This is a genomic window from Alistipes sp. AF14-19 (assembly GCF_003461645.1).
In the GTDB taxonomy this organism is placed as follows: domain Bacteria; phylum Bacteroidota; class Bacteroidia; order Bacteroidales; family Rikenellaceae; genus Alistipes; species Alistipes shahii.
Genome location: NZ_QTXM01000001.1, coordinates 286,340 through 342,107 on the forward strand (window position 1 = coordinate 286,340; position 55,768 = coordinate 342,107).

66 protein-coding genes and 1 tRNA gene (2 of these 67 cut by a window edge) are annotated in these 55,768 nt (G+C 50.8%); 51 read left to right on the plus strand and 16 right to left on the minus strand.

Annotated features, from left to right (window positions below; genetic code table 11):
• The 19 genes from DWW03_RS01140 to DWW03_RS01225 form a co-directional block, all read left to right on the plus strand.
• On the plus strand, positions 1-245 hold the 3' portion of the coding sequence (locus tag DWW03_RS01140) for a methyltransferase domain-containing protein (RefSeq protein ID WP_118406123.1). It extends 244 nt beyond the left edge of the window; the window shows 245 of its 489 coding nt (coding positions 245-489); its start codon lies beyond the left edge, outside the window; the stop codon is at positions 243-245.
• Positions 229-405: a hypothetical protein gene (locus DWW03_RS16500; RefSeq protein ID WP_181989589.1), complete on the plus strand. Its 177-nt coding sequence runs from the start codon at positions 229-231 to the stop codon at positions 403-405. Before DWW03_RS01140 ends, DWW03_RS16500 begins: the two co-directional genes overlap by 17 nt.
• 19 nt (positions 406-424) lie before the next feature.
• A complete protein-coding gene (locus tag DWW03_RS01145; RefSeq protein ID WP_118406124.1) occupies positions 425-709 on the plus strand; it encodes a hypothetical protein in 285 nt (94 codons plus the stop codon).
• 18 nt (positions 710-727) lie between these two features.
• Positions 728-1,153 carry a DUF4494 domain-containing protein gene (locus DWW03_RS01150; protein WP_118406125.1) on the plus strand — a complete coding sequence of 142 codons (426 nt, stop codon included), beginning with the start codon at positions 728-730 and terminating at the stop codon, positions 1,151-1,153.
• Positions 1,150-1,362: a hypothetical protein gene (locus DWW03_RS01155; protein WP_118406126.1), complete on the plus strand. Its 213-nt coding sequence runs from the start codon at positions 1,150-1,152 to the stop codon at positions 1,360-1,362. The genes DWW03_RS01150 and DWW03_RS01155 overlap by 4 nt, the downstream gene beginning before the upstream one ends.
• Positions 1,363-1,619: 257 nt before the next feature.
• The gene (locus tag DWW03_RS01160; protein ID WP_118406127.1) at positions 1,620-2,159 is read left to right on the plus strand and encodes a hypothetical protein; all 540 of its coding nucleotides are present in this window, start codon (positions 1,620-1,622) and stop codon (positions 2,157-2,159) included.
• Positions 2,160-2,174: 15 nt separating this feature from the next.
• The gene (locus tag DWW03_RS01165; protein WP_147344281.1) at positions 2,175-2,846 is read left to right on the plus strand and encodes a hypothetical protein; all 672 of its coding nucleotides are present in this window, start codon (positions 2,175-2,177) and stop codon (positions 2,844-2,846) included.
• Position 2,847: 1 nt separating this feature from the next.
• On the plus strand, positions 2,848-3,195 hold the full coding sequence (locus tag DWW03_RS01170) for a VRR-NUC domain-containing protein (RefSeq protein ID WP_004328717.1): 348 nt from the start codon (positions 2,848-2,850) through the stop codon (positions 3,193-3,195).
• An 81-nt stretch (positions 3,196-3,276) separates the two neighbouring features.
• Positions 3,277-3,891 carry a ParB N-terminal domain-containing protein gene (locus DWW03_RS01175; protein ID WP_004328716.1) on the plus strand — a complete coding sequence of 205 codons (615 nt, stop codon included), beginning with the start codon at positions 3,277-3,279 and terminating at the stop codon, positions 3,889-3,891.
• 227 nt (positions 3,892-4,118) lie between these two features.
• Complete coding sequence (locus DWW03_RS01180; protein ID WP_118406129.1) at positions 4,119-4,952, plus strand: hypothetical protein; 834 nt, start codon at positions 4,119-4,121, stop codon at positions 4,950-4,952.
• Positions 4,953-4,983: 31 nt separating this feature from the next.
• Entirely contained in the window at positions 4,984-5,640 is a 657-nt protein-coding gene (queC, locus tag DWW03_RS01185; RefSeq protein WP_118406130.1) for a 7-cyano-7-deazaguanine synthase QueC, read from the plus strand.
• Positions 5,627-6,286 (plus strand): queuosine precursor transporter, encoded by a 660-nt coding sequence (locus DWW03_RS01190; protein ID WP_118406131.1) that lies wholly within the window; start codon positions 5,627-5,629, stop codon positions 6,284-6,286. The genes queC and DWW03_RS01190 overlap by 14 nt, the downstream gene beginning before the upstream one ends.
• A gap of 2 nt (positions 6,287-6,288) precedes the next feature.
• Positions 6,289-6,648 (plus strand): 6-pyruvoyl trahydropterin synthase family protein, encoded by a 360-nt coding sequence (locus DWW03_RS01195; RefSeq protein ID WP_040293230.1) that lies wholly within the window; start codon positions 6,289-6,291, stop codon positions 6,646-6,648.
• Positions 6,645-7,229, plus strand: coding sequence for a 7-carboxy-7-deazaguanine synthase QueE (locus tag DWW03_RS01200; RefSeq protein WP_004328711.1), 585 nt, complete (start codon positions 6,645-6,647; stop codon positions 7,227-7,229). The genes DWW03_RS01195 and DWW03_RS01200 overlap by 4 nt, the downstream gene beginning before the upstream one ends.
• Positions 7,184-7,774, plus strand: coding sequence for a GTP cyclohydrolase I (gene folE / locus DWW03_RS01205; protein WP_118406132.1), 591 nt, complete (start codon positions 7,184-7,186; stop codon positions 7,772-7,774). Before DWW03_RS01200 ends, folE begins: the two co-directional genes overlap by 46 nt.
• On the plus strand, positions 7,767-8,279 hold the full coding sequence (locus DWW03_RS01210; RefSeq protein WP_118406133.1) for a hypothetical protein: 513 nt from the start codon (positions 7,767-7,769) through the stop codon (positions 8,277-8,279). The genes folE and DWW03_RS01210 overlap by 8 nt, the downstream gene beginning before the upstream one ends.
• The gene (gene terL / locus DWW03_RS01215; RefSeq protein WP_118406134.1) at positions 8,279-9,760 is read left to right on the plus strand and encodes a phage terminase large subunit; all 1,482 of its coding nucleotides are present in this window, start codon (positions 8,279-8,281) and stop codon (positions 9,758-9,760) included. Before DWW03_RS01210 ends, terL begins: the two co-directional genes overlap by 1 nt.
• 17 nt (positions 9,761-9,777) lie before the next feature.
• Entirely contained in the window at positions 9,778-11,304 is a 1,527-nt protein-coding gene (locus DWW03_RS01220) for a phage portal protein (RefSeq protein WP_118406135.1), read from the plus strand.
• Positions 11,305-11,311: 7 nt separating this feature from the next.
• Entirely contained in the window at positions 11,312-13,888 is a 2,577-nt protein-coding gene (locus DWW03_RS01225) for an ADP-ribosyltransferase (RefSeq protein ID WP_118406136.1), read from the plus strand.
• Between the two features lie 25 nt (positions 13,889-13,913).
• Here DWW03_RS01225 and DWW03_RS01230 read toward each other — a convergent pair whose 3' ends face one another.
• The 11 genes from DWW03_RS01230 to DWW03_RS01280 all read right to left on the minus strand — a co-directional run bounded on the left by DWW03_RS01230 (position 13,914) and on the right by DWW03_RS01280 (position 18,740).
• Positions 13,914-14,252 carry a hypothetical protein gene (locus DWW03_RS01230; RefSeq protein WP_118406137.1) on the minus strand — a complete coding sequence of 113 codons (339 nt, stop codon included), beginning with the start codon at positions 14,250-14,252 and terminating at the stop codon, positions 13,914-13,916.
• Complete coding sequence (locus DWW03_RS01235) at positions 14,252-15,028, minus strand: ADP-ribosylglycohydrolase family protein (protein WP_118406138.1); 777 nt, start codon at positions 15,026-15,028, stop codon at positions 14,252-14,254. Before DWW03_RS01235 ends, DWW03_RS01230 begins: the two co-directional genes overlap by 1 nt.
• A 1-nt stretch (position 15,029) precedes the next feature.
• Positions 15,030-15,248, minus strand: a complete 219-nt coding sequence (locus DWW03_RS01240; protein WP_118406139.1) for a hypothetical protein — start codon at positions 15,246-15,248, stop codon at positions 15,030-15,032.
• Entirely contained in the window at positions 15,241-15,489 is a 249-nt protein-coding gene (locus DWW03_RS01245; protein ID WP_040293474.1) for a hypothetical protein, read from the minus strand. The genes DWW03_RS01240 and DWW03_RS01245 overlap by 8 nt, the downstream gene beginning before the upstream one ends.
• Before the next feature lie 600 nt (positions 15,490-16,089).
• Complete coding sequence (locus DWW03_RS01255; RefSeq protein ID WP_004328695.1) at positions 16,090-16,986, minus strand: hypothetical protein; 897 nt, start codon at positions 16,984-16,986, stop codon at positions 16,090-16,092.
• 18 nt (positions 16,987-17,004) lie between these two features.
• Positions 17,005-17,487, minus strand: coding sequence for a hypothetical protein (locus DWW03_RS01260; RefSeq protein ID WP_118406141.1), 483 nt, complete (start codon positions 17,485-17,487; stop codon positions 17,005-17,007).
• Between the two features lie 17 nt (positions 17,488-17,504).
• Positions 17,505-17,681, minus strand: coding sequence for a hypothetical protein (locus DWW03_RS16505; RefSeq protein WP_181989590.1), 177 nt, complete (start codon positions 17,679-17,681; stop codon positions 17,505-17,507).
• 4 nt (positions 17,682-17,685) lie between these two features.
• Positions 17,686-17,895: a DUF3873 family protein gene (locus DWW03_RS01265; RefSeq protein WP_118406142.1), complete on the minus strand. Its 210-nt coding sequence runs from the start codon at positions 17,893-17,895 to the stop codon at positions 17,686-17,688.
• Between the two features lie 28 nt (positions 17,896-17,923).
• The gene (locus DWW03_RS01270) at positions 17,924-18,142 is read right to left on the minus strand and encodes a hypothetical protein (RefSeq protein ID WP_004328691.1); all 219 of its coding nucleotides are present in this window, start codon (positions 18,140-18,142) and stop codon (positions 17,924-17,926) included.
• Between the two features lie 8 nt (positions 18,143-18,150).
• Positions 18,151-18,369 (minus strand): hypothetical protein, encoded by a 219-nt coding sequence (locus tag DWW03_RS01275; protein WP_118406143.1) that lies wholly within the window; start codon positions 18,367-18,369, stop codon positions 18,151-18,153.
• A gap of 2 nt (positions 18,370-18,371) precedes the next feature.
• Positions 18,372-18,740 (minus strand): hypothetical protein, encoded by a 369-nt coding sequence (locus DWW03_RS01280; protein ID WP_004328689.1) that lies wholly within the window; start codon positions 18,738-18,740, stop codon positions 18,372-18,374.
• A 251-nt stretch (positions 18,741-18,991) separates the two neighbouring features.
• On the opposite strand from DWW03_RS01280, the gene DWW03_RS01285 reads away from it, so the two are divergent.
• The 31 genes from DWW03_RS01285 (at position 18,992) to DWW03_RS01435 (ending at position 51,227) form a co-directional block, all read left to right on the plus strand.
• Positions 18,992-19,582: a hypothetical protein gene (locus tag DWW03_RS01285; RefSeq protein ID WP_118406144.1), complete on the plus strand. Its 591-nt coding sequence runs from the start codon at positions 18,992-18,994 to the stop codon at positions 19,580-19,582.
• Between the two features lie 39 nt (positions 19,583-19,621).
• Positions 19,622-20,260: a hypothetical protein gene (locus DWW03_RS01290; protein ID WP_118406145.1), complete on the plus strand. Its 639-nt coding sequence runs from the start codon at positions 19,622-19,624 to the stop codon at positions 20,258-20,260.
• A gap of 41 nt (positions 20,261-20,301) precedes the next feature.
• On the plus strand, positions 20,302-21,372 hold the full coding sequence (locus DWW03_RS01295) for a major capsid protein E (protein WP_259301964.1): 1,071 nt from the start codon (positions 20,302-20,304) through the stop codon (positions 21,370-21,372).
• Positions 21,373-21,374: 2 nt separating this feature from the next.
• Positions 21,375-21,710 (plus strand): hypothetical protein, encoded by a 336-nt coding sequence (locus DWW03_RS01300; protein WP_118406147.1) that lies wholly within the window; start codon positions 21,375-21,377, stop codon positions 21,708-21,710.
• Between the two features lies 1 nt (position 21,711).
• Positions 21,712-22,023: a hypothetical protein gene (locus DWW03_RS01305; RefSeq protein ID WP_118406148.1), complete on the plus strand. Its 312-nt coding sequence runs from the start codon at positions 21,712-21,714 to the stop codon at positions 22,021-22,023.
• A gap of 1 nt (position 22,024) precedes the next feature.
• Entirely contained in the window at positions 22,025-22,513 is a 489-nt protein-coding gene (locus tag DWW03_RS01310) for a hypothetical protein (RefSeq protein ID WP_118406149.1), read from the plus strand.
• 4 nt (positions 22,514-22,517) lie between these two features.
• Positions 22,518-22,925: a hypothetical protein gene (locus DWW03_RS01315; protein ID WP_004328682.1), complete on the plus strand. Its 408-nt coding sequence runs from the start codon at positions 22,518-22,520 to the stop codon at positions 22,923-22,925.
• Between the two features lie 4 nt (positions 22,926-22,929).
• Positions 22,930-23,457: a hypothetical protein gene (locus DWW03_RS01320; RefSeq protein WP_004328681.1), complete on the plus strand. Its 528-nt coding sequence runs from the start codon at positions 22,930-22,932 to the stop codon at positions 23,455-23,457.
• 61 nt (positions 23,458-23,518) lie between these two features.
• Positions 23,519-23,603: transfer RNA gene (locus DWW03_RS01325), tRNA-Ser, on the plus strand.
• 16 nt (positions 23,604-23,619) lie between these two features.
• Positions 23,620-24,138 carry a hypothetical protein gene (locus tag DWW03_RS01330; RefSeq protein ID WP_040293228.1) on the plus strand — a complete coding sequence of 173 codons (519 nt, stop codon included), beginning with the start codon at positions 23,620-23,622 and terminating at the stop codon, positions 24,136-24,138.
• A 229-nt stretch (positions 24,139-24,367) separates the two neighbouring features.
• The gene (locus DWW03_RS01335; RefSeq protein WP_118406150.1) at positions 24,368-28,702 is read left to right on the plus strand and encodes a hypothetical protein; all 4,335 of its coding nucleotides are present in this window, start codon (positions 24,368-24,370) and stop codon (positions 28,700-28,702) included.
• Entirely contained in the window at positions 28,703-29,191 is a 489-nt protein-coding gene (locus tag DWW03_RS01340; RefSeq protein WP_004328678.1) for a hypothetical protein, read from the plus strand.
• Entirely contained in the window at positions 29,185-30,159 is a 975-nt protein-coding gene (locus tag DWW03_RS01345; protein WP_004328677.1) for a hypothetical protein, read from the plus strand. The genes DWW03_RS01340 and DWW03_RS01345 overlap by 7 nt, the downstream gene beginning before the upstream one ends.
• A 12-nt stretch (positions 30,160-30,171) precedes the next feature.
• Positions 30,172-30,834, plus strand: coding sequence for a hypothetical protein (locus tag DWW03_RS01350; protein WP_118406151.1), 663 nt, complete (start codon positions 30,172-30,174; stop codon positions 30,832-30,834).
• Positions 30,835-30,849: 15 nt separating this feature from the next.
• A complete protein-coding gene (locus DWW03_RS01355; RefSeq protein WP_118406152.1) occupies positions 30,850-31,167 on the plus strand; it encodes a hypothetical protein in 318 nt (105 codons plus the stop codon).
• Positions 31,168-31,318: 151 nt separating this feature from the next.
• Complete coding sequence (locus tag DWW03_RS01360) at positions 31,319-32,746, plus strand: hypothetical protein (RefSeq protein WP_118406153.1); 1,428 nt, start codon at positions 31,319-31,321, stop codon at positions 32,744-32,746.
• A 43-nt stretch (positions 32,747-32,789) separates the two neighbouring features.
• Positions 32,790-33,137 carry a hypothetical protein gene (locus tag DWW03_RS01365; protein WP_118406154.1) on the plus strand — a complete coding sequence of 116 codons (348 nt, stop codon included), beginning with the start codon at positions 32,790-32,792 and terminating at the stop codon, positions 33,135-33,137.
• Positions 33,138-33,418: 281 nt separating this feature from the next.
• On the plus strand, positions 33,419-34,456 hold the full coding sequence (locus DWW03_RS01370) for an RNA-directed DNA polymerase (RefSeq protein WP_014774664.1): 1,038 nt from the start codon (positions 33,419-33,421) through the stop codon (positions 34,454-34,456).
• Positions 34,422-34,838 (plus strand): hypothetical protein, encoded by a 417-nt coding sequence (locus DWW03_RS01375; RefSeq protein WP_118406155.1) that lies wholly within the window; start codon positions 34,422-34,424, stop codon positions 34,836-34,838. The genes DWW03_RS01370 and DWW03_RS01375 overlap by 35 nt, the downstream gene beginning before the upstream one ends.
• Before the next feature lie 9 nt (positions 34,839-34,847).
• Complete coding sequence (locus tag DWW03_RS01380) at positions 34,848-37,814, plus strand: hypothetical protein (protein ID WP_118406156.1); 2,967 nt, start codon at positions 34,848-34,850, stop codon at positions 37,812-37,814.
• Between the two features lie 68 nt (positions 37,815-37,882).
• A complete protein-coding gene (locus DWW03_RS01385) occupies positions 37,883-38,557 on the plus strand; it encodes a hypothetical protein (RefSeq protein WP_004328669.1) in 675 nt (224 codons plus the stop codon).
• Between the two features lie 12 nt (positions 38,558-38,569).
• On the plus strand, positions 38,570-38,842 hold the full coding sequence (locus DWW03_RS01390) for a hypothetical protein (RefSeq protein WP_004328668.1): 273 nt from the start codon (positions 38,570-38,572) through the stop codon (positions 38,840-38,842).
• Complete coding sequence (locus tag DWW03_RS01395; RefSeq protein WP_014774665.1) at positions 38,839-39,297, plus strand: DUF5675 family protein; 459 nt, start codon at positions 38,839-38,841, stop codon at positions 39,295-39,297. Before DWW03_RS01390 ends, DWW03_RS01395 begins: the two co-directional genes overlap by 4 nt.
• Positions 39,294-39,782 carry a hypothetical protein gene (locus DWW03_RS01400; RefSeq protein ID WP_004328666.1) on the plus strand — a complete coding sequence of 163 codons (489 nt, stop codon included), beginning with the start codon at positions 39,294-39,296 and terminating at the stop codon, positions 39,780-39,782. Before DWW03_RS01395 ends, DWW03_RS01400 begins: the two co-directional genes overlap by 4 nt.
• Before the next feature lie 290 nt (positions 39,783-40,072).
• Positions 40,073-40,930, plus strand: a complete 858-nt coding sequence (locus tag DWW03_RS01405) for a restriction endonuclease (RefSeq protein ID WP_004328665.1) — start codon at positions 40,073-40,075, stop codon at positions 40,928-40,930.
• 13 nt (positions 40,931-40,943) lie between these two features.
• Positions 40,944-41,441, plus strand: coding sequence for a hypothetical protein (locus DWW03_RS01410; RefSeq protein ID WP_004328664.1), 498 nt, complete (start codon positions 40,944-40,946; stop codon positions 41,439-41,441).
• Between the two features lie 416 nt (positions 41,442-41,857).
• Entirely contained in the window at positions 41,858-42,415 is a 558-nt protein-coding gene (locus DWW03_RS01415) for a flavin reductase family protein (protein ID WP_022061993.1), read from the plus strand.
• A gap of 21 nt (positions 42,416-42,436) precedes the next feature.
• Complete coding sequence (locus DWW03_RS01420; RefSeq protein WP_022061994.1) at positions 42,437-45,181, plus strand: AAA domain-containing protein; 2,745 nt, start codon at positions 42,437-42,439, stop codon at positions 45,179-45,181.
• A gap of 136 nt (positions 45,182-45,317) precedes the next feature.
• Positions 45,318-46,496 (plus strand): DUF6361 family protein, encoded by a 1,179-nt coding sequence (locus DWW03_RS01425; protein WP_118406157.1) that lies wholly within the window; start codon positions 45,318-45,320, stop codon positions 46,494-46,496.
• The gene (locus DWW03_RS01430) at positions 46,489-48,273 is read left to right on the plus strand and encodes a phospholipase D family protein (RefSeq protein ID WP_118406158.1); all 1,785 of its coding nucleotides are present in this window, start codon (positions 46,489-46,491) and stop codon (positions 48,271-48,273) included. The genes DWW03_RS01425 and DWW03_RS01430 overlap by 8 nt, the downstream gene beginning before the upstream one ends.
• A 137-nt stretch (positions 48,274-48,410) precedes the next feature.
• Positions 48,411-51,227 carry a helicase C-terminal domain-containing protein gene (locus DWW03_RS01435; RefSeq protein WP_345784094.1) on the plus strand — a complete coding sequence of 939 codons (2,817 nt, stop codon included), beginning with the start codon at positions 48,411-48,413 and terminating at the stop codon, positions 51,225-51,227.
• An 87-nt stretch (positions 51,228-51,314) separates the two neighbouring features.
• Here DWW03_RS01435 and DWW03_RS01440 read toward each other — a convergent pair whose 3' ends face one another.
• From DWW03_RS01440 to DWW03_RS01455, 4 genes are all read right to left on the minus strand, one after another.
• Entirely contained in the window at positions 51,315-52,094 is a 780-nt protein-coding gene (locus DWW03_RS01440; protein WP_118406160.1) for a UPF0489 family protein, read from the minus strand.
• A 91-nt stretch (positions 52,095-52,185) separates the two neighbouring features.
• A complete protein-coding gene (locus DWW03_RS01445) occupies positions 52,186-53,271 on the minus strand; it encodes a type II toxin-antitoxin system HipA family toxin (protein ID WP_118406161.1) in 1,086 nt (361 codons plus the stop codon).
• On the minus strand, positions 53,264-53,581 hold the full coding sequence (locus DWW03_RS01450) for a helix-turn-helix domain-containing protein (RefSeq protein WP_118406222.1): 318 nt from the start codon (positions 53,579-53,581) through the stop codon (positions 53,264-53,266). Before DWW03_RS01450 ends, DWW03_RS01445 begins: the two co-directional genes overlap by 8 nt.
• 199 nt (positions 53,582-53,780) lie before the next feature.
• On the minus strand, positions 53,781-54,350 hold the full coding sequence (locus DWW03_RS01455) for a 6-pyruvoyl trahydropterin synthase family protein (protein WP_022062000.1): 570 nt from the start codon (positions 54,348-54,350) through the stop codon (positions 53,781-53,783).
• Positions 54,351-54,545: 195 nt separating this feature from the next.
• Between DWW03_RS01455 and DWW03_RS01460 the strand changes: the two genes are divergently transcribed.
• On the plus strand, positions 54,546-55,001 hold the full coding sequence (locus tag DWW03_RS01460) for a hypothetical protein (protein ID WP_022062001.1): 456 nt from the start codon (positions 54,546-54,548) through the stop codon (positions 54,999-55,001).
• A 332-nt stretch (positions 55,002-55,333) separates the two neighbouring features.
• On the opposite strand, the gene DWW03_RS01465 is transcribed toward DWW03_RS01460, so the two are convergent.
• Positions 55,334-55,768 carry the 3' portion of a DUF5131 family protein gene (locus DWW03_RS01465; protein ID WP_022062002.1) on the minus strand. Its footprint extends 291 nt past the window's final position, so the window shows 435 of its 726 coding nt (coding positions 292-726); its start codon lies beyond the right edge, outside the window — the gene reads right to left on this strand; the stop codon is at positions 55,334-55,336.

The following is a 55,768-nucleotide window of genomic DNA, read 5'->3' on the forward strand; positions in this document are numbered from 1 at the left end:
AAAAATACGGTCGCCTCCTCCCCTCATGGGAGGATGATATTCGGCAAGGATTCGAGGAATGTATGCGTGTTCTCAAACCGACCGGAACGCTCATCTTCAAATGGAATGAGCAGCAGATACCCACCGCGCGGATCATCGAGATCATCGGACAAAAGCCCCTATTCGGACATACGTCCGGCAAAGGCGGCAAAACGATATGGATGTGTTTCTTAAAAAACGAGAAATCGAATGAAACGTACCTATGAGATTCAGGTCTGCATCCCGTCCGGCTGTCGGCTGGTTGGATGCAAAACTGACGGAGATATTGCCGTCGCAATCTTTGAAGATGTCAGCGGCCCCGAAATCCGGCAAATCGGATTCATCCGAGAGCCTACGGGAGAGATCGAAGATGAAGATAATGAATAACTCACAAAACGAATAAAACATGACGAGACCCTGCAAATGCGGCGAATGCGCCTTTTTCAAGAATGAAGATGCAAACGGCTACGGACATTGCATCATCACTCTGAATCAATACCGATGCGACGACCTCTGCAAATTCAAAGAGGATCATATGTCGGACGTGGAAACCCTACGAGCACTACATCATTACCAAAAATGGAGGCGCGGCGGGAACGGGAGGCCGCCGCATCCCTTTGTCATCGGTCAAACGATAGACAATGCGATCCGCACTTTGCGCCGCATCACCAAAGATACCCCTAAATTTTAACCCAAAACATCTATCATCATGTGGTTTACAACAAAAGTTCGTTATGAAAAGACGAGAGAAAACGGTTCTCTGAAAGCCATCTCGGAGCCGTATTTGGTCGATGCCCTCTCATTCACGGAGGCAGAGGCCCGCATCACCAACGAGATGATGCCCTATACGTCGGGAGCATTCTCGGTATCGGCCGTGAAGCGCAGCAACATCTCGGAAATCTTTTGGGATGAGAACGGCGATCACTTCTACAAGGCCAAGATCAACCTCATCACGCTCGACGAAAATACGGGCGCAGAGCGCAAGAAAGCGATCTATATCCTCGTACAGGCATCCGACCTGAATCAAGCCGCCAAGAACCTCGCCGAGGGTATGAGAGGTACAGTATCGGATTATGAGGTCGCCTCCATCGTCAAGACCCCGATTGTCGATGCCTATAAAATCGCCGAGAAATGAACGCGCGGCAATTCTTCGACAAAGTAGCTCTCATGCGGAAGCTGCAAAAGGAGTATTTCCGCACTCGGTCGAAAACCGCGCTCAATCAGAGTAAGGCGGTCGAGCGGGAAGTCGATGCCGAGATTGCGCGGGTGCATGACGCGCTCGGCACTCCGGCGACCAAGCAACCCGAACAACGGAACATATTTGAGGAGGGCGCATCATGGTAGGGCTGGCAGAGGTATTCATGGATTTGGAGCGGGTCATAAATTCCCTGATCTCATGGGTATATCAACGCCCACAATGCGGATGGGGTTATATCGAAACCCGCCGCCCCTGCAAAGGTTATCCGAAGAGACCATTTTGGCAGCGAATACGCTCGAATCCAATGCGACGCAATTACCATTAAGGCCGACGGCAGATAATGCAAAATACCCGCATTTCTGCGCGAAACAGCATAATGAATTAAAAATCACAAATACCTAAAATGAAACGAATAGAATTTGGTGCAGGACAAGGGCTTGATGCGGCATATCAGGACTTGCAAAAGAACGCTCCGTGTTACGGAGAGTTCAACGGTCGCACCCTATACTCGACTGATAGCCTCGATGATATTTATATCAAGATTACGAGAAAAACAAAGCAGGAATTTGATGAATATCTCCGCCAAGAACGGGAAGACTACGAAAGGAAAGAGGCCGAATTTAAGGCCCGTATTCCCAAATTGACAGAGGAATATCGGGAACGCGCAAGAGGCATCATCCCGCAGGAACATTTGGAGTTTTGGAATAAGATTGTCCCTATCCGATTGCAAGACCTGTATCATGGGATGGAACTCGATTGCTGGCTCGACCTGATTGCCGTTCTCAATGATGAGAGTAAAAGCAAGGAAGATCGGATGAAAGAGGGGTTGCAAATGTTCATCAATCAAGGGCATAGCGGCATGAGTGCAGGGCTGGTATTATCCGGTCTTTGCAGATTTCACGCTCTTGGTCGAGAACTGGCCGAATACATTCAAAACAATTAGCGGAAAGCAAAGCCTATGAATTACAATCACGATATAGCTCATTGCAGCGGCTACCTATGTCTGTTGAGCGACCAATGCCGGAGGTACTATCTCTTCCGCGAATGGGAACAGCGCAAATTGCCGCCCGCCCCTTTCACGGGGGCATGTTATGACCTCGAAACAAAAACCTGTCCGTGTTTCCTGCCGATGACGGACGAAGAATATCAGAACGCAGAAATGAAAAAGAAGAAAATCGTCATCACCTTGTCGCGGGTGTTCCCGACGACGCATAGCCAGAAAGGTCAGCCGACCGGCTTCAAGGAAAAGCTCGCATCAGGCTGTAAGTTGCATACCATCCGAGGCAATTTCGACCAATGGAACGCCATCGCGGAGAAGATGCAACGGGGCGGCTATTGCCTCTCGATCCGCCAATGGTCGGAACGTCCGTACAACTCGCCGCAGGTAGAGATTGCCAGCCTCGACCAGCCTATCGGCATTCAGCGGATAGAGCTGCATTATCATAGCGAAAACGATACGATCACGGCCCGCATCGACGGTCGAGAATGGATCGACGCGGACTGCTATGAAATCGCCAAAAACGACGGACTGAATACAACCGACTTCAAAGAGTGGTTCTTCGGCCGACACCCGAAAGGGGATAAAGTTTTTCACGGCGTCATCATCCATTTCACGGATTTTCGGTATTGATATGAGGCATCAGGAAAGCATCATCCAGCAGACCTGCGTCCGTTGGTTCCGAATGAAATACCCGCAGCTTGCCTTGCTCCTCTTCGCCGTCCCGAACGGCGGGGCACGGCTTCGATCCGAGGCGGCGATCATGAAAGCGGAGGGAACGATGAAAGGCGTCGCCGACCTCCTGCTCCTGTTCCCGGCAAAGCGGTTTCACGGCTTATGTATTGAGATGAAGACCCCGACGGGCCGACAGCAACCATCGCAAAAGGCATGGCAGGAGCGGGCGGAATGGGCCGGATACAAGTATGTCATATGCCGCTCTTTTGACGAGTTCATGGCCGAAATCGACGCTTATTTGAAGTAAACTTCATTTTTTTGCCTTAATAACTACCTATTAGGTACTATTTTTATACCTTTGTGGTATCTATCTTAAAAATGAACAGTTATGAGTAAAGAGAACAAGCCTCTGAAAGCCATCGACGCCGATTTCGTCTCGCTGGAATTGGATCGGTTGGAGCTGAACGAGGGTCAGCTCGACGGCCTCCCCGCGAATCCCCGCGAGATATTGGAGACGAAGCTCGACCTCCTGAAAAAGGATATTCAGGCATACCCCGAACTGATGAAATACCGTATGCTGCTGGTATATCCGCTCGACAACGGCAAGTATATCATCATCGGCGGCAATATGCGCTATCGAGCCATGCTCGACCTCGGCTACAAGGATGCCCCGTGCGTCATCATCCCGAAAGAAACCTCCATTGAAAAGCTGAAAGCCTACACGATTCTCGATAACTCCGGCTTCGGTCGGTGGGAGTGGTCGATGCTGGCGAACGAATGGGACGCCGATGCTTTGGCCGCATGGGGCCTCGATCTGCCGATGAATGAAAGCGAGATCGACGTAGATAGCTTTTTCGACAAGCTTGACAAGGAGGCCGAGAAAGACAAGGGCGAGAAGATCACCGTCTCGATTCCCGATGAGTATGCCGACCAAAAGGAGGAGATCAAATCCCGTATCGAGGCAACGCTCATGGGCGAGTTCGAGGGCATCAAGATCAAGTGATGAAAATCCATCTCGCAGGCAACAATCCCTATCCGGGCATAATCCTGATCCGCTTGTATGAGAGCTGGATCGGCGAACGTCTCGGAAAATTCGGGGGGGGGTATTTAACGACCTGTATTTCAGAGTATTTGAATAGAATACCTCTTAAAGAGATTAACAAGGATGCTATGAGGATATTTCTTGCCGGAGGAATTTCAGGCAACCTCCGCGAATTTTGGCAAAAGGTTATGAAAGTTTACTGTGCATCGCCCAACAGCCGCAAAGAAGTCATCGAAGCGATGAACAGCTTTCTCGCGGGCGACAAGGACAAAATAATGCGGGAATCCATCTACGGAGCGGACTTCTTCGTCGGGGACGGGGATAGCACCCTATCAGGTATCAATGTCCTCGAAAGCTACTACTACCTGCGGAAAAACGAGGATTTCATGCCTCTCGTCAAGCATTTCGGGTCATTCCTGCTCGATAGCGGGGCATATACGTTCATGGCCGGTTCCCACAAAGGCGGCTGCGATTGGGATGCCTATGTATCGGAGTATGCCGACTTCATCAACCGCTTCGACGTAAAGCTCTTTTTCGAGCTGGATATTGACAGCGTCGTCGGGTTGGCGGAAGTCGAGCGGTTGCGGCACAAACTCGAAAGGATGACGGGCAAGAAGCCGATCCCCGTATGGCACAAGAACCGAGGCAAGGAGTATTTCGTCAAGATGTGCGAGGAATACCCCTATGTCGCCATCGGAGGCATTGTAACCAAAGAAATCCCCCGTAAAGTCTATGAAACGGCGTTTCCGTGGTTCATCAACACCGCCCACAAGCACAAGGCGAAAATTCACGGGCTGGGATATACCACCGTCGCCAACCTGCAAAAGTATCGGTTCGATTCGGTCGATAGCACCGCATGGCTCTACGGCAATCGCGGCGGCTACATCTGCAAGTTCAACCCGCGCACCGGATTGATGGAGCAGATGAGCAAAGAGGGATGCAGGCTCAAATCGAGAGAGGGCGCGGTAAACAACTTCAACGAGTGGGTCAAGCTCAGCCGATACGCCGAAAAATTCCTGTAATTCCGATTCTTACTTAAAAAGCAACAAGGATATGAAAGATTCTGTCATCATCGTATCGGGAGGCATGGATAGCATCACCCTCCTGCATGAAAAGGTCGAGGAAATCGCATTGGCCGTAACGTTCGACTATGGGAGCAACCACAATAAGCGCGAGGCCGAGTGCGCCGCGCGGCATTGCCAGCAGCTCGGCATCGAACACATCATCATCCCGCTTGCATTCATCGGTCAGTATTTCAAATCCTCGCTTTTGGAGGGCGCGGACGCCGTGCCGGAGGGACACTATGAGGCCGAAAACATGAAATCGACCGTCGTGCCGTTCCGCAATGGCATCATGCTCTCCGTTGCCTGTGGTCTCGCCGAAAGCCGGAAGTTGAGCAAGGTACTCATCGCCAATCACGGTGGCGACCATGCCATCTATCCCGACTGTCGCTCGGAGTTCATTCGGACGATGGCGGCGGCAATGCGATTCGGAACCTATGAGCATGTCGGCATATCCGCCCCCTATACCGGTATCAGCAAATCCGACATCGCCCGCATCGGCAAACGGCTCGGTCTCGACTACTCCACGACCTACTCCTGTTACAAGGGCGGCGAAAAGCATTGCGGCAAGTGCGGGACATGCGTCGAGCGCAAGGAAGCCCTCCGAGATGCCGGAATCGAAGATACGACGGAGTATGAAACGGAATGACGCCAATCTCATCACGCTGAATGTCGTGTTTGTCGTGTGCCTGATCGTGGCGAACGTCGTTACGAGCAAGGTACTCGATACCGGCATCCATATCGGCGGGGTTCCCGTCCTTATTCCGGGCGCGGCTCTGACCTATGCCATGACTTTCCTCTGTACGGATGTCATCGGGGAGATTTGGGGCAAAAAAGAGGCGAACAAGGCCGTTATCAGGGGCTTTATAGCCCAACTTGTCGCCCTCGCCCTGATTATCCTGACGATGTATCTGCCAGCCTACGACGAGGAGATGCAACGGGCCTATCGGATGCTGCTCGGTCAGACGCCGATATTCGTATTCGGATCGCTGGTCGCCTATCTATGCTCCCAAAGTTGGGACGTATGGATATTCCACAAGATACGAGGACGGTTCTGCGGCAATCCCAAACGGCGGTGGATATGGAACAACGCATCGACCCTGACCTCGCAGATCATCGACACGGCGATTTACATCTCAATCGCATTCGGCATCGGTCTCGGATGGTTCATGCAGGAGGGCGGCATGATGCTCGTCCTCGGCATGGTCATCGGGCAATACCTGCTCAAAGCGGGGTTGGCTCTATGCGACACGCCGTTTTTCTACCTCTTAACTCGCAAATATCAAGAAGTATAGCAATGTATTACGTTTCAAAAAGAATGGAGATCGCGGGAAGCCATCGGCTGACCCTCTCCTACAAAAGCCAATGCCAGCAGTTACACGGCCATAATTGGGTCGTAACGGTGTTCTGCAAGGCAAAAAAACTGAATGCCGACGGAATGGTCTGCGATTTCAAGCGGATCAAGGACAAGATTCACGGCTACCTCGATCACGGTAACTTCAACAAGCTGCTGCCGTTCAATCCGACGGCCGAGAACATTGCCCGATGGATCGTCGAGCAGATTCCCGAATGCTACAAGGCGACGGTGCAGGAAAGCGAGGGCAACGTCGCAATCTATGTCTCGGACACCAGCAAAGACGAGGAGGGCGCACTATGAGAGTAAACGAAATTTTCTACTCGATTCAAGGCGAGGGCCGCTATACCGGCACTCCGGCGATCTTTATTCGCCTTGCTGGATGCAATCTCCGATGCGATTTCTGCGATACGGAGCATCAGCCCTACCAAGACCTCACCGAAGAGGAGATCATGCGGCAAATCGCCGATTTTCCGACCTCGCACGTCGTGATTACAGGAGGAGAACCGATGTTGCAGATCACGCAATCGCTGATCCATCGACTACGCAACGGAGCGGGCAAGTTCGTACAGGTGGAAACCAACGGCACGATCCCGATCAAATGCTATCTCCCCGTCGATTGGATCACCTGCTCGCCGAAATTCGACTTTTGCCCTCATGCCGAGCTTCGGCTCCAACGCATCGACGAGCTGAAAGTCGTATATCAAGGTCAGGATATGACGGCATACGACGGCATCGAGGCCAAAGAGTACTACTTGCAGCCCTGCGATTTCAAGGACGAGGCACGGAACGCGGAAAACCTCGCGGCAACTATCAACTACATCAAATCACACCCGAAATGGAAGCTATCACTCCAAACGCAGAAGATATTATCGGTGCGCTGAAAACGCTCATCCGCGCCATCGGGGAAGACCCCGACCGCGAGGGCCTGATCGGTACTCCCGACCGCATTATGCGGATGTGGAAAGAGATATTCCGAGGCTACGATCCGAAGCAGAAGCCGAAGATCACCACATTCGCCAATGAGGAGGGCATGTCGGATATTGTATTCGACTGCGGCGACTACTATTCGATGTGCGAGCATCATATCCTGCCGTTCTTCGGCCGGTATTACTTCGCCTACATTCCCAGCCCGAAAGGACGCATCCTCGGCATCAGCAAAGTCGCCCGCGTGGTCGGCTATTGCGCCGCCCGCTTGCAGTTGCAGGAGCGGCTGGCGCGGGACATCGTGCAGATGCTTTCCGAGGCCCTGAACAACGAGGCTCTCGGCTTCGCTATCGTGATGAAAGGGCAACACCTGTGCAAGACGATGCGAGGAGTGCGGAATGACGGCAAGATGTCCGTAGCGCATTTTACGGGCGTCTTCAACCTAAACTCCGACCTACGCAAGGAATTTTACAAACTCATAGACCTGAACAGCAATGGCTAAATACAATGCGGCCAAAATCGAGGAGTGCGAGGCATGGGTAGCCGCTCATGGCCTGATCGACTACGGCGGGGCGAAACTGAAAGAGTTTGTCCGCGAGATGGGGATCGACGAAAAGACCTACCGCCTGTGGATGAAAGGCAAGCCGCAGTTCAAAGAGGCCATCGAGCGGGCAAAGGAGGTTTTCAAGCAGAACCTCACCCATGATCTCGCCATCTCGCTATCCAAAGCCGCCAAAGGGTATGAGCATGAGGAAACCGAGCAGGAGTTCCGCGTCGGAGCGGACGGACAGCCGACCCCGTTCAAGATGAAGAGGAAGAAAATCCATGTGCAGCCGAATATCGGGGCCGCTATTTTCCTCCTGACGAACCTTGACCCCGAACACTATCAGAACAGGCAGCGCAACGATGTAACGCTCAAAAAGGACGACGAAAAACCGATGACACTCGATGAGATCAATGCAGAAATCGCACGACTTGAAAAGTTTGAGGATAAGGCGGATAAATAATGAGATCATCTACAATCGAGGTACGCGAACAGTTGATGAGGTTGAAGCGCGAGAAATTGAAACTCGAAGCTCCGACCTCCTTTTCGCGTTTCCTCGGTTATAGTAATCCGAAATACGAGTTAGAGTGGTTCCATAAGCTCATCGCGGATCATTGCCAAATGCTGTTGGAGGGCAAGATCAAAAACCTGATGGTTTTCATGCCCCCGCAGCACGGAAAGTCGGAAATCATCTCCCGCAATTTCCCCGCATGGGCACTCGGACAAAACCCCGACCTGAAAATCGTCGGATGCTCCTACTCCTCCGACCTCGCGCAGCAGTTTTCGCGCTCGATTCAGCGAACGATAGACAGCAAGGAGTATCAGGCGATATTCCCCGAAACCTATCTCAACGGCTCGAATATCCGCACGGATTCGCGGGGTTATTTGAGGAATGTCGATCTCTTCGAGATGGTAGGACATCGAGGATTTTACAAGGCGGTCGGCGTAGGAGGTTCTTTGACAGGTACACCCGTCGATATTGCGATCATCGACGACCCGGTGAAAGATGCGAACGAGGCAAATTCCATCACTTACCGACAGAGGGTGTGGGATTGGTATAACACCGTCCTTTCGACCCGTCTGCACAACAATTCGCGGCAGCTCTTCATCATGACGCGATGGCATGAGGACGACCTCGCCGGACGCATCCTCAAAGCCGAGCCGCAGGAGTGGACGGTACTCGCCATCCCCGCGATCTGCGAACAGGAGTACGACGGAGGATTGAGCGAACGGCATATCGGCGACGCACTATGGCCGTCGCGCCACTCCATCGACAAGTTGCAGAAGCAGAAAGCCCGCGCCCCGCGTGAGTTCAATGCCCTGTATCAGCAGCACCCGACCATCGAGGGCGGCAATATCGTGAAAAGGGATTGGTTCCGCACGATTCCGCTTGCCGAGTTCCGGTCGCTGCGCTTCAACGAGCCGATACACTTCTACCTCGATACGGCCTATAACAAGAAGAAAAAGGGCCAAGACAACGACCCCAGCGGCGTACTGGCGGCCTGCCGGATCAGGAATTACATCTATCTGATCGACGCGCAGAAAGTGTATAAAGAGATGCCCGACCTGTTGCGGTTCCTGCCTCAATACATCGCAGCGCATGACGGCAACTCCGAGAGCAAACTTCATGTCGAGCCGAAAGCCAACGGCGAGAGCGTGGTGCAGATGCTTCAAGAAATCTCGACCCTCAATGTCAAGCGGACGCCCACGCCGACCGATGATAAGGAGGTGCGATTGCGGGCCGTTTCGCCGCGCGTGGAGTGCGGGCGGGTGTTCATCGTCGAGGGATCATGGAACGACGATTTTCTCGATGAAGTATGCGGATTTCCGAGCCAGCCGCACGACGAGTTCGTCGATATTCTCGGATATGCGATAAACGACCTGTACGATGAGGACGACGATATAGACTACGACGTATTGAGTAAGTCGAGTTTAGGTATGTAAACCAATAATTTAAGGATATGATGCTATTTGATTTGTTTCGCAACTATCTCAATGCTCTTGTAGGACGAAATCAGGAGTTTGAGAAACTATTGGCCGCCAAAGACATTTCGGCGGTCAAGGAGCGCATGGGCAACCGTATGGATATGGCGATTGCCGCGCTCAAAGAGTATGAAGTAACCTCCCATGAAATCATGAAGCGGGAGGACAAGATCATCACCGACAAAAAGGGGAATTTCATCCGGTTCGAGCCGGTATGGAAGCTGCCGATCCCCTATCAGGTTTACATCAATGAAATCGCCCTCGTATTCCTCTATGGTCGTCCGGTGAAATGGACGCAGCAATCCACAGGGACAGATCGGGCGTTCCAAAAATTTCAGGATGTCATCGAGCACACTCACTTCAACAGCAAACTCCGCCAATGCAAGCGTATCGCCGGATCAGAGACCGAAAGTGCGATGCTTTTCCGCGTTTTCCGCGATGCGAACGACGCGCCGGACGTTCAGATTCGAGTGCTCGCCAAGAGCAAGGGAGATGAGATTTACACGCGCTGGGATCAATACGAGAATCTGATTTCCGTAGCATGGGGCTACTATGTACGGGAACAGGAAAACAGCCTCGTCTATCACTTCGACATCTACACCCCGAACATCATCTACCGCTGCACGCGGAAGAGCATCGGATGGGAGGTCGTCGAGGAGACGAATTTCATAGGCAAGATTCCGATCATCCTCTTCCAGCAGGACAAAGAGTGGAAAGGCGTCGAGCCGCTTATCCATCGTGAGGAATTGATCGGATCGCGCTCTGCCGATACAAACGACTATTTCGCCGATCCTATCGCTATCATGGCCGCCGACCTCATCAAGAACCTGCCGGAGAAGAAAGAGGCGGCGAAACTGCTCGTAACGAACGATTCCGAGGGCGTGGACAAGGCGGCGAAGTACCTGACATGGGATAGTGCGCCGGAAAGCAAGAAGCAGGAAATCGAATGGTTGCAGAATCATATCCTTTCCAAGTCGTTCACCCCGAATATCTCACTCGATACGCTGAAATCGTTGAGCAATCTGTCGGGAAAGGCCCTGCGGACGGTGATGTTGCTTGCCGACATCAAGGCGGCCAAGCACAAGGAAACCCACGACGAGCTATTATCGCGCACCTCTTCGCTCATTACGTCGATCATCAGCAACGTCCTCGACGTAAGTCTGAAATCTGAATGCGACAATCTGAAAATCGGGCATGAGTTCCAAGAACCGTTCGGGGACGACATCGCGGAAGCCCTCGAAAATATCATCAAGAGCCTCGACGGCGGTATCATGGCAACCGAAACCGGCGTAGAACTGAACCCTCTCGTCAAGGATAAGAAGCTCGAAATGGAGCGTCTGAAAGCCGAAGAGGAGGAACGGGCGCAGAAGCAGCAACAGATATTCGGCGACATCGAGGGTGCAGGCCCGCAATCCGCATCGGATGGCGACGACGCCCCCGACGATAATGAAAACGGAGATGAAGATGATCCGAAGAAAAAGCAGCAACAGAAGCAGAAGAAGTAGGTAGCAAATGGCAAAAAAGGCATATTCTCCCGACCCGAAAGCGGAAACCATCAAGCGCATCCAGCGCACGGAGGCTTACGCCGAGAAAGTGAGGCAGCTATTCGCCGCAACGGTGAATGAAATCCTCGCTCTCAATAAATCCGTACCGACGCTGGACGAGGGGGTCATGTACTCTTTCGACGGGGATAATATGCGAATCCAAAAGAAAGTCGAGGCATTGCTCCGGCAACTGCATTCGACGACTACGACAGCTATCAAAAAGGGGATCACGCTCGAATGGGAAAAGGCCAACGACGCATGCGATAAACTCATTTCCTCATGTTTTGGGAAAGAGGTATTATCCAGTCCGGAGTTCAGCGCATGGAACAACCGCAATATGGCGGCGATGAATGCTTTCACCAACAGAACGGAGAACGGCCTCAATCTCTCAAAACGGATATGGCAGTCGGTTCAGCAGCTCCGCGATGAAATGGAGATCGCCATGACCGTCGCCATCGGCGAGGGAGATTCGGCGCAATCCATATCCCGCAAAGTCCGGCAATACCTGAACGACCCCGACCTGATGTTCCGCCGTTTCCGCTTCAAGAAAGGCGAAGACGAGCAGGGCAAGCCTATCTACGGGCGGAAGTGGAAAAAGCGCATCAAGGACGAGAAAACGGGCAAATACCGATGGATCGACTACGACCGTAGCGACTACAAAACCGGATCGGGCGTTTACAAATCCTCGGCCAAGAATGCCATGCGCGTTGCGAGGTCAGAGACAAACATCGCCTACCGCCGCGCCGACAATGAGCGGTGGCAGCAGATGGATTTCGTCCTCGGTCAGCGCATCCAGCTATCGAAGAATCACCCGAAGAAAGACATCTGCGACAAGCTGGCAGGCGACTACCCAAAGGATTTCGTATTCGACGGCTGGCATGTGCAATGCTTCTGCTTTGCAACGCCTATCCTGATCGACGAGGACGAGATGGCGAAAGTTACGGAGGCATTTCTCAAAGGCGAGAAATACACCCCGCGAGGCAAGCAGATCTCCGAATATCCGGCTAATTTCAAGGATTGGGTACGGGATAACAAGGAGAATATCCTTGCATCCCGCGATAGAGGCACGGAACCCTACTTCATTCGCAATAACTCGGCGGCTATCGACCAGATACTCGACCCGAAGCCGAAAGAGCTTACAATCGCGGAAAAGGCGGCATTACGCCATGAGGCCCGAACGCCAGAACAGGAGGCGGCGATCCGTAATGCGTGGGCCGAACGTCAGAAGAAGCACCAGCAAATCAAGACGGCGGCGAATAACATCGCCAAAGTCGCCGGGGATTATGGCGAGGTCGATTACTCCGCCCTGCAAAAGTATATCGACGCGGGCGATCTGTCGGCCATGCAGACCGAGACCAAGAAAGTGGCGCAAGCCATCCTCGCCGCCAAGAAAGCGGAGCAGGCTCTCGCCGACATCATCCCCAATGCTCACTCATGGCATAAGCAGTTCACGATGGATCAACTGCATGGGGTGTATAATGCCGTCAAATCGAAGATCGAGAGCTGGTCGGGCCTATCCCTCGAACAGCAGGCGAAAAAGCTGCATTTCGAGGCTTTCGACTTCCTCGGCGGCAACATGAAAGGCGTTCAGGAAAAGTACCCGACATGGAAAGTATCGCAGGAGGCATACATCAAGGAGCTTAACGCCGTCAATTATAAGATTTCGCTCAAACAAGCGATGGCAGATGTCGCGCTTGTCGAGCAATGGGCCGAAGCGCATCCGAAGAGCCTCAATGTCGCAAAGCTCCTTGCCGATGCAAAGCATGCCATCGCCAACGACGAGGATATTGCTGTTATCAAGCAAAAGGTTTCACTCGCAGTCGCCGAGAAGCAAAAACGCGAGATGGAGCAGGCACGGCGCGACGCGAAAAAGGTCATCAAGTCTCTCACCTTGCCAAATATCAGCAAGGCGGAGATAAATCGACTTCTCGACCAATATGAATCCGAGACATTCGATGATGCAGATGCCCGATTGCGCTCCATGACCGGAAGCATATGGAAGAGCCTGACGAAAGAGGAGCGGATCATCCTGACAAAGTACACGCAGACTTACAGCTATCTGAATGAGCCGCTGCGAGGACAGACCTATTACGGGGCACGAGGCAACGATGAGTTTGAACACGACCTGCCTATCCTAACGAGGGCACTTGAAAAGTTCTCCATGCCTCAAAATACCGTCGTCAGACGCGGCGTCGGCAGCTTCGAGATCAACGAACTCGGCTATGGCCTCGGAGATCTGAAAGTTGGGGATATATTCGTTGATAAAGGGTTCCTCTCGACGGCAATCCATAGGTCAGGAGGATTCAGCGATTCATACAATTTGGTGATCGTGGTTCCCAAAGGAGCAAAAGGCGTTTATGCCGAACCGTTTTCTCATTATACCGACTATAACAAATTCGAGTATGACGGCGAAATATGGGACGGAGAATCGGTCGAATCGGTAAGATCGGAAAAGGAGTGGATCGGACAGCGAGGCAGCCAATTCCGAGTTCTCAAAAGGCAAGGCAGAACGATCTATCTGCAAATGATCGGACAGCTCAAATAAACAAAGGGAGCGCGATTGCGCTCCCTTACTTGTAGTATCGCTTGTAGAATTTCTTGAACGGCTCGACACAATCCATCATCGACGACATATTGCCCTGTGCATAGCGATTAAACAGCAGGGATTTCAAGGTAATCGGCACTCCGTCCGCATTCTCGAACTCTGCCAATCCGACCGCAGTATATTCGTCGAGATTTCGACTTTCAGAGGCATTCACATCGCCTCTTGCAATGACCGCCATAGTGTCGTGAACCCATGTCCGCTCGTAAAGCCAAAGCATCATTTTGTTTTGATCTTTCCCCTCGTATGGGTTCTCCCGCTCGCCCTTATAATAGCGGCAGTATTGCAGTAAATCGGATTCTTTCATCAGTACGTTGCATAAAATTTCTTAATAACATTCCGCATATCTTCCGGCAGGTAGCTCATCGCGGCCTCTATGGTCGTAAGATTGACACCGAAACGGGCCTTTGCGAGCGATCCGACGATAGCTCCGAACGTATCGCTATCACCGCCGTAGAGAATGGCCTTGCGGATTGCGTCCTCGAATGAATCGCTCTCTTTGATGATATGAAAGGCCAGCGGAACGCACCCCTGACACGTTTCGTCGAACTTACCCCTCGGAATGAGGTGATGCTCCCAGTCCGCACCGTAGAACATCCCAACCATTTCGAGGGCCTGATTGAGGGCCAAAACATCGCAGAAAGGATCGCAACTCCGCATCAGGTAAATCGCCCGTGCAACCACCATCGCCCCGATGATTCCGTCGGGATGGTCATGCGTGATCTTCGCCGTTTCCATCGCCTGCCGAATCACCTCCTGCTCCGTATCGAACGCATAGGCGACAGGGCTGACCCGCATCGCCGCGCCATTACCGAAACTGTTATACGGCTGGGGATCGGGAGAATTGAGCCACAAGGCGAAAGACGCCCCGTATGCACCCATCGGATTAGGGTATTTCCTGCACCAGCGCAGGATGCTCGTCCGATAGTCCTCTCCGCGCAGTATCGCATCGGCTACCGCCACCGTGCAAATCGTGTCGTCGGTAAAGCTGCACTCCGGGGAAAACAGCGCGAAATTTCCATCCCGCGTATTGTTGAACTCGAATCGAGAGCCTACTATGTCACCAATTATCGCACCTATCATATCAAAAATTTTTAGAATCTATCACTTCGTCTATATCCAGCACCCCGTCGGCATTTTCTTTCATCGTATGCAGGTAGATATAGCCATTTCGGTAAAATGAAACCTTTGCCAGCTTTTCACGATACATAGCCTCCGCTTTCGCTCTATCGACGAAATACAGATGCGTAACGAGATCGTATGAATCCGCAACATAGGTCAGCCGATATACCATGCTATCCATCGCACTCCGATTTTAATGACCGTCCTCTCGTCTTGCGCTGGATTTGCCCGATGCGGATGAGGACTTTCTTGTTCTCGTATTCGCTTCTGCCCCTCGTCGCATTCGTGAGGGACTTGTATGTGATGCCGACCGCCCCGATAGGAACGGTATCGTAGATCGCTTTCAGGGAACCGAAGTAGAAGTCGGTTTCGCCGTTGTACGGCTCCTTGAACTGCAAATGCACTATCTTCTTTGCTTCCATAATCCAATACTTGTGCAAATTTACCGCTTTTCCGGCGTTCTGCCACGCTTTCGCGCAAGAATCGATCAATCTACCGACCCGACCGCAGATATTCGAAAATTGGCGGCATTTTCATTTTTCTTTTTTCGCGGAACTTTTTTCTTTTTCAAAGGATGAATTTACGAGGGTCTTGCCCGATGGTTGATCCTATAATTTTGCATCGAAAAAACTTCCCCTCTATCTTTTTAATATATCTATATATTCTTATCTTCTGTGCAGGGATCGTTGCACCCGTCGTTGCAGGGGTCGTTGCTGTACCCATTGCACCCCGTCGATATATAAGACCGATATTCAGGACAATACCCGCATCAAACATCGTTGCACCCTATTTGTGGATAAAATACTCTATCGCCGAATGCACGAGGATAAAATGCGTGGCGGTCTGCCTGCATTGATCCGCCCACGGATTGTATAGGTTCAAAGCCAACGCACGATACAACTCCGGAATTTCGCTTTTGACGCGCGATACCAGCATCCTATAACTGACCCTCCTTGCACCTTTCATAAGGGCCTCCCATTTTGAAGACGGGAGACCCTCGCACGTTGCATCGAGATACATGGCTAAATTCCGAATTGCTCCGACAAGAACCCGACCATCGCCCTGTTCTGCGGCAAAAGGGCCGGAATATCCATCGTATCGGCTTTATACAACTCCGTTGCGCCGTTGTATAAATCCCATACCGTGACCTTGCCGTTCTGATAGTAGCGATACATCATATCCTCGGTAAGCCGCGAGATTTGCGACTGATTGAGCGGATAGGTGCGGTTCTCCCTGATTTCTGCGATATGAGTATCGCATTTAACGCGGAGGGCGGTCAGCATCCCGATCAACGTAAACATCTGCTGCGCGTCGATAGGGATTTGCTTCATCCGCTCGATCTTCTCCCGCTCGGTAACGACGATTCGGCGGGCATCGACGATCCATGACTTCACGATGTCGAGGATTTCGGGAATCGTTACGCCATTGCCCCGTCCCTGTCCTTTCTCCGAATAGGTCGAGATATATTGATCCGCGCAGAGCATACATTGGTTGTGGCAGATCATCACCATATTGCCGAATCCGACCTGTATTCCTTTCTGATGAAATGCGACGGCAAGATTGGTCGTATGATCTGCATCATCGAAATTCGTGATGCGAATGTTGGCGAATACCCGACGGAGGATATGCGCTTCGACGGCCCGCTCTCCGTATTGGGCCTCTACCTGCGGCAAGAGGACGACACCCGGAGTATTGCGGTCTTTATTCTGCGCTGCAAAGAGGTCGTAAACCTCGACATCATAATTCTGCGCGTTGCACATGCCGATAATCTGATTCAGCAAATCATAGTGGTAAATGCCCCGTAGCGGCTTGCCGTAGATGTCGTTCTCCTTGTGGGTTCGCGCCAGTTGATCGAGGGAGAGGGTCTGCACCTTTGCTTTCTCGAAGTCGAAAAATTTGTTGTTCAATGTCGTTTCCATAATGCGTTGAATTTTAATTTATAATCGTTCAATCGTTTTTGCCACCTCTTCGCCCCAATACCCAACGATAAGGTCATAGGCTTCTTTATCACCATCCCATGCGATCATGCACTCGTGGTTATTGTATTCGTAGAAATAAACCTCCTGCGGATCGCATTCTTTCGGGATAGCCGCCCGGCTATCATCGTAGAACTTGAAGAATGCCGCAAGTCCGTCCTTTGTACCGAAAGCTCCCGTGTCCTTATCTTGGCATATTTTATCGCCGTCTTTGATGTGTCCGAGTTCTACCAAACGCTTGTATCCCTCGGCGAACTGTTCTCGGCTAAAAGCGAAGAAAACCCCACATTTATCCGCGTCGGGATGCTCATTCTTGATCGCCTTGTAGCGGTCGATAGTTTGAGCGTTCAGCATTACAACACCCCCGTCGTAATTACCCCAATCCCGATAGTATCGGAGTTCGCCCCGCGTGGTCTTGACCGTCTTAATATCTTTCTCTTCCATATCTGTTGCGTTGATTATTATTCGTCGATTCTGTCCTCCATGAGCGTAAAGCAGGATTTCGGAGGACGCCGTTTGAATTTCTCCCATGCTTTGCGTCGCGCTTCGGCCGCCGTCTTGGCTTTGACCGTATAGGACTGCGACCACGTCATAGAAACCTCAACCTCGTAGGTCTTTATAGCCTTTTTCGTTGCCATGATCCTACTGCTTTTGAGAGAGCCATAAATCCCGCTTTGCACGGCAGTTATCGAGGGATTCCCCGACACAGGAGAATAGTTCGCCGCTCTCCGTGCGGTAGTCGTATTGCCATCTTTTGACCGTTTTCCGGCCGATTTTGACCGTGAAACTCGTGTAGTTCTCTCGTCCCGGCTGGCAGACGGAGCATCCGTTTACATTGATTGAATTTGCCATTGTTGCGTTGAATTTTTAAGGTTTGCGATTATTGCTCGGCCTCGAAATCATCGACGATCTCGAATGCGTCGGTTTTGAGGGCCGTGTCCGGTTCCCCGTCGAACTCGTTGTTGTTCTTCGTGCAGAGCCTCATATTCTGATGCGAATAGTCCAAACTTATATCCACGACATACGTCCCTTTCTGCGTTTGGAATACCTCCCGATCCCATGAATCGAATCCTACATGCTTAATTTTGATCTTTTCCATACTTACGATTATTTGAGATTATTTTTCAACCAAACCCTATCAACCTCCCACAAGGGCAGGCCCTTGATGATTTTCCGGCGGATCAGCTCTTTCATGCCGATCAAATCGGCCGCTTTGATATGGAGGGTAATGTCGCCGAATTTCTGCGCTCTTTCGAGGAGGAAGTCCGCCATTTGGGACTTCCATTCATGCAGGCTTTCCGCCTTGGCCTGTCTTGCTTTATCCATGATTATGCGTTGATTAGGTTCATTATCTGTTCGAGCTTTCTTTCGAGAGCGTATCGCTTTTCGCACTCTTCCGCATATTTCTTGTAAAACTCATCGTGCTTGGCCTTTTCCGCGTAATACTTATCCTGATAGGACGTTGCGAGTTCTACCTGCCGATCATAGCTCTCTTTTTGCACTCTGATCTTTTTCTTCAATTCGGCGATTTCGATCACCATTGACCGGGAAAGATCGAGATGCCCTTTCTTGGTGGCGAATGGTTTGCAGAACTCGTCCTTGTCCTTATCCGAGGACATATACACCCCGTTCCATACCTCAAAAATTCCGTCCGATACATTCAAGCCAACTCTTTCGGTAAACTCTTCTCGTGTCATAGCCTATTATAAATTTTGGTCGTTATTTATTACTTATTAAGTATCTGTTTGATGATGCAAATATATAGCCAACTATTATAGTAAGCAACTTTTTTCGCAGAAAAAGTGCGCTCAAAATCAGTCAAAAACGTGTATTTACGGATAACTATATCATAACCACACAGATAATTTTTGTTGAAATTTTAGATACCTAATAGATATTTTTCATTACCTTTGTCCGTAACGATACGTTTTAACAATTTTTTTCGACTATGAAAAAGAAATTTCGCAAGCTCTTATCCGAAAAATGCAAGGATATGGGACTGACTGACAAGGCACTCGACGACCTCGTAGAGATCGGGGCGGAGGGTCTTGCCGACGATGCCTCGGACGAAGACATCGCCGCGAAAGTGGATTCGCTCGTGCCCTATGCAAAGGCAATGCAGGGGGAGATCACGAGGAAGACGCAACGTCCGAAACCGCAATCAAAGAAACCGCAATCCAACGACGAGGGCGAAGATGAGGGCGGAAACGATGATGAGGCCCCCGAATGGTTCAAGCCTTTCCAAAAGAAGTTGACCGATCTCGAAACCGAGAACGCCGCTCTCAAAGCGGAAAAGGCAAAAACTACGCGACAGGCCGAAATCTCGGCAAAGGCTAAAAAGCTCGGAATTCCCGACTACCTGATGAAGCGAGTCTCATTCGCAGAAGATGCAGACCTCGATAAGGAGTTGGCGGATTACAAGCAGGAGTTAGTCACCAACAACCTCATGCCCAAGGAGCAGGCGCATGAAACGGGAAGTAGCAAGGAGGCAATGGAAGCCGACGCCAAGGCTTGGGCCGAAAGTCTTCCCAACAAGTAAACAGCTCCGAATCATTCACCCCTTAAATTGATTGCAACAATGGCTATTGATTTCAAGAAAACGCAGCTATCGGGCCACACGCCCGAAATTTGGCGCGGCGAGTGCAAGATTCTGCCGGGCGGCTTCAAGCCGGTGCAGAACTTCCCCGTCGGAACGGTGTTGCATCGGGGAACTCCTATCTATGTCGATTTCGAGGCGATGAGTGCCGCCGTTTGCAAGACCGCCAAGGTTCTCAAAGGAGGCACGACCACCGCGCCCCGCGTCGTCAAAGGGCATTACTTCGTCGCAGGCGACGTAGTAATGAAACTCGGAGTAACCGACAAATCCCCGATCATCAAATCCATCGACACGGCCAATGCCGAGTACGATGTCATCACGTTCGCATCCGCCATCGCAGGGCTGGCCGAGGGCGACATCCTCGTAGAGGCAACCGAATATGCCGAAACAGGCGGCGGTTCGGGTTCCGACCCCATCCCTGCCGCGCCTCGCTATACGCCCAACATGGTTGTCGGAGCGGCCAAGGAGTTCACCGGAAAGGGCCTCCCGACGATTGATGCCGCATACGAGGCGGTAGTCCTCTATCCGAGCCTGAACTTCCCTTTGCTGGAAGACTGGCTCATCAATCCCGGCAAGGTATGCCTCAAAGCAAACCCGAACATTCTGTTCATTAAACAGTAACGATCATGCCAGAAATTCTTTATAGCTCAATCTTTGGCGCATTGACGCAGCATGTACAGGCTCGCTTCGATGCCGCCTCGAAACTGCACAAGCAGCTTTTCGACAACGTAATCTTCGAGCGTTTCCTCGACTGGGACACCCCGACTATCGGCCTCGACTTCGAGGAGATCATCGGTCAGTACAACATCACGGTAGCCGCCCCGACCATCGGCGACCAGTCGAAAGAGGCTATCCTCGGTACGGAGGGGTTGGAAACTGTGAAAGAGCGCATCCTCAATCATGCCGTAACGCTGCCGATGACGATTCAGGACTATCGTAAGGTTCTGCAAATCCTCGACAGCAAGTCGCTCCCCGACAAGGCAAAGACGGAGCAGCTCATCAAACTGATGTGGGGAAGCTCGACGACGGTCGTAAGCTCCGTCCTCGCAAAGCTCGACATCCTGTTCCTGCGCCCGCTCTCGAACGAGGGTATCGTCGAACTCGACGACAACATCAACCCCGAAGGTGGCGTGCGCGGCACGATCAACTTCAACCAGCCCTCCGAAAACATCGCGTCGTCCCGCATCGAGTGGAAAGACACCAACATCGACACGGTGGACTGCTTCGAGGATATTCAGGGGATCATCGACGCCGCACAGGACAAAACCGTATTCGGCAAAATCCTCTGCGCTCCGTCGCGCATCTCCTACATGTGCCGCAGCAAGAAGATCAAGCAGATGATCTGGGGAACCGACAAATCTGCGAAGATCGTGCAACTGAAAGACCTGAACGCCTATATGCAGGAGAACAGCTACCCTGTTTTCGAGCCTATCCGCCGTCAGGTTCGCATTCAGAAAGGCAAACTCCGCGTCCCCTATACGCCGTGGAATGAGAAGAACATGGTCTTCATTCCCGACGGCAAGCTCGGCATCGTCAAAAACGCATGGGCGAACAACGAGCTGAAACAGGAGGCCGGAGTAGCGTACTCCAACTACGGGCGTATCCGCGTCTCGCAATGGGGCGTGGGCGAAACGCAGGGCAGCAACGGCGTTGAGTTCACCAAGGCCGAATCGCTCTCGTTGCCCGTGATTACGGAAATGAACGGCATCTACACCCTCAAAACGCAGTCGTAGCCGTGGATAACCTTACCGCAACGAGGAGTTTGTGCAATGCGATAGCAAACACATTCTATCCTGATAACGCGACCATCGAATTTGCGCTTTTCAACGAGGGCATCGACGCAAAGGCCGAGGCGACCCCGAAAGACCCTATGATCTTTCGGGTTGCCGCCCGCCTTGTCATCGGATATGTCGAAAACAGCCGCTCCGAAAACGGCGTATCGACCTCCGTAATGAGCGAAGAAGCCCTCAAACAGAGCCTTTCGATTTGGTGCGGACATTATGGCCTCGATGCGGATGAGGTTCTTTCCGACTATATGCGCGTGATCGAGGACGGCACGCATCTATGGTGATATGAGGTACAACGGCACATTACGCTACGAGATACTCACCGAGGGAGGTATCGACGAATGGGGCGAACCGATAGAGGCCCGTTCCGATTGGAGCGATCCTTTGCCCTGTTCGATCAAGACCAACAGCGATAACCGCAAAGGGCGTTACGAAGACGGCGAATTTCGGCAGGCTTCGTTTACGATCCTCGTTGAGTGCATCCCTTTCCCCTACAATCGAGTGAAACTCGAAAGGATGGGCGAAAATCTCGGAGAATACCGCGTGATGAATGCGGAACCTCTCACCACCGTAGGCAGAACTCAAATCGTAGTGTGATATGGCGAAAGTCGTTACTACTCACGGCAAATACAAGGGCGTCATCGTCAGCAAAACGGACATGCGCAAGCTGAAAGCCGGATTGCAGGCCAAGATGAAAGACATCGTCGCCTTGCTCGTGAAGCAACTCTCTTTCATCGGGGAGGAGTGCATACGAATCGCCCGCGAGAGTGGCAGCTACAACGATATTACCGGCAATTTGAGGTCATCAATAGGCTATGTGGTGCTTGTGGACGGGAAGCCCGTCGTGACGGGAGCCTCGAAGCAATACAGCGGCAAGGATGGCAACGGCGAAGCCGGCCCGCCCGCCGCCGAAGCATTGCTCCAAAGTCTGCAAGCGAAATTTCCGTGGGGCGTGGTTCTGATCGTCTGCGCAGGCATGAAATACGCCGCGTATGTCGAAGCAGTCCACCACAAGGACGTTCTCACCTCCGCCGAGTTGAAAGCCGAATCGCTTGCCAAGAAATTACTCAACGGTCTAATCGAATAGCGAGATGATAAAAACGGAGATGCAGATTGAGCGGGATTTCTATTCTTTCGTCAAGAATAGCGACCTCGGAAAGGCCATCAAAGGAAAGGTTTACCGACCCGAAATGCGCCCTGCCAATGCCACGACGGAGGATTTGATCGTCAAGTTCCTCGCAGGACTTGATGAACAGGTACAAACGGGCGTGGTGATCTTCAATCTCTATGTCCCCGATATACCTCATGCCGACGGCCGGATGGTTCCCGACAAGAACCGCATCGGCAAGTTGGAGGAGCTGCTTCTCGCATTCGTAGAAACCGCAGGTGGTACGGAATACTGGCTCGAAACCGATACGACACCGACGACGATGCGCAACGAGGAAATAGAGCAGCATTTCATATACGCAAGAATCAAGTTTAACCGCATAACAGAATAGGATTATGGCAAAGAAAATCATCATGTCGTGGTCGAAGTGCAAAATCGAAGTCGGCAAGACCGGCGACGACGAGGCGATGGCCGCCACTCTGACCGATGTAGGGACGATCAACGACAAATCGACGACGCTTGCCACCGAGGACGGCGAAACGCTGACCGCAACGGCAACGGGCGGGATCGTGGTTGCCGAAGAGGAGGGCGAGCCGGTCGTTACCCTGACGACCCGCGTCAAGGAGATGGACTTCGACAAGGAAAAGATGTTCAACGGGGCAGAGGTCTCGGAGGACGGCGACGAGCTGACCGTCAAGACCAACGTCGTATCGGACGACTTTTCCGTGAAGCTCACGCCCAAGAATATCGGTGCTATCGGCATCAAGATTCGTCGGTCGCATGTTTCGTTCCGACCGGGCAGCTCCGAGGAGGAAGGATCGTATGTCGATCTCACGTTCAAGGTGCTCGCCTGCTCCGACGGGGAGCTTTACAAGAAGTTCCGCGTCAAGGCCGCAGACTGGGCCGCGCAAGCAGGGGCATAACATCGCAAGATGCTGACAAGCGGAAAGACGCCCTTTGCGGTTGGAGGAGAAACCGCAATCCGGAGGGTTGGCAGAGTGGCTGAATGCACCTCACCGCTAACGAGGCAAGCCGTCAGGCTTCGGAGGTTCGAATCCTCCACCCTCCGCAATTTTATTCAGAATATGGAACAGACTACTATCGAAAGCCGCGTCGCATCGGCCATACTCGAAAGAAATGTAGGGAATATCGAGATTGAGGGTGTCACCTACGAAATAGCGCCGCCGTCTATCGCAACGCTCATCGTCGTTTCGGAGTTCATCGCCTCCCTCCCGATTGTGGAGAAAGTGGAGAAAACCGAGATCGTAAATTCCGTACTGCATCATGCGCGGTTTTTCCGGCCTCTCGGCGACATCGCGGCGACGCTTATCCTCGGAGCGAAGAGCCTCACCGAGGAGCGCGTCGTCGTGCAGGAGAAACGCTATTTGTTCGGTCTCATCAAGCGCAAGAGCAAGAAGAAAATCAAGATCGACAAACGGGCGGAACTCGCCAAAGCCATTTTAGAGAACGTCCGTCCGACGGTTCTGTTCAACGTCGTCGTACAACGGCTTCAAGACATGGAGATCAGCAGTTTTTTCGCCATTACCACTTCCCTGTCAGAGGCGAATATCCTCAAACCGACAAAGGAAGTGGTAAAAGGCTGAACGACAGCATTTGGGCTACCGTTCTCGGAATCGCAAGAACGCTCGGAGTAACAGAGAAATACGCTTTATACGACATCAGTTATGTAAACGCGATCATGTATAGCCGTGCAATGCCGATGCCCGGCGACAAAGGCGAGAACGGCAACGCGCCGCTTTACGATGGCAGTAAAGACGCGAATAACCCTGAAAATTTCACGGATTTCACAGATGACGAGGAGATTGTAAGAATATGAAAAACGACGACGGCGCATTAAGTTTCGGCACGGCGATAGATATGTCCGGCTTCGATGCCGGCATCGAGCAGATCGAGGGGAAAGTCGCTGGATTGACCTCCAATGTTGAAGTTGAGACTTCCAAAATCTCTCAACTGCTCGCCAACGTCCCGACCTTGAATATCGAAGTCGTCACAAATGCGTCGCAATCCCTTTCCACCATCGACACCGCATACGCCGAACTCGACCGAGTGATTGACACCAACCGCTCGTCCGTATTGGCGTTGGAGGAGCAATATCGGCAGCTCGGCTCCGAAATCTCGAATCTCGGACGGCAGGCCGCAACTCCCGCTATTCAGGCCGAATACGATGCCCTCAAACAGCAGCAGACGGCGATCAAGGAGAATATAGCGTTACGCAAGAAAATCGTTACCGAGGCCGAGAAAGTCGGCGACGAACTCTATCAGACCGAACAGCGGTTGAAGAAAGAGGCCGCGGCCGCCGAAAAGAGTGCCAACAGCCAAGTATCGCTCCGCACCCGATTGAGGCAATTACGGGAAGAACTCGTAATGATGGAGGCATCGGGACAGCGCGGCACGGCACAGTATCGCGCCTTGCAGGAAGAGGCGGGAAAACTCACCGACGCATGGGCCGACGCCACGGCGCAGGCAACGATCCTCGCCCATGACCAGCGCGGTATGCAGGGTCTTATTTCGGGACTTTCAGGTGTCGCAGGGGCTTTCTCCGTAGCACAGGGCACGATGTCGCTTTTCGCGGGCGAGAATGAGGATTTGCAAAAGATCATGGTCAAGGTGCAATCCCTCATGGCTATTACCATCGGATTGCAGCAGATACAGCAAACCCTCAATAAAGATTCGGCATTCACCCTCGTTACCTTGAATGGTCTCAAAGAGTGGTGGAACAAGCTCACGGGACAGAGTGCCGTCGAGCAGGCCGCCGAAACCGCCGCGACCGAGATCAATACCGCAGCACAGGTAGCCAATGCAACGGCGACGGCCGCCGATACTGCGGCGCAGACGGCCAATAATACAGCTACCGCAGGAGGGACGGCCGCACAAGTGGCGAATACCGCATCGACAACGGCACAGACTGCCGCGACGACCGCCGGAACCGTCGCTACAAAAGCCATGTCCGTAGCAATGAAAGGTCTGCGGGCCGCGCTCATTTCTACCGGCATCGGAGCATTGGTCGTTCTTTTGGGGTCGCTCGTGAATTGGCTGATGAAAGCGTTTGAGGCGTCATCGAAAGCCGATAAGAAATTCGAGGAGCAGCAAGAAATCCTCAAAGCAGGCAACGAAGCCTACATCAAGGCTTCTATGGAGATCGAGAACTACAAAAACAAACTCGAAAGCTTCAAGGGGACAAAAGCGCAGGAGAAAGAAGTTGTCAAAGAGCTGAACTCCAAATACGGGGAGGCAATGGGTTACTATAAAACCCTTGCCGAATGGAAAACCGTCTTAAAGCAAAAGGGCGAGAAGTATTGCGAAATGCTCATGCTCGAAGCACAGGCGCAAGCTCTTTTGACAAAAACGACCGAAGCATATATCAAGCTCCAAGAGGTCAGAGCAAAGGCCGAAAACGGCGATTTCAACAAGTGGTGGCGTGGAAAGCGCGGAGATAATCGTGCAGCGCAAAAGGCCATAAATGAAGCGCAGGAAGAATACGAAAACTGGAAAAAACAATGGGGAGAGATACAGGAAAAAGCATCTCAGTTCAAAAAAGATAACGACCTCGATTTCCATATCGACCCGTCCAAAGACAAGTTCGACCCGAAAAAGGCGGCTCTCACGCAAAAGAAATCCATCGAGGAATGGAAGAAAGCGGTCAAGCAGTATATCAAGGATGCGCATAGCGAGATAGCCGACTATACGATTGAGGCGATGGCAGAGGGACAGTCCAAAGAACTCAATCAGATAGAACTCGATACCGTCCGCAAGCGTAATGCGTGGCGTCAGCAGTTGCGCCAACTCGCCAAGGTTAGGCAGGATGCCGAGAAGCAATATTACATGTCGCAGAAAGGCGCGACGGAGGTCAAATGGGCCAATTCCAAGCGCGGCAAGATGACTATCGACGATTACGTCAAGGAGTTACTCCAAGACCCTAAAATCGCCGAGGAGTTCAATCGCGTATTAACGGCCATCACAGAGCAGGGAGAGCGGGAAAAGGCCGAAATCCGCAGGAAATACACCGACGCGCTGATTGACGAATACGGCACGGTCGAGCAGAGGATCGAGAAACTCAATCGGGAGTGGGCGAAGAAACTATCCACTATGCCGACCGAATACCTGCACAACGCGATTAAGCAGATGAACGCCGAGTTTGCCGCATTGGAATCTGCGGATTTCAAAAAGTCGATCAACTGGGAGAGCGTATTCGGCGACCTCGGAAAACAGTCGTTATCGACCTTGCAATACAACCTCGACAAGATCAAGGCTTATTTCGCCTCGAACAAGGATTCGATGGGCGCAACCGAGATCAAGGACTATCAAGAAGCGATTACCAAGATGGAGGAGGAAATCGCCTCTCGAAACCCCTTTGTCGCCCTGCACAAGTCGATCAAGGACATAGGCAACGCCAAAACGGAGTTCGTCGCCGCATTGCAGGCATGGCACGACGCGCAGGATGGGATCACGACCGCGCAGCGGGAATACAACGAAGCTCTCGCCGTCGAGCAGGCCCTCCGCGAGCAGATTGATTTGGGTACTCTCACGGAGGACAGCGATAAGTACCGCGAAGCCGAAGAAAACCTGAAATTGGCGAAATTCCGCGTTGCCGAAGCGACGGAGCGCAACTCGCAGGCTGAACAGCGGGCATTATCCGCACGTAATAATATCACCGTTTCCTACAAGAATTTCGCAACGCAACTGCGGGCTGTCGGAGGCGTGATTTCCGGGATCGGCGGCCAAGCGCAGAACCTCGCGGCGATATTCTCCGATGATGTCGCAAATGGTATCGGCAAGGCCCTCGATACTATTGACGCGGTATTGGATGCCGCATCGACTGTCATGGATGCCATCGGAGATGTCGGCAAAGGCGTCGCCGAGGGCGTAGAAGCTACCGTTGATGCAACGGCACAGGGTGCAACGGCCGCAGCAGCAGCCGGAGCCGCCTCTATATCAACCATCGAGAAAGCATCGGTTATCCTCGCCGTTATTTCGGCGGCTTTGCAGGTCGCTACGGCCATCGCCAACCTCTTCAACGATGACGATTCCAAGCAGAAAGAAATCGAGAACCTGCAACGCCGCATCGACCAACTGCAATGGGAACTCGACAATGCCGATACCGTCCGCTTGCAGAATAATGTCGGGGATGCCGTGCAGAAATTGAGGGACATCTACGCCGAAACCACGCAGGAGGTATTGCGTCTGCATCTCACATCACAGCAGTACGGCAACTCATGGACACGGATGATCGCCCGGATGCGCTACGATAGCGAGGTATATGAGAAATCCATCGAGAAGATTGCCGATGCGTATGCAAAGGTAGCCTATACCGCCGATAAAGCCCTCGGAGGGAAGAGATACGACGAAAGCCGCAAGCAGCTCGAAAACCTTGCAGAGCAGCAGATACTCATTCAGAAACAGATCAATGAGGAGCAAAGCAAGAAAAAGACCGATCACGGCAAGATCGAGGAGTGGCAGCGACAGATTCAGGAGATCGCCCAAGAGATGGCATCCATCATCAACGAGATGCTGGAAGACATCATCGGCTATACCGCCGCCGACCTTGCCTCGGAACTCGGAGATGCTTTCTTCGAAGCGGCCAAGCAGGGAGAGGATGCGATGGAGGCATGGCGCAAAAAGGTCAATGATATTGTCGCCGATGTTCTGCAAAGGATGCTCGTACAGAAGTATTTGGAAGAGCGTATCGGAGGCATTTTCGACAGATACAAAAAAGAATGGTTCGGCAATGACGGCTCGTTCAAAGGCATCGACGCCGTGATCGGTTCGATGAATGGATTTGCCGGAGAACTCAATCAGGTCGGAGAAGAGTTCAACGCGATCTATCAAGGTCTGTCCGATAGCCTTAAAAATTATTTCACGGGAGATGCCGAGCGCGAGGGAATGAGCAAGGGGATCGCCACCGCGTCGCAGGATAGCGTCGATGAGAACAACGCCCGCCTGACGACCATTCAGGGGCATACCTATACCCTCGTACAAGGCATGAATGACCTGAATCGCACGAGCAATGCCGTCCTCGACAAACTGACGGGCATTGAGAAGAATACCTCCGAGGCCAACGACAAGCTCGATAGGGTCGATAAGAATATCAAGGACATCAAAAACACGGTTGATGATATTGACCGGAAAGGATTAAAACTCCGCAGCTAAATGAAAGAACTCATCAGACGAATACAGAGGGAATGGAGGGCGGCCAAAGATGCCGCCCAAGCCCAATGCGCCGATAGCGGGCAGTATGAAATGGCCGCAAAACTCGAAGCCTGCGACATGTTCAAAGGCGACGAGACATTGGAAGAGTTGATCGGGCTGATGTTCTCCCCGCGAGGGGTCGAATTTATGACGGCCTACAACTTCCCCAACATCGCCACATTCAGACGATTCAAGAAGTACCACCCGGAGCGATACGGGGTATATATCGACAGTGGCGAAATCTCGCTTTTGGAGGCTCGGAAAGTCTTTTTGATAGGAGATACCACCGCCGAGCTGAAATACCGCGAAACCGCCGGAAATCGGCTATTCCTAATGTGCGGAGCAAAAGCCTCCGTCGCGGCATCGGGATATGCGGTCGTCAAGGTCGAAAAGGATAAGGATTCCGAGGTGAGTTACATCGTTCAGGACAACGCGAAAATCCTATGGTAGGCAAGCTGTTCATAGACGGACTGGATGCGTTCAGCGAATACGGCATCTTCGTAGAGCAGTACGGGTACAAGGCACTCGTACAGATGCCGTCATTCAAAAAACTGAATAGCACCGAATGGCCCGAATATGACGGCGAGGAAACAGATCTCTCTAATCCGATCCTCGACAGCAAGACATTCTCGATACCGTTTTGCATCACCGATATTTTGAGCGCGAGCGATCTGTTCGAGGTGCTTTCCGATGGGGCATATCATATCTTCGACTTCGCCGAACTCGGCAAGTCCTACAAACTGCGGCTTCTGACCAATCCCGCATTGTCCGCCAAAATCCAGCTCGGAAAAATCACGCTGAATTTCGCCGATGACTTTCCGCCCGTCTATCCGACCGATGAGACGGACATCGAGAGCCTGAACGAGTACAATACGCTGCTGAATCAAGCTCCCTATGCAACAGCCCCGACGGGCTTCAAGCAAAACGGCTACGAGATGGATGATGTCGATTTTTCCCGCTTCGGGGTCTATGTCCTCGACGGCACGGATCGGAATATTCAGAAAGCCCCGAATGTCCGCGAGAATCTGAAAATTGATGTAACCAATCGGCCCGGAGTGGACTATGACGGAGAATCGGTTTTCTACAAGGCGAAAGACGTTGCGATGAAGCTCTTTATCTATGCCGATAGCATCGCTCAATTTTGGGAACGCTGGTATGCGCTTTTCACCGCCCTGCTGAAACCCGAATTACGCAAATTATACAACGACAACACTTTGGAGGAGTATAATTGCTACTACAAGAGCAATACGGTAACGCGATTCGATATTCGCCGCAACGGGCGGGTGTGGTGCGAGTTCACCGTAACCCTGACCTTTCCCGATTCGCGGCCCGACGGTAATTACTGCGTATTGGCGACCGAGGATAAGGATGTCGTGATAACCGAGCCGGAAGAGGGCCTCATCGTATTTAGAATTTAACTCTACAAGGATATGATAAAGAAGAAAATATCGGAACTCCCCGAATGCACCTCATTCAAAGGGCTGTGGACTATCGGCGTCGATATATTCAACAAGAGCGTCAGGGTGTCGCTCGAATATATCCAGTCGGTCGTCGAGGGGATGAAGTCGGCGACGAAAAATGCGACCGATGCCACCAGCGCGGCAAACTCCGCAGCGCAGACGGCCGATAATGCCGCGCAAAGGGCGCAGGCTGCTACGACCGCCGCCAATACCGCGACGACGAATGCCAATAATGCCACCGCCGCCGCGATTGAGGCGAAAGAGGATTGCGAGGAGGTGATCGCCGCCGCTGCGGAATTGGAGCCGCTGAACCTCGTACCTACGGCGATGACGGTAGAATACCCCTCGCGCCTGCTGGTCGGCAATATGGCGGAGAATTTCATCCGCGCGACGCTCGCTCCGGCAAGTGTTAAGCCGAATGTGCTGTTCCTCGGCGATGACAAAGCCGTATCGGTAACTCCCGACGGGCGTATCACGATCCTCGCCGCCGGGATTAGCATCATCCATGTCATCCCGACCTGTAACGTAGCCCTCTACAAGACGATTCAGATCAAAGTTTCGGAGCCTACGGTCAGATTGGTAACGCTCTCGTCGATCCGCCTCACGGCAAACGGTAATTTCAGGTTCAATTAAAAACAACATCAAGCTATGGCAAGACAAGGTTACATCAGCGAATTTATGAATGGCGGGCGCATCCTCTCGCATGGCAAGATCGAGAACCTCGCAGACGGTTTCAGCCTGCCGAATGACGCACTGTTCTCGCTCTACATCAGGCCCAAATACAGCAGCTCCACCGTGGACGCCGTATTGAGCGTGAAATGCTATCAGGACGACGAATTTTCCGACGCTCCGGTAGTGCTCAACGATTGGTCGCCGATGGCGATCAAGGCCATCGCACCGAATGCGGATTTTCTCAACACTCACGACCTCTATTGGGGAGCTGGGACTTACGTCGAAAAGGTATGATCGTCTCGGTTTTCATCTCCCTATCGCGGCGGCTGCGCCAATGGGCGACATCCCGTAGGCAAAAGAAAATGCGGCTGAATACCGCATCGTCGGTGATGTTCATCGCATCGAAAGGAAAAACGGTTTTCAAATTCTTAAACGACAAATAGCTATGACAGCAGAACAAGAAGCAATCCTCGAACAGATTATCGAGGCTTTTCAGAATGGCAAGCGATTGAGCGACTTGCCCGATGTATCGGGAACCAACCCGTTCAACCTCATTTGCGAGGTATTGGAGGACGGCGAGAGCAAAAAGGCCGCGCTCGCAACGCTCCTGCCTTACATGGAGGAGGAATGCAGCTACGGCATCGAGTTCGACACCGCTGTATCCTCGCCTGCCTGCACCCGTATCGGCAATCTCTCCCTGCACAAGAGCCTGCCGATCCACAACCGGATGAAAGGCTGCCTGCTCAACGACGACGGCGAGGTCGTGGAATATCTCAATCCGGCAAATTGGACGGGACAGACGCGCGACGGCTCGCGGGGTCAGGTCATGGTCGAACTTCCCATGCACTACCGCAAATTCGAGACTGACGGCACGAAGCGGCGGGTACGCATCAGCGAGTACCCTCTCCCCGGCTATCGTCTCGTCCCAGGGAATAGATACGTTTCGGCGTATCAGGCTACCATACAGCGCAGCACGACGACCCTCTGCTCGGTCGTGAATATGGATGCCGACTACCGAGGCGGCAACAACAATACGGCGTATGACGGAACCTATCGCACGTTCCTCGGACGCCCGGCGACGGGTATCTCCCGTACCAATTTCCGCAATTACGCCCGCAAACGCAAGTCCGGTTCGACGGAATGGAACTGCATGACCTACGACATCCAAAAAGAACTGTATTGGCTCTTCGCCATCGAATATGCCACGCTCAACTCGCAGGCGGCATTCAATGCGGAAAAGGACAGCAACGGTTATGCGCAGGGCGGCCTCGGAGCAGGTGTAACAAACATGTCCGATTGGGGCGGGTTCAACGGCTCTTATCCGTTCGTGCCGTGCGGCCATACCGACGAACTCGGAAACGGCACGGGCGAGGTCGCATACCCCGTCATCAATGAGGACGGATCGACCCGATGCACGGTCATGGTTCCGCGCTATCGAGGTGTCGAGAATCCTTTCGGCCATATTTGGCAATGGACGGACGGTATCAACATCCGTATCAGCCCGACCGAGGATAACAGCGGCGACGGATTAAGCAAGGTATTCGTCTGCACCGATCCGGCCAAATTTTCGGATAGCGGCTACGACGGCTACGCTCATGTAGGCAACGAGGCCCGCGCAGAGGGATATGTCAAAGAGGTGATTTTCGGCGAGGGAGGAGAGATCATGCCCTCCGTCGTAGGAGGCGGTTCTTCGACCTATTTCTGCGATTACCATTACACTAACATTCCGACGACCGAAGCATTGCGCGGTGTCCGGTTCGGCGGTTATGCGCCTTACGGCTCGAGTGCCGGTTTTGCGTTTGCGTCTTCGTCTAACGCGCCCTCGTCTACGAATGCGGCTTTCGGGTCTCGCCTTTGCTTTATCCCCGCATAACGCCACAGAAAACACGCTCGGCCAATAATTAAACGCTACGACAATGGAGAATAACCACAATCCGATGGAGGATGACGGCTCGCTGGATTTCCTGAAAATCCCCGCCGATGAAACCAACAAGCATTTCAACTGCCCCGAAACGACGCAGCAGAAGTTGATAAACCTCACCTTTTGGGTCTGCGACTACATCGAGGGAGTGAAAACGAAGTTCGGAGAGAATCGGACGCTCGTCAAGATCAAGATGAATCGGGACGATCACGACCGCGATGCATGCAAGTTCTTCACCAATTCGCGGGAAATCAAATATGTCCTCGCCAAGATTCGGGAAATGGACAAATTCCCGCGACGGGTAACGATGCGGGCATCGGGAACACGGTACTATTTGGAGTAATGGATGTATAAAGGTTGGTTGCTCTTGCGGTGTCCTGTTCAGCGGTAATGCGAATAACAGCTCGAATGCCGGTTTTGCGTATGCGAATTCGAATAACACGCCCTCGAATACGAATGCGAATATCAGGTCTCGCCAATGATTTTCAGAAAGGTAAAAACATAAATTTTGAGAGCAACGACCCTGCCTCTCGGCAAAAAATATCACCTCAAAAAGGAGTTAGTAGGCGGTTTCGGGCATCCCGAACTGCCGAACGCCCCGAATATGAAAAGCAAAGCGTCGAAATGAAGCGTATAGGAAACTTATACGAAAAGATCATATCGCTGGATAACCTCCGCCTCGCCGATGAAAAGGCAAGGCGCGGGAAACTCCGCTCGTATGGCGTCTTGCTTCACGACAAAAACCGTGAAGCGAATATCCTTGCCCTGCATGAAACGCTGAAAAATCATACATTCAAGAACTCCGAATACAGCACGTTCACGATCTATGAGCCGAAAGAGAGGATCATATTTCGATTGCCGTATTACCCCGACCGCATTCTGCACCATGCAATCATGAATATCCTCGAACCGATATGGGTTTCGGTCTTCACAAAAGACACATATAGCTGCATCAAGGGCCGCGGGATTCACGGAGCGATGCGGAATGTCAAGCGGGCCATCAAAGACCGGGAAAACGCCCGATATTGCCTCAAAATCGACATCCGGAAGTTCTACCCGTCGATAGACCACGACGTATTGAAAACCATCATCCGCCGCAAAATCAAATGCAAGGATACGCTCGCCCTGCTCGATACGATCATCGACAGCACCGACGGCGTGCCTATCGGCAACTATTTGAGCCAATACTTCGCAAACCTGATGCTCGCCTACTTCGATCATTGGATCAAGGAGGAGAAGCGGGTGCGGAACTATTTCAGATATGCCGACGATATGGTATTTCTCGCCTCCACGAAAGAGGAGCTGCACATCCTGCTGGCCGACATCAAGAAGTATCTCGCGGCCTTGAAATTGACACTGAAAGGCAATGAGCAGATATTTCCGATTGCCGAGAACCGGGCGGACAAGCACGGGCGCGGCCTCGATTTCGTCGGATTCGTATTCTACCACAACCAAACGCTCATGCGCAAATCCATCAAGCAGAATTTCTGCCGCATGGCCGCGCGTCTGAATAAGAAACTCAATATCAGCGCGAGAGACTACAAACAGAAGCTATGCAGTTGGTACGGATGGGCGAAAGTCTCCAATTCAAAACATTTGTTAAAAACCATCATTAAATCGCAATTCTATGACACGTTCGTATTACGATGCAAGGCCGTCTAAATTCGAGGCCGTAGGCAACGGAAGCTACATCTACCGTTGGGATATTCAGGAAGAGGACGCCCCGCAGCAGATCATGGCAGAGGGCGAAGATCAGCCCGCCGCCGAAAGTTCGCGCACGCAGTATTCCTGCTATGAGGTAATCGTATGGGCTTCCGTATCGAGCAACAAGATCACCGAGGCCGCCATCCGTGCAATGTGGGATGCCAACTACGAGCAGAAGCTCATCAATGAGTACAACGCCGCCAATCTCGGCGTATATGGCGGCTCCAAGTCGAGCGACGAGGCAAAGGCGAAGATCGCCTCATACAAGGACTTTCTCGCAGCGAGAGCCACGTTGAAAGCCCAAATCGACGCAGACTGCGCCGAGCTGAACATCGAATAAAATCAGATCATGCTGACCCTGCATTTCAACAACACGACGTTGGACGTACAGGAGAGCGATAGCAGTTACCGCTATCGCTCCCTCATGTCCAAGCCGCAACTCGTCCTGAAATTCTCCCTATCGGAATTTGTCGAAATTCCGGTCGGGGCATGGTGCGAGTATCAAGGCGTGAAATACAAACTCGGATCGCCGGAAAACATCAAGAAAAACGGAACCCGCAATATCGAATACACGCTCACCCTCGGAACATTGGAGGACAACATGAGCCTGTATAAGATGCGTAATCCCGTCGATAAACGCCTCAAATGGTCGATGTGCGCCAAGCCCCACGAACTCGTCGAAGCTATCGTCTGGAATCTCAACCAGCGCGACGGAGCCGGAGTTTGGAAAGTCGGCGAATGCCTCGATGCGGCGGAGCAGACGGTCGAGTTCAACCACACCTACGTCGATGCTGCATTGCAGGATGTCGCAAACAAATTCGAGACCGAGTGGGAAATCAACGACTATACGATTTCATTGCATAAAGTCGAGTATTTCAAGGATGATCCCCTGCCGCTCGCATACGGCAAGGGTAACGGCTTCGAGCCGGGTGTCGGGCGCACCACGCAGAGCGATGAATTGCCGATCAAACGGCTCTATGTTCAGGGCGGAGATCGTAATATCGACCGCTCAAAATACGGCTCAGCGGAATTGTTGTTGCCGAAGTCGCAGACGCTCGTTTATGAGGGCCGCATCTATCAATCCGACGCAGAGGGATATTCCATCGAGCGCATCGACAAAGTTTCCGATGCAGTCAAGGAGGACAGCCTCGATTGCTCCGAGATATACCCCTCGCGCGTGGGAACAGTATCGGCGGTCGAGTGCATCGACGCAGGAAAGAATTTCTACGACATCATCGACAATTCCATCCCCGCAGAGCTGAATTTCAACGATTATGTCATCGAGGGCGAGACGGCGACGATCATCTTCCAAAAGGGGATGCTCGCGGGCGACGACAAGCAGTTCGAGTTCAAATACAATCACTCGGAACGCCGCTTTGAACTCGTGCCGCAGGAAATCGACGGGGTTACGATGCCGAACGAAACATTCAGTCCCGCCGTCGGCGACACCTACGCCATTTTCGGTATCATGCTGCCGGATTCCTATATCTGTAACAATACGGATAAGACTGGGGCATCATGGGATATGTTCCGCGAAGCGGCCCGCAAGCTCTATGAGAACGAAGACCCGAAATTCACCTTTACCGGCACTCTGCAAGGACTATGGGCGAAAAAGAATTGGCTCCGTGTCGGCGGGCGGCTGAAAGTCGGCGGATATGTTCTGTTCACCGATGAGCAGTTCGCCCCCGACGGCATTCCGATCCGCATCACGGGTATCAAGGAATTTCTCACCTCGCCGTATGCTCCCGTCCTCGAAATCTCAAACTCGGTTTCGGGCAAGAGCGTATCTTCACAGCTTCGGGAGATCGGGCAAAATGAGGTGGCGACAGATAACAGCATCCGCAACGCCGTAAGCTATACCAAGCGTCGGTTCCGCGATGTCAGGGAAACAATGGCGATGTTGGAGGATTCGATGCTCGACAACTTCACGAACTCCATCAATCCGCTGACCGTGCAGACGATGATGATGCTCGTCGGGGATGAGAGCCTGCAATTCCGGTTCGTCGCCAGCAAGACCGACCTCACAGCGGTAGGCGACGGTATCACCTACGACAACACGGCGAAGCAGTTGCATATCCCGCACGGATTCATCCAGCACATGACGCTCGGCATCGGCACGATCTCGTCCTCTCATGCCGATTCGGAGTACAAGGTTTGGGAGATGAACGAATACCTTTCGCCGTACCTCGACAACGGAGCAAAGAAATATTATCTCTATGCCAAAGTCAGCCGCACGGACACCACCGTAAAGGGCGATTTTCTCCTATCTGACAGGGCGATCAAGATGACCGATGTCGCAGGGTATTATCATCTGCTGGTCGGCATTCTGAACAGCGAATACGACGGCGAACGAAGCTATGTTTCGCTCTACGGGTTCTCGGAGATTCTGCCCGGTCGGATTACGACGGATAAGATCGTATCGTCCGACGGCAAAACATATTTCGACCTGCTGCTGGGAGAAATCGGAGGCAATATCAAATTCATCGCCTCGGATGGAAGCCTGAAAGATGTTGCCGACCTCGAACGGACAGATTTGGATTATCTCAAAGAGGCTTTCAAAGATGCAACGACCGAAATAGACGGAGGTGTTGCCCTTTCGGGATTCGTGGGAGTGAGAGACGCATTGAAAAACGTAATAGCGGCTCTTTGCGGTTATAATCCGACCTCCGAGGATGACTACCCGTTGATATTCGCAGGAGCACAGCAAGGGAATGTAGAGTATTACGGATGGACAAGCAATAGCTATACCCATATCTACACCCAAAGCGCGACGCCGAGCAATGGGGATAATTGTTTCGACAATAAAGGCTCTGTCGTAGGAACTGTAACGAATATCGTAGGGGCGCAAATTTTCGCATTATCCACAACGGGCGAAACCTATCAACGCAATACCGGAATCGACTTTACCGCGAAAACGCCCTCTGCAATGGAGGGCAACCGAGCCAAGTTCCGAGTATATAAGGACGGACGATGCGTTTCCAATTACTTTGAAACGAGCGGGTCATACAAGACGATATACGTGCCGACATATTGTCCGCCATTGGTCTTTACAACCGTTTTGGATGTTTCGGAAAATTGCTACATGGACTTGACCGCCGGAGCGCAATTCGGTGTTTTGATGGAGACGAATGACGACTATGACGGCTATAACTGCTCGCTGTATAATTCCAGCAGATACCCTTGCACGGTGGTTAAAGGGACGAAAAGCTCCTATACGCAAGTCGGGGCATTGTCCCCCGGCGAAATGATGGATTTTGTCAATATCAAAGGAGGATGGGTATTAAAGAATTTCACCAGATATTCAACGAAAGAGTAAAATTATTTTCGCCCATATAGTACCTATTAGGTATTATTCACTACTTTTGTCATAAATCTAAACCTATTATGGAACAGAAAATCGAAAAGGGAATCGGGTGGCTCGAAAAGCTGCTCAAAATGGAGGAAAAATACGGGTTCTTCCGCTTTCTGCGAGTGCTTTTGCTTTTACTCCTCACGGGGTTTGTCATCCTTACTATCACCAATCCGCACTATGTGCTGGATAAAGTCGAATCAATCCAAGCAGAGCAACATGATGAATCGGTAGCCAAGCGCATTCAGGTAGATGCGGATATTCGTCTGATGCTGCGCAAACTCTTATATGCGCTCGATGCCGACCGTACATGGCTCATAGAGCTGCATAATGGGAGCAAAAACCTATCATCAGGATTACCGTTCCTATACGGCGATATGCGAATCGAAGAGGTCGCTGACGGCATCAATAACGTCGATGATGAATATACTGATTTTCAGCTATCGAAATACCCTTTTATCGGGAAAGTCTTTGACGACGGATTTTATTGGGGAGCTATCGAAACGATCAAGGAGATCGACGAACGAATGTATTTCAAGTTCAAGTCGAATAACGTGAACGAGGTCGCCATTCTCGCCCTATATGCAGGAGAAAAGCCGCTCGGAGCAATCGGCATATCATTTTGCGGACAAAAACAGATGGACGCCTCCGCTGTCGGCAAGGCTATTCGCAAGTGCGGTATTCAGGTAGCAACCCTATTATCCAACTAACATCACAACATCATGGAAACTATCAAAAATATTCTGACCGCCATCTTGAAATGGCTGGGGAGTATTCCATCCGACAAACTCCTGCACCTCATTGCAGGTGCGGTAATCGCAGCCTTTTTCGCCCTTGTCATTCCCTATACGGCTGAAATATGCGTCTTATTCGCCGCCATCGCAGGGGTGGCAAAAGAGGCTTTCGACCAATACCGCTACAAAGGATGGGATTGGCTTGACTTGGCCTATACAATGGCCGGAGGTTTCATCATTCAAATTTTCGCGTGGCTATGAAACTACTTTTGAAACGCATCGCATTGAAGCCGACCTATACCATCGGCTGGCTCTACATCGACGGGCAAAAGGTCTGCGACACCATCGAAGATGCCGTGCGAGACCTGAACAAAAACGGGCGGTTCGACAATGGCGAAAAGAAAGTGTATGCCGCAACCGCTATCCCCTACGGGACATACGACATCACGCTGAAAGTCCAATCCCCGAAGTATAAGGATCGGGCGCAGTACAAATTCTGCGACGGCTACCTGCCTCGGCTGCTCAATGTGCCGGAGTTCGACGGCATCCTGATCCATATCGGCAATACCGCCGAGGATAGCGCGGGGTGCATATTGGTCGGCGAAAACAAGGAGGTCGGCAAGGTGCTGAACTCGACGGCGACATTCCGACGGGTCTATGACATGCTCAAAACGGCCTCCGACCGGGGCGAACCAATCCAAATCGAAATCGTATGAGAACGCTGATTTTGTGCCTTATCATCGGTTTGCTGTCGGCCTGCTGCCCGTGCAAACATCTGACGACCTCGACCGGGACGCGGGACAGCCTGCATGTCGAGATCAGGCATCGCACAATATGGATTCCCGACACGGTACGGGTGCAACTGCCGGCCGAGCGAACCGAGCAGACCGTCCGCCAAGATTCGAGCCACCTCGAAACCTCGGCAGCGGTATCGGACGCAAGGATCAACCCCGACGGGTCGCTATCCCACTCGCTCGAAAACAAGACGGACGATCGGGAAATACCGACGCAGCGGCCGATAGAATATCGGGACAGCATCGTTTATCGGGATCGGGAGGTCGAGGTTGAAAAGATCGTCGAGGTAGAGCGCAAATTGACATGGTGGCAACAGACGCAAATACGCGGTTTTTGGGTGACAATTATCATCATTCTCGTACTGCTCCGTAAAAAGATTTTTCCCTTGATTCGGAGGTTTATTTGAGGGCGCAAAGGCGAACAATACAGCCGATTATAATAATAGCTCCAAATTTCAGAAACTTTTTGTACCTTTGAAAAAGTTTTGATATTATAGCGTTTGCTATTGTTTTTAAGGTTTAGGAAATCGCCAATTTCACAACGGACTTAAAAAACAATGGTAAATGCCTGCGTTATGCGTGGGCATTTCCTTGTTAGTCCGTAGGTGTTTGGCGATACCTCTAAACCGACAGGAACGCCCACGCTTTTCTGTGTGCATATCCGGAAACAGCAGCGAATGTTTGATTTACGGATAGCATGAGCGAAAAGAAACCAACAAGGCAGGCGGAGATCGTATTTGCCGCCATGAAAGCAATCGAGGCCAACGGCGGCGAAATGAGGATTTCGGATATATACGAAACCCTCGCATCATCGTTCCCGCTGACCGATTATGAGAAAGAGGAAACCAAGAGCGGTGTCATCCGCTGGAAAGCGTATCTCAACTTCTATTCGATAGAGGTAGGCAAGGTCGGGTATCTCGTCAAAAAGAGCGGGATTTGGCATCTGACGGAAGAGGGTGCGAAAGCTCTTGCCGCCGGAGCCGGAGAGTTCTTCGCCGATTTTCACGGCAAGTTTTCCAAGATACAGAAAGAGCACGCGGTATCGGTCATCGAGGAGAATGCGGATCAGCCCGATGATTTGGATATGTTGCAAGGTCAGGCATCGAAAGGCATTCGGGAGTATATCATCAAAAAGAACCCCTACGAGTTTCAGGATTTGGTCGCCGCCCTGTTGCGGGCAATGGGTTACTACACGCCGTTCATCGCCCCGAAAGGCAAGGATGGCGGCGTCGATATTATCGCCTACCGAGACCCGCTCGGCACGACCGCCCCGCAGTTGAAAGTACAGGTCAAGCATTATCCGACCTCTGCAATCTCCGTCGATGTCGTCCGCAGTCTGCTGGGGGTTCTCGTGAAAGAGGGTGAGGTCGGCCTGCTGGTTACATCGGGGACATTCACCAGCGAATCCAAGAAAGAGGCCCGCAACGGGCATCGTTGCCTGCGTCTGATCGACATCGACGAGTTCATCGACCTATGGATTCGCTATTACGACCGCATGAGCGAGGAGGACAAAGCCCTGCTCCCGATTATTCCCGTTTATTTTCTGAAAGCATAAAACCATCATACTTATGAAAAAACTCTTATCTATTCTATTCCTATCCCTTTGCATCGCAGCTTGCTCCAAAGACGATACCCCAAAGCCGGAGATGAACGAAACCGTCAAACAGATTTGGCAGACTTTGAACGGCAGATATATCGGGTTCCATGAGGATAAGTTATCATCCGCCGGTTCCTATACGGAAACCATCGTCTTTCAGCCCTATTCCGAGCCGGAAGAGATCAAGCCGACGGTAATCCTTTTCCCGGATTTTACAGCATACGGAACCGCCGTCATAACCGACACCCGATTTGAAGAGATCAGCGGCTCATCGACCTGCTATTACTCAATCGACGTAAAATATGAGGGAGCAATCCCGACGATCTCATTCTTTGAATACGGAACGGACGGCGAAGTAGTAAACAGCGAAGATCAGCGCAACATCAAGGTCATCGACGCCTCCTCTTTCAAAATGTGGGATTATGGCTTGACCGAGGCCGAGAATGCGATAATCTACACCAAGCAATAGAAATCCAAATAATTCACTATCTTTGCGGTACTGATAGCCCCGTATCAGTTGCGTTGAATACCCCTCTCGACAGACCGATAGATCGGGCGTTGAGAGGGTTTTTCATTCGATTCTGTTACCCGTCTGTTACCCGGCCTCCGAAGTGGCGTTTATTGGTTACAAATAAGCCAATATATCATAGTGAGTTACAACCTATTTTAGAAAGAAGTAATAGATTTTGGATCGGAAAACAAATGAGACAACACCTTGACAAAATACTTCGGCCATTTTCTTTTTAATACATATCTACCAACAATATCCACTGTTTTCAGGGAAATAGCATCGTGATATCCGTTTCAAATCAAGATTCGGATTTTGTCGAGTCATTAAATTCTTGTAATTTTCGTAAAATTTACGGACTAATCTCACAAAGCAATATGAAGAAAGACTTTGGATCGAAGAGTTGGCTCTACCCGATGCCCGTACTGATTGTGGCAGCCTACGACGAACAAGGCGTGCCCAATGTCATGAATGCCGCCTGGGATGGCATGTTTACCGATGAGACAATCGGGATCTGTCTCTCCGCCGGGCATAAAACCACGAAAAATATCCTTGCAACACGTGCCTTCACCGTCAGCATGGCCACGGTCGATCAAGTGGCTGCCTGCGACTATGCGGGTATCGTCTCCGGGAATAAAGTCCCCGACAAATTCGCCCGGGCGGGATTTCATGCCACTCCTTCGGCGCACGTCAATGCCCCGATGATCGACGAACTGCCCATGACGCTCGAGTGCGAACTACTCTCCTATGATCCCGCAAGCTGCCATCTGACAGGACGTATCGTCAATATCTCAGCCGACGAAAGCATTCTGACCGACGGCCAAATCGACCTGCGTAAGTTGCGCCCGATCAGCTACGACCCCATTCATCTCGAATATATCGAATTAGGGACTACGGTTGACAAGGCCTTCTCCTGCGGCAAAAAACTAAAATAGCAAGACCTACCGCTATTCAGAATGTACGACCCTCGGGAAAACCGGATTATCATCGACGGAGAGGACAAAACCGACTCCGTCGAACGCTGTTGGTACACCTCAAGGCCCAACCGCTGCCAGGTCGTTTTCTGTAATTTCCCGAAGACCTACTCCTATGTCCCGAGCAAAGTGTTGTGGCTGAAGGATCCCGTGGTCTTCGATCCGCAGCATTGCCATCTGCTCCACAAAGGCCGCCGGATAGAGCCGCTCTCCTACATCGCCGCCTTCCAACAAGGTGCGCGGCGATTCTGGTATGTGGAATACGCCAACGGCACCGGAGCCCACTACAAGGGATCGGAGGTTGAACTTGTTCGGTCGTGCCTGGAGGAACCACCCGCACAGGATCGCTTTGCCTATCTGCGCGACGTAGCGGAGCTCAACCCTCTGGAGACCGACGACGGGCAGAAACTGCTGCTGATGCAGTATCAGAAGATCGACTTCGTCTCCGACCGTTCGGCGGCGGCCCTCTACCTGAATCCCGGCAAGGACTCGCCACGGCAATTCCCGACGCCGCCGCTCATCTACCCCTTCGGGTGCAACGCCAGCCAGCAGAGAGCCATCCAGGCAGCCTTCGGGAATCAGATCAGCATCATCCAGGGCCCTCCGGGAACCGGCAAGACGCAGACGATCCTCAACATCGTGGCCAATCTTGTGGTGCAGGAGAAGACCGTGCTGGTCGTCTCGAACAACAACTCGGCCATCGAAAATGTGGTCGAGAAGCTGGAGAAGCAGGGGCTGGGATTTCTCACCGCCCTGCTGGGCAGCCTTGAGCGAAAGACGGCCTTCGTCGAAACACAGGCTATCGAGAAGGCCATCCCGGCCGAGATCGACTCGTGGTATTCGGCCGAAACAGACTCTCCGGAATTCCTCCGCACCATCCAGTCCGAAGCCGAAGCGTTGCAAACGATTTTCGAACGGCAGGAGCGGCTGGCTCGTGCTCGACAGGAGTTGTCGGGGCTGCAAACCGAACAGCTCCATTTCGAGCAGGAGACAACGATTGATCCCACCATCACGCTTCGTCGACAGATGCCGTCAGCTCGGCTGCTGATGCTGTGGAACGAATTGCAGGCCGCAGTCGAATGGCAACCGAACGGACTCTTTGACCGATGGCGGGAAGCGGTCCGATGGTTTCTGCTCAAACGCCGGATCCGCCGCCTCTTCGACGGATTTTCCCGCCATCCGGAGCGGCAGGATCTCCAACGGCTGATCCCCCTCCTCCAGCGCAGTTACTACCAGGTTCGGCAAGAGGAACTCTCGGCGGAGATCGACCGAATTGAAAAGCAACTCGCCACGTCGGATGCTCCGGCGATGGTAGCCCGGCTGAGCGACGACTCGATGCGTTATCTGCGCAGCCGACTGGCCGCCCGCTATGGCAAGGGACACAAACGACCGATTTTCCAGCACATCACCCCCGAGCTGCTCAAGGAGTACCCCGTCGTGTTGAGCACGACCTTCTCTTCGCGGTCGAATTTCCGGGCGGAGACGCTCTTCGACTACGTGATCATGGACGAAGCCTCGCAGGTGTCGTCCGAAACAGGGGCATTGGCGTTGATGTGCGCCCGCAATGCGGTGATTGTCGGCGATTCGATGCAGCTGCCCAATGTCATCACCGATGCCGACCGGCTCCGCATGCAGGCCATCGCCGCCAAACACGCGATCGATCCCCGCTACGACTGCGCCGCGCTGAGTTTTCTAGAGTCCGTCTGTCGGGTCTTTCCCGAAGCGCCTCAGACGCTGTTGCGCGAACACTACCGCTGCCATCCGAAGATCATCAACTTCTGCAACCAGCGCTTCTACGGCGGGCGCCTGTTGATCATGACCGAGGATCACGGCGAGCCCGACGTCATCACGGCGTGGCGAACCGCCCCGGGGCATCACGCGCGGGGAGCGTTCAATCCCCGCGAGATCGAGACGATCCGGCGCGAGATGCTGCCATCACTCCCCTGCGAGCCGGCCGAAATCGGCATTATCTCCCCCTACAACGAGCAGGTCAATGCGCTCCACCGCGAGCTGGGCGGAGGCATTGACGTGGCTACGGTACACAAGTTCCAGGGACGGGAGAAGGAGGCCATCATCCTGTCGACCGTCGACGATCAGATTACCGCCTTCACGGATGATCCCAATCTGCTGAACGTTGCCGTATCGCGGGCCAAGCGGCAATTCACGCTCGTCACCTCGAGCAACGAGCAGCCCGACAGCCGCAACATCGCCGACCTGCTGGCCTACATCGACTACAACGGCGGCAAGATCACGGAGAGCGCCATCCATTCGGTTTTCGACCTGCTCTACGAACCCTACGCCGAGGCGCGGCGGGAGTTCCTCAAACGGCATCGGCGGATCTCGGAGTTCGACTCCGAGAATCTGACCTATGCCCTGTTGGAGCGGGTGTTGGAGGCCGACCCGGCATTCCGGCATCTGGGCGTCCTCTGCCACCAACCGCTGCGACAACTGATCCGCGACTGGACGATTCTCGACGACGAGGAACGCCGTTATGCCTTGAACGGTGCCACACACCTCGACTTCCTGATCTACAACCGCGTAAGCAAGCGGCCCGTCCTGGCTATCGAGACCGACGGCTACCAGTTCCACAAACAAGGAACCCGCCAATCCGAACGCGACCGGATGAAGGATCGCATCCTCGACCGCTACAGCCTACCGCTGCTGCGCCTCTCGACCACGGGCACCGACGAGGAGGCCAAGATCCACACGCTATTAAAACGCAATTAACAGAATTTATCTACTTGCCCACCCGCTCAAGAAGGTTATCACAGAAGAATCCTATAAACCTACACCCTACCAGGATCAGACTTGCAATACAAAACCAAGCTTTAAGAAACAATAAAAACTCACGACCTCCTCTTTCATGAAATTAGGATATATACATAGCAACAGGGAAGAACAAACCCGGGTCATGCAGGTACTGAAAATGACCTCGGAATCTGTAGCCCTCGACGAACTCGGCATTGGCCGTATTCGTGACGCTTTTTCAGACCGGATGTTCCCCGGAATATCCACCCTGCAGAAGCACATTAAATATTTCTCGCTCATGCCTCAACTCTACCGCAAGGCTACTGAAAAACGATATAACCGGATTTCAGAGGTGAAAACGGAAATTATACGGCTGGAGCGCATCATGACAAAGAATCTCTGTGAAGGCAGTACGGACACACGAGGAATTATAGGAAGCGAAGTTATTAATAAACCCGGGAACAACTACGTTAAATACGATCCTGCATACATCTACAATACAGGATTGCTCACTTTTGGAATCTTGCGCAGTCCGCAATTGTATGAACTTATTTACTCAACATCCAATGCACTACACAACGCCCCGACGGCAGCCAGGACAGATGACGAAGATACCAATAACGATGCTGATGACAGGTTAGGCCTGTTCCAGTTTTGTTCTTTCCCGAATGTGGATTATGATTTTACTCAAAAATGCTCCTTAGACCTGACCGTAGAGGACAAAGACTTCATTGTGGGTCACATACTAAATGCAAAAGCATGTCAAGGTACATTATTACGTTACATCGTAGATAATCCAGACTTTGCGATAACCGATAGATTTGAACAGATCCCATACCGCCAATTGCCACAGGAGATTGGAGAATTGCAAGACCTGGCCCGACGCTTTGCGGATTTTATATATATGGTGCACATCCGCTATAACTATATCTATTCGCAATACCAGGATGAAGAGATGCGAGTTGAATTTCAGGAGAAACTTGAAGAATACCGGGAAAGTGGGACCGATATAGACAAGGTACTGAATGCCGTAAACATACGGGAGGATAGCGGGAAAAGGTTCTGCGAAAAAGCTGCGGAACGCCTTGCTGCCAATGATATTGAAGAAGATGGAGGTCTGGACCAACTGATTATCAGCCGAGAACGAAATGTAAAAGGGAATCGCAGGAAAATTGGAAATCCTGCATACGTTTACGACAAGAAAGCCCGCATACATTACTATAAACTCACGTACCGATGGGATACGGTGAAAATCTTTGTTGACGAATTAAGAAAGGAGGCTATCAATGGCTGAAGCATTATGGAATGATATTGTCTATACGGATGTATTGCAAAGTGACGGCTTTGTGGTTGATTATGCCGTATGCACGACCTATAGTCTGGACATGCCTTCCTTATTGTCGGTACCATTTATGCTGGGTACGATGACAGATTTGACGGAGGCAACCATGCGTTCTCCCCACTTGATTCTTGAGACTATCAATCAATCGGCAGGTAAATTTGCAGTTTTTTGTAACGCCGGATGTATTGCAATACCGCAGGCCAACTCCAAAGTGTATTCACTTCTTGAGCAAAGCGTTGTGCAGGTAACACTCCAGGCGAAAGGCGGAGGCTTCATCAATTTTCATCCCAAAGTATGGATAATCAAAGAAACAAACCCGAATACAGGTACGCAGCAAATCAAATTGATTGTCCTTTCACGCAACCTAACCAGTTCTAACGACCTGGACGTAGTATGTGAACTTTCCGGAAAGATCAGCACGAAACAAGCTACTCAAAAAGCCCAAAGCAAACATAAACCGCTTGTGGACTTTCTCACATGGTTGATCGGAAAAACCGATAACTGTACTATCCGTAAAAATATGTGTTCGCTCTGCATAGACATTAACTGCATCGAACAATTTGATCTTACGGATTCGCCCTTTGAAGATTACGAGTTTTTCCCCATGGGAATACCTGGATATGATGGACATGCAGAATGCCTTGAACAGAGTATGTTGAAGCATGCAACAGAGATGCTGGTTATCTCTCCATTCGTAGACACACATATCCTGAATCAAATGGTCAGTTGCAGCCACGGAGCCAGAAAGACACTCATCACAAGACATGCTTCTGTTACACAAGAGATCATAAATTTATTTAATAACGAAGTGTACACACCCAAGGAGGTACTGACCGATAAAGTAGAAAAAGATGTAGCTGTCGATTTGCACGAGAAAGTTTATTTCATACGCAGACATGAAGGCCATCTTTACTATAACCATATGTATCTCGGTTCTACCAATGCTACCAAGAACGGATTCGGACGGAATGTGGAATTTTTACTGCACCTGAAGTTTGCCCCATATAAGACCTCGTATGAAAAATACCGGAGTGAACTGATTAACGACAGTAAAGAGTGTATGTTCGAGCAGGTTATTTCGGTACCTAAGGAAGACGGTGGTAAAAAGAATGTCACCGACGAACTGATATTGCGTCGTGCGATTGCAGCGATTCAAAAGGCACAAATCAGATCAAATAACGGCAGCTATACCATTACAATCCAATGCCTACCAAACAAGCTCCCTTCGGAATCTGTTTTCCTTTATCCTTTAGGATGTAATGGCAAAGAACAAGAGTTGACTGATGATCTGATATTTGAAGACATACCACTGGATTCACTGACAGAGTTTTACTCAATACGCACTGGAGATTTACACCGAGTGATAAAGATAAAGACGGAAGAAATGCCAACCGACGAACGGGACAAAGCCATATTCCGTTCTTTCATCAATACAAAAGGGAAGTTCATCAACTACCTGGCTTTCATGCTGACAGAAGATGTGGAACAATATATATTGGAAAGTCAACAGTTGGAAAAAGAGTTGGCCGAAGACAAAACTGCTGCTTTGGAACAGCAAATCAGCACCTCCCTTTATGAGGATATGGTAAAAATGGCATATAAAGATCCAGACCGCATTGCATCTATCCGACAAATCGTAGAAAAAGCGGACGAGTCTGTTATTCCAGACCATTTCGTGGAGATGTACAGCACATTTGAAAATGTTCTTAAAAGAATCAAACGCTTATAAGCCGGGAAATCAAAGATTTTCAATGTGCCACAGCAGAGCGCATTCTACATATCTATAAAAACTTAGGGCACCGTCGGGTATTGCTTGCCGATGAGGTAGGATTGGGTAAGACGTATGTGGCCAAACAAGTTATTAATTTGATTCGAGAATGGCATAAGCAGGAACAAGATGATTTCTTTAAGGTTGTCTATATCTGTTCTAATGCTAATATAGCCGACCAGAACATTGAGAAATTGGGAGTTGACAATCGGATGAGTATCAGTGAGAGCCGTCTGTCAATGCAGCATCTTTATATTAAACTGGCAGAAAAAAGGATTGCGAAACAACGCGAGAAAGGGGAAATGCCAGAATCGATCATTCCACTGACACCATCAACCTCCTTCCGTTTTTACAGTGCACAAGGAACAGCCAATGAACGGGCCTTGATGTATGATATATTATGCGAGCTCCCTCAATTTAAAGATCATAAAAAAGTCATCAGCAATCTTCTTAGTTGCAATGTAAAAAACTGGCATGAACTTACTATCATCTATAACGGTAAAATCAAAGAATGTGGCAAAGACTATCTTTGCGAGATGTATGGCAAGTTGCAGACAAGCCTGTCAGATACGATTATCAATCAACTGATTGAATATGCTCAGAATGGTTGCGACAATCGGCAACGAGCAGATCTGATTAACAAACTGCGTCGTATTTTTGCCGGGATCAGTATAGACATGCTCGATCCGGATCTGGTTATCATGGATGAGTTCCAACGCTTCAACTCTCTGCTCGAACAAAGTGATGATGAGCAATCCATGCTGGCCAACAAATTTTTCGATAACAAGCGATCCAATACCAAGATTCTGTTGCTTTCCGCTACGCCCTACAAGCCATATTCTACCCTTGAAGAGTTGAATACGGATGGAAATGACGAGCACTATCAGGACTTTATGAAAGTAATGGACTTTCTATATGCCACAAAAGATAAAACCGACCGATTTAAGTTGATATGGCATACATATTCTGCCGCACTGAAGCGTACTGATGTAGTTGATCTGACACCTCTCGTCTCCGCCAAAAACGAGGCGGAAGAAGCTCTATATGGAGTGATGTGCCGCACGGAACGATTTAATAGTGGCATTATAGACGATTCTCAAGTATGCGATGTACAGGTCTTGCCGGAAGATATTCTTTCGTTTGCAGAATGCCAGCATCTTATGGATTGTCTAAGCCATGAAAATAAAAAAATACACTTGGGTAATCTTCCCATGGAGTATGTCAAATCTTCGCCTTATTTACTGTCCTTTATGGACAAGTATGAACTGAAGAAGCAAATAGTTTCAGCATTGCATCATTTAGAGGTAAAGAAACCCGGTAAAATGAAAGCATTACTCCTCTCAAGAGATGCAATCAACAAATATCGTTCAATTCCTTTTGCCAGTGGCAAATTAAAGTATCTTCACGACTTGGTATTTGGAGTTCGCCATGAAAAGAAAACACATCTGCTGCTTTGGGTTCCTGCATCCAATCCTTACTATACGGCCGAGAGTGTATTCGAGTGCAACGAGGCCCGCAGTTTCTCTAAGGTTATCCTGTTCTCGTCATGGGAAATGGTACCGAGAATGATCTCCATAATGATGTCATATTATTCTGATTTATATACTTTTGGAGAGTTAACCGAGCCGAAGATAGGCTATGCTTCAAAAAAGAAGAATCGTTACGGTGAAGGCCGTTTAAGAACAGGCGGGCTATTGGAGTATCCTTGCCGAACTTTAGCGGGTCTTTTCTCTCCTGCGGAATTCTATGGAGAAAAACTTTCTTCAATCCGGAGAATCATAAAACAGCGAATTCAAGAAAAATTTGCCCAGAATACGCTCATACATACCCTTCCACAACAAGGACGAAACAACGCCCAACTTATTCTTTCCCTCATGAGAATACTGGATGACGAACCAGTAGAAGACTTGATTGGCTTGTATGTACCTTCGAATGCATTGGATGTGATGACAGATATCGCTATAGCCTCACCTGCAGTATGTGCCTATCGACAATCAGGCAATGAAGAAGATGCCAAGATGGTAGCCAAAGCAATCGTCTCAGTGTTCAACAAGCCCGAAAGTGCAGTTGTGATAGATCTGATGTACAACAAGAAAAATGATGATGATTATTACGAATCTGTACTTGATTACTGTGTGATAGGCAACCTGCAGGCTGTTCTCGATGAATATGCACACATGGCACAAAAAAAGGAACTCGGACATGTTATCTCGGATGCCATTATCGGTACGAGCAATCTTAGTATAGACACAACCGATTCTTTGGGTACGGATAAGAAAAAGCAACTTATGCGTTGCCATTTTGCAATTCCGTTCATTGATAAAACAGTCACAGACAAATCAGTCGCACGTACCAGCAATATCCGTAAGGCATTCAACTCTCCCTTCCGGCCATTCTTGCTTTCTACCACTTCGATTGGACAGGAAGGTCTTGATTTTCATTGGTATGCCAGAAAGATTGTTCACTGGAATTTACCTTCGAATCCGGTTGATTTGGAGCAACGCGAAGGCCGTATTAACCGCTATAAATGCCTGGCTATACGCAGAAATGTAGTAAAATTATATGGCAATGCAGTGTATCATACTTGGGATGATTTATTCTCTATGGCTTACAAAGATTTGAAAGGTACGCATTCGGATATCGTTCCTTATTGGTGCCTTCCTGTCGCAGAACTAACAGAAGAACAACGGGCTAAATTGGAATACATTGAACGTATTGTTCCGCTTTACCCTCTCAGCCGTGATCGATATAAATACGATCGCCTGATCAAAGTACTTGCATTGTATCGTATGACATTGGGACAGCCACGTCAGGAAGAATTGTTGAACCTTTTGAAAGATATGCACCTTTCGGATGAACAGCTCAAAGAGTTGACTATTGATTTGTGTCCATATCATAAAGAGCGTGAATCATGAAATAAGACTTTCAAAACCAATAAATTTCATTTAGCCCAATAAAATCTAAACTATTTTGGAGGAAAAGACCATTAATTGTCCACCACATTATAACCGCATTTCAAGAAAAAGTCGTTCTGCTATATAATTATATACTCTAATAGCATTCTCCCAACCGCCACAGCAATCAGGACTGAGAGCAATAGTAAGTACAGCTATTTTAGCTTTCTCTTTAACAATCTGGGTACATATAGATTCTATATACGTCTCTGTAAATAATTGAACATTATTATTAAAAAAATAATCAACATCCAGATTTACAATCCATAATCTTCCTTTATTATTACTAATCTGCTCTTCCAGTAGTCGACTTAAATCATAACAATTGATATTGATTGGATTAACTGGATATTCTTGCCATCCGTTATTAAGATCATAATAGCGATCGTATGGCTGAGTTTTTGTTACACTGCAGTTTTCGCCTGATACAAAATCATGACATACATAAACTTCTTTCATAAACCAATGAGGAAACACTGATTTCATGTGAAGTATATAATTATCCCAACGTATAGCTTTCACTGGAGGCATCACAACTTTAGGCGGTTGTTCATAATGTAAGGAAATATATCTTTCAAGCGAAATTGGAGTTTCTTCAAATAAGTCCTTCACAATATCATGCTTATCATTAGCGAGATCATCATGCTGATCAATATGACAAAAGTTATATTCTTTACGACGATCTAAGGTATTATACCAACACCACCCTGCCGCAAGATGATTGTCCATTACATAAGTACATCCTTCCTGATAAAGAATATTTAACGCACTTGAGCCGGACTTCAATCTCTTGAACTCTTCACGTTGTATATGCCACATAGCTTTCATTGTGCATAAAAATAAAATAAGAATCGCACATATCTTAAGAATCTAACAATCTTGAGTTTCTTTCGACTCACTAACACAGTTTAGATTCTTATTATTTAGTAGGAAGTATTTCTCGCAGTCTGTTAAACTCATAGACCGTCTCTTGCTCATTCAACCCGGCCTTTGCTGCCACTGCCAAAAGATCCTCTTTCCTCGGTTCGATACTATCGTTGATGGAAGTCGTGCGAAAACCGTTAATGCCATCGCTGGGCAACAGGTCATAGGCCGGAGCAAAATGCCAATCGCCATCCCGATGAATAAAGGCGAAGTTCTTAGCGTGGTCATCCTTGTTACCGATGAGATAATTGAACACCATCAGTCGATAAACTTTCCACAACTCGGCTACACTATGCGTCAGCACGGCGCACACTTGAAAAATATGCTTGTAGTCGATACTGGGCAACCGATAATCGGCACCGATAAGACCAGCCACGCTAACAACATGCAACTTACCTTGAAGCGTTCGGTCGAAACGCTCCACGCCGAAGTACTTGCCTTCGAAAAGCCGTGTATCAGGCATTTCGATTCCGCACTCTTTAGCAAGCAGCGAATAGCGGTATTCATCCACACCGATACTCTGCGGATCTCTCTTGGCTCGAAACTTGACCAGCCACTCTTTGCCTTCATAACGGGCGAAGATCTTGGGACGTGCGCCACCCGGAGAGCCACCACGATCTTGAAATTCCTCGATGCCTTTCCCCCTATATTCGTCGCTGCCCAATATCCGCTCTGCTTCCAATGCCAACTTTTCGAAATCGGCATAATCCTGTCGAGTCACGACACTATGATCCGGACGAAACTCCAGGGCCCCACGTCCCGACGACCCGACCAATGCAAGGCGATCCAGCAAAGTAAGCGCGCGAGGATTGATCCCCTTTTGTTGCAGGTATCGATCCACAATAAGAAGGCCCCATCCATCGGGCAGGCAATCATCGAAGACACCGAATCCCCCCTCAAACGGACGCGGTTTGGCAATAAAGACGCCGCTTCGCAAAGGCAGCTCAAAGGGAGAAATGGAGAAACCCGAACCGAGCCAATCGGGAGCATATTCAAATGCACACAACCCCTCCTTGGTCAGAGCCAGACGTCCCACCAACCGATCCGCAAGAAGAACTTCGATTTGTTTGATGCTATTCATTTTTCCGCCCCCGTTTACGCGTGACACTTTGCTCATTCAAGACATCATCGAGCGATTGATATTGCCTCTGCGCAAAAAGAGCATCGAACTCCGAAAGAGCATTCAAGGCAAAGCCTATCTGAAGCAGCCCCTTCAACGAGATCTCCCCCGTCTGCTCAAATCTGCGATAGGTTGCGAACTTGATTCCTGCTCTCACAGCCAAACCCTCCTGCGTCAAATCCAACTCCAATCTCCGAGCTTTGACTCTCGCTGCAATCCGCATGGCCACCTCACCTGGATTTAAGACATCAAACGCTATCATGTTATTCATAAATGCCATTTATACCACAAAACAAATAAAATAATATTCCTTACAAATATAATCAATATCTTCCATTTAAGCAACATTCACCATGAAACACAGACTGCGAAGAGAAATTTCCTTGCAACCGGCCGGAAATTCCCAACAGAATAAAAAAGTCGGGCTCCGAAATTCGGAACCCGACTACCCTATCCTCAGTGTGTGACGGCTACTTCTTCTTGCGATACCCGCACTTCGGACATATACCCTCCTCGTTGAGTGCAACGCCGCACAGCGGGCAGCGGTCGATGTCGTTCTTGGTCACGAACTCCGCCGAGGCTGCATTCACACCGCTCGTGAAGGTAATCTTGGCGATGTTGAGCTTATCCTTCAGCAGGTCGTAGACAATCTTGATCATCCCCTCAACCGTCAACGTCTCCTTCGTGACTACCAGACGGCAATCGGGATAGGCCGTGGCCAGTTCCGTCTTGAAGGCCGGGCCCTTCATCTTGTTCTGCGGGTGTCCGTTGCGGATGCCCTGCTTCTCGTAGACGTCCAGAACGGCCGGCAGCAGCGGATCATCCTCGCGCAGAACCAGCGTATGGTCGAAATTCCGGAGCACGTCCCACGCTACCTTCTGAATCTCGTTGCAGGGGTAAACCATGTTCACGCCCGCCTCGATGCTATCCTCCACCTCGATGGTCAACTTTCCCGTGTGGCCGTGGAGATACTGAGCCTCTCCTTGAAAACCGTAGAAACGGTGTGCATACTGCAGATCGAATGTTGTGATACTTCTCATAACAAATTGCGGTTTTAAGTTAGACATTCTTTTTCAGAGTTACCTGTACCTGTACTTTTCCGATCTCCTCCGTCGGGGTGATAGATGAACGACAAACAATTTGCCAATCAGAAAAATTGGCATCAATTTTCATAAACAAAGCGAGAATTCGAAATATTTTCCTAACTTTGGATTCAAGAGCAAATAGGCTTCACGATGGCTTTCAAGGTTTTCACGCTGCTGATAAACGGACTGGTTCCTGTTATTCCGGCTTGGTTCATCATGAACTCGCACCCGGAAACAGCGGTTATCAAGCCGTGGCCAATCGTTTGGACATTGCTCGGGGTCAACGTGCTTTTCATTCTGATCGCCTGGAAACACCTCGGATATACACGCCGGCAACGAGAAACGGAAGCCTTGATGTTAATCATCAATGCATTCGTCCCTTTGGCAACGTACAACTGGCTGTTTCCTGCCGAAACGCAGTTTTCGTTTCCCGTGCAAATTCTGCTGTACTGTTTCATGCAGGTTGTATGGATTGTCTCGATTGAAATTGCACCGGATTGGGTCGGACGCATCCGACAACGCAAAGCCGAGGAGCGAGCCTTGTCGGGCAAACAGCACTTTGAATCCAGAGAGGAGGTTCTGAAAAAGCACCAAAACAAGGCTTAAAAAAAGATCTCGTTCTTCCCGGATGAATCCCCGGTTCGGAGCGGGAAATGAACCTCCAAAATTCGGACTCCGAACCCGGGTTTTACATTTTTCCGAGAATATCGGACCTCTGAAATGAAGCGTCAAACAAGGTTTTGCCGCCTCTTTACAGCGTGCCTTTTTGCGGCATCTGTTAACATCGTAACTAACAGAAAATTAACGAGTTACAACGCTTTTCTGCATCGGACTGTAACCCGGTCCGGCTTTTGGGAGATTCTTCATGGAATTTCCGGACAAAGCAAAATGAGGCGTCACTGTTTGTTCGCCGGACCGGGTTCCTTCCGCACGTCTTTTTAGCGTTTGAGCCGATAGTCGATTCCCGCTTTGCGGGCCTGCGAGTGCTGGTAACGGCGGTGGATGCGGTACATGCGCCCGTCTTTTACGAACCGCGCCCCGGTCTGGTGGAAGCAGAAGGAGATGTCTGCCGCCACGCACTGTTCACGCAGCCCGAGCACCCAGGCGTAGTCGCACGGCCGGGCCTCGTTGCCCGATTCGCCGCCCGCCGAGACCTCCTCGACGGCGGGCGAGAGATAGCGTGCGATGTCGAGCGGTCCCAGCAGCGGGGCGCAGACGATGAGCCGGTGGCGGACCGGCGTCGCGAGGAACAGCAGCAGCCGGTAATCGGCCATCGCCTGATTTTCGACCGTGCAGCCGATGACGACATTCTCATATCCGTCGCCCCAGTCGGGCGGCAGTACGGCGGCCAGCCGGTCAATGCGCTTGGTGAA

What these genes read in the sequence shown, in the direction of transcription:
- DWW03_RS16500 (WP_181989589.1), top strand. Translation starts at nt 229, where the DNA reads ATGAAACGTACCTATGAGATTCAGGTCTGCATCCCGTCCGGCTGTCGG.
- DWW03_RS01145 (WP_118406124.1), top strand. Translation starts at nt 425, where the DNA reads ATGACGAGACCCTGCAAATGCGGCGAATGCGCCTTTTTCAAGAATGAA.
- DWW03_RS01150 (WP_118406125.1), top strand. Translation starts at nt 728, where the DNA reads ATGTGGTTTACAACAAAAGTTCGTTATGAAAAGACGAGAGAAAACGGT.
- DWW03_RS01155 (WP_118406126.1), top strand. Translation starts at nt 1,150, where the DNA reads ATGAACGCGCGGCAATTCTTCGACAAAGTAGCTCTCATGCGGAAGCTG.
- DWW03_RS01160 (WP_118406127.1), top strand. Translation starts at nt 1,620, where the DNA reads ATGAAACGAATAGAATTTGGTGCAGGACAAGGGCTTGATGCGGCATAT.
- DWW03_RS01165 (WP_147344281.1), top strand. Translation starts at nt 2,175, where the DNA reads ATGAATTACAATCACGATATAGCTCATTGCAGCGGCTACCTATGTCTG.
- DWW03_RS01170 (WP_004328717.1), top strand. Translation starts at nt 2,848, where the DNA reads ATGAGGCATCAGGAAAGCATCATCCAGCAGACCTGCGTCCGTTGGTTC.
- DWW03_RS01175 (WP_004328716.1), top strand. Translation starts at nt 3,277, where the DNA reads ATGAGTAAAGAGAACAAGCCTCTGAAAGCCATCGACGCCGATTTCGTC.
- DWW03_RS01180 (WP_118406129.1), top strand. Translation starts at nt 4,119, where the DNA reads ATGAAAGTTTACTGTGCATCGCCCAACAGCCGCAAAGAAGTCATCGAA.
- queC (WP_118406130.1), top strand. Translation starts at nt 4,984, where the DNA reads ATGAAAGATTCTGTCATCATCGTATCGGGAGGCATGGATAGCATCACC.
- DWW03_RS01190 (WP_118406131.1), top strand. Translation starts at nt 5,627, where the DNA reads ATGAAACGGAATGACGCCAATCTCATCACGCTGAATGTCGTGTTTGTC.
- DWW03_RS01195 (WP_040293230.1), top strand. Translation starts at nt 6,289, where the DNA reads ATGTATTACGTTTCAAAAAGAATGGAGATCGCGGGAAGCCATCGGCTG.
- DWW03_RS01200 (WP_004328711.1), top strand. Translation starts at nt 6,645, where the DNA reads ATGAGAGTAAACGAAATTTTCTACTCGATTCAAGGCGAGGGCCGCTAT.
- folE (WP_118406132.1), top strand. Translation starts at nt 7,184, where the DNA reads ATGGAAGCTATCACTCCAAACGCAGAAGATATTATCGGTGCGCTGAAA.
- DWW03_RS01210 (WP_118406133.1), top strand. Translation starts at nt 7,767, where the DNA reads ATGGCTAAATACAATGCGGCCAAAATCGAGGAGTGCGAGGCATGGGTA.
- terL (WP_118406134.1), top strand. Translation starts at nt 8,279, where the DNA reads ATGAGATCATCTACAATCGAGGTACGCGAACAGTTGATGAGGTTGAAG.
- DWW03_RS01220 (WP_118406135.1), top strand. Translation starts at nt 9,778, where the DNA reads ATGATGCTATTTGATTTGTTTCGCAACTATCTCAATGCTCTTGTAGGA.
- DWW03_RS01225 (WP_118406136.1), top strand. Translation starts at nt 11,312, where the DNA reads ATGGCAAAAAAGGCATATTCTCCCGACCCGAAAGCGGAAACCATCAAG.
- DWW03_RS01230 (WP_118406137.1), bottom strand. Translation starts at nt 14,252, where the DNA reads ATGAAAGAATCCGATTTACTGCAATACTGCCGCTATTATAAGGGCGAG.
- DWW03_RS01235 (WP_118406138.1), bottom strand. Translation starts at nt 15,028, where the DNA reads ATGATAGGTGCGATAATTGGTGACATAGTAGGCTCTCGATTCGAGTTC.
- DWW03_RS01240 (WP_118406139.1), bottom strand. Translation starts at nt 15,248, where the DNA reads ATGGATAGCATGGTATATCGGCTGACCTATGTTGCGGATTCATACGAT.
- DWW03_RS01245 (WP_040293474.1), bottom strand. Translation starts at nt 15,489, where the DNA reads ATGGAAGCAAAGAAGATAGTGCATTTGCAGTTCAAGGAGCCGTACAAC.
- DWW03_RS01255 (WP_004328695.1), bottom strand. Translation starts at nt 16,986, where the DNA reads ATGGAAACGACATTGAACAACAAATTTTTCGACTTCGAGAAAGCAAAG.
- DWW03_RS01260 (WP_118406141.1), bottom strand. Translation starts at nt 17,487, where the DNA reads ATGGAAGAGAAAGATATTAAGACGGTCAAGACCACGCGGGGCGAACTC.
- DWW03_RS16505 (WP_181989590.1), bottom strand. Translation starts at nt 17,681, where the DNA reads ATGGCAACGAAAAAGGCTATAAAGACCTACGAGGTTGAGGTTTCTATG.
- DWW03_RS01265 (WP_118406142.1), bottom strand. Translation starts at nt 17,895, where the DNA reads ATGGCAAATTCAATCAATGTAAACGGATGCTCCGTCTGCCAGCCGGGA.
- DWW03_RS01270 (WP_004328691.1), bottom strand. Translation starts at nt 18,142, where the DNA reads ATGGAAAAGATCAAAATTAAGCATGTAGGATTCGATTCATGGGATCGG.
- DWW03_RS01275 (WP_118406143.1), bottom strand. Translation starts at nt 18,369, where the DNA reads ATGGATAAAGCAAGACAGGCCAAGGCGGAAAGCCTGCATGAATGGAAG.
- DWW03_RS01280 (WP_004328689.1), bottom strand. Translation starts at nt 18,740, where the DNA reads ATGACACGAGAAGAGTTTACCGAAAGAGTTGGCTTGAATGTATCGGAC.
- DWW03_RS01285 (WP_118406144.1), top strand. Translation starts at nt 18,992, where the DNA reads ATGAAAAAGAAATTTCGCAAGCTCTTATCCGAAAAATGCAAGGATATG.
- DWW03_RS01290 (WP_118406145.1), top strand. Translation starts at nt 19,622, where the DNA reads ATGGCTATTGATTTCAAGAAAACGCAGCTATCGGGCCACACGCCCGAA.
- DWW03_RS01305 (WP_118406148.1), top strand. Translation starts at nt 21,712, where the DNA reads ATGAGGTACAACGGCACATTACGCTACGAGATACTCACCGAGGGAGGT.
- DWW03_RS01310 (WP_118406149.1), top strand. Translation starts at nt 22,025, where the DNA reads ATGGCGAAAGTCGTTACTACTCACGGCAAATACAAGGGCGTCATCGTC.
- DWW03_RS01315 (WP_004328682.1), top strand. Translation starts at nt 22,518, where the DNA reads ATGATAAAAACGGAGATGCAGATTGAGCGGGATTTCTATTCTTTCGTC.
- DWW03_RS01320 (WP_004328681.1), top strand. Translation starts at nt 22,930, where the DNA reads ATGGCAAAGAAAATCATCATGTCGTGGTCGAAGTGCAAAATCGAAGTC.
- DWW03_RS01330 (WP_040293228.1), top strand. Translation starts at nt 23,620, where the DNA reads ATGGAACAGACTACTATCGAAAGCCGCGTCGCATCGGCCATACTCGAA.
- DWW03_RS01335 (WP_118406150.1), top strand. Translation starts at nt 24,368, where the DNA reads ATGAAAAACGACGACGGCGCATTAAGTTTCGGCACGGCGATAGATATG.
- DWW03_RS01340 (WP_004328678.1), top strand. Translation starts at nt 28,703, where the DNA reads ATGAAAGAACTCATCAGACGAATACAGAGGGAATGGAGGGCGGCCAAA.
- DWW03_RS01345 (WP_004328677.1), top strand. Translation starts at nt 29,185, where the DNA reads ATGGTAGGCAAGCTGTTCATAGACGGACTGGATGCGTTCAGCGAATAC.
- DWW03_RS01350 (WP_118406151.1), top strand. Translation starts at nt 30,172, where the DNA reads ATGATAAAGAAGAAAATATCGGAACTCCCCGAATGCACCTCATTCAAA.
- DWW03_RS01355 (WP_118406152.1), top strand. Translation starts at nt 30,850, where the DNA reads ATGGCAAGACAAGGTTACATCAGCGAATTTATGAATGGCGGGCGCATC.
- DWW03_RS01360 (WP_118406153.1), top strand. Translation starts at nt 31,319, where the DNA reads ATGACAGCAGAACAAGAAGCAATCCTCGAACAGATTATCGAGGCTTTT.
- DWW03_RS01365 (WP_118406154.1), top strand. Translation starts at nt 32,790, where the DNA reads ATGGAGAATAACCACAATCCGATGGAGGATGACGGCTCGCTGGATTTC.
- DWW03_RS01370 (WP_014774664.1), top strand. Translation starts at nt 33,419, where the DNA reads ATGAAGCGTATAGGAAACTTATACGAAAAGATCATATCGCTGGATAAC.
- DWW03_RS01375 (WP_118406155.1), top strand. Translation starts at nt 34,422, where the DNA reads ATGACACGTTCGTATTACGATGCAAGGCCGTCTAAATTCGAGGCCGTA.
- DWW03_RS01380 (WP_118406156.1), top strand. Translation starts at nt 34,848, where the DNA reads ATGCTGACCCTGCATTTCAACAACACGACGTTGGACGTACAGGAGAGC.
- DWW03_RS01385 (WP_004328669.1), top strand. Translation starts at nt 37,883, where the DNA reads ATGGAACAGAAAATCGAAAAGGGAATCGGGTGGCTCGAAAAGCTGCTC.
- DWW03_RS01390 (WP_004328668.1), top strand. Translation starts at nt 38,570, where the DNA reads ATGGAAACTATCAAAAATATTCTGACCGCCATCTTGAAATGGCTGGGG.
- DWW03_RS01395 (WP_014774665.1), top strand. Translation starts at nt 38,839, where the DNA reads ATGAAACTACTTTTGAAACGCATCGCATTGAAGCCGACCTATACCATC.
- DWW03_RS01400 (WP_004328666.1), top strand. Translation starts at nt 39,294, where the DNA reads ATGAGAACGCTGATTTTGTGCCTTATCATCGGTTTGCTGTCGGCCTGC.
- DWW03_RS01405 (WP_004328665.1), top strand. Translation starts at nt 40,073, where the DNA reads ATGAGCGAAAAGAAACCAACAAGGCAGGCGGAGATCGTATTTGCCGCC.
- DWW03_RS01410 (WP_004328664.1), top strand. Translation starts at nt 40,944, where the DNA reads ATGAAAAAACTCTTATCTATTCTATTCCTATCCCTTTGCATCGCAGCT.
- DWW03_RS01415 (WP_022061993.1), top strand. Translation starts at nt 41,858, where the DNA reads ATGAAGAAAGACTTTGGATCGAAGAGTTGGCTCTACCCGATGCCCGTA.
- DWW03_RS01420 (WP_022061994.1), top strand. Translation starts at nt 42,437, where the DNA reads ATGTACGACCCTCGGGAAAACCGGATTATCATCGACGGAGAGGACAAA.
- DWW03_RS01425 (WP_118406157.1), top strand. Translation starts at nt 45,318, where the DNA reads ATGAAATTAGGATATATACATAGCAACAGGGAAGAACAAACCCGGGTC.
- DWW03_RS01430 (WP_118406158.1), top strand. Translation starts at nt 46,489, where the DNA reads ATGGCTGAAGCATTATGGAATGATATTGTCTATACGGATGTATTGCAA.
- DWW03_RS01440 (WP_118406160.1), bottom strand. Translation starts at nt 52,094, where the DNA reads ATGAAAGCTATGTGGCATATACAACGTGAAGAGTTCAAGAGATTGAAG.
- DWW03_RS01445 (WP_118406161.1), bottom strand. Translation starts at nt 53,271, where the DNA reads ATGAATAGCATCAAACAAATCGAAGTTCTTCTTGCGGATCGGTTGGTG.
- DWW03_RS01450 (WP_118406222.1), bottom strand. Translation starts at nt 53,581, where the DNA reads ATGAATAACATGATAGCGTTTGATGTCTTAAATCCAGGTGAGGTGGCC.
- DWW03_RS01455 (WP_022062000.1), bottom strand. Translation starts at nt 54,350, where the DNA reads ATGAGAAGTATCACAACATTCGATCTGCAGTATGCACACCGTTTCTAC.
- DWW03_RS01460 (WP_022062001.1), top strand. Translation starts at nt 54,546, where the DNA reads ATGGCTTTCAAGGTTTTCACGCTGCTGATAAACGGACTGGTTCCTGTT.